The 56,367-nt window shown below is 71.3% G+C and carries 55 protein-coding genes (1 of these 55 only partly in view); 9 read left to right on the top strand and 46 right to left on the bottom strand.

The features are described 5' to 3' along the window. The 5 genes from VF092_21310 to sdaAB all read right to left on the bottom strand — a co-directional run. Positions 1 to 414 carry the start of an ion channel gene (locus tag VF092_21310; protein HEX6749845.1) on the bottom strand. Its footprint begins 576 nt before the window's first position, so the window shows 414 of its 990 coding nt (coding positions 1-414); it begins with the start codon at positions 412 to 414; the stop codon falls past the left edge of the window. A 26-nt stretch (positions 415 to 440) separates the two neighbouring features. Then, on the bottom strand, positions 441 to 1,568 hold the full coding sequence (locus tag VF092_21305; GenBank protein ID HEX6749844.1) for a metallophosphoesterase: 1,128 nt from the start codon (positions 1,566 to 1,568) through the stop codon (positions 441 to 443). A 433-nt stretch (positions 1,569 to 2,001) separates the two neighbouring features. Continuing rightward, complete coding sequence (locus tag VF092_21300) at positions 2,002 to 5,019, bottom strand: hypothetical protein (GenBank protein HEX6749843.1); 3,018 nt, start codon at positions 5,017 to 5,019, stop codon at positions 2,002 to 2,004. A 371-nt stretch (positions 5,020 to 5,390) separates the two neighbouring features. Next, entirely contained in the window at positions 5,391 to 6,275 is an 885-nt protein-coding gene (sdaAA, locus tag VF092_21295) for an L-serine ammonia-lyase, iron-sulfur-dependent, subunit alpha (GenBank protein ID HEX6749842.1), read from the bottom strand. A gap of 1 nt (position 6,276) precedes the next feature. After that, positions 6,277 to 6,942: an L-serine ammonia-lyase, iron-sulfur-dependent subunit beta gene (gene sdaAB / locus VF092_21290; protein ID HEX6749841.1), complete on the bottom strand. Its 666-nt coding sequence runs from the start codon at positions 6,940 to 6,942 to the stop codon at positions 6,277 to 6,279. A 216-nt stretch (positions 6,943 to 7,158) separates the two neighbouring features. Between sdaAB and VF092_21285 the strand changes: the two genes are divergently transcribed. Continuing rightward, a complete protein-coding gene (locus VF092_21285) occupies positions 7,159 to 8,001 on the top strand; it encodes a hypothetical protein (GenBank protein HEX6749840.1) in 843 nt (280 codons plus the stop codon). A 113-nt stretch (positions 8,002 to 8,114) separates the two neighbouring features. Here VF092_21285 and VF092_21280 read toward each other — a convergent pair whose 3' ends face one another. From VF092_21280 to VF092_21235, 10 genes are all read right to left on the bottom strand, one after another. Then, on the bottom strand, positions 8,115 to 9,158 hold the full coding sequence (locus tag VF092_21280) for a hypothetical protein (protein HEX6749839.1): 1,044 nt from the start codon (positions 9,156 to 9,158) through the stop codon (positions 8,115 to 8,117). Between the two features lie 462 nt (positions 9,159 to 9,620). Continuing rightward, entirely contained in the window at positions 9,621 to 9,935 is a 315-nt protein-coding gene (locus VF092_21275) for a CcmD family protein (protein ID HEX6749838.1), read from the bottom strand. A gap of 26 nt (positions 9,936 to 9,961) precedes the next feature. Continuing rightward, on the bottom strand, positions 9,962 to 10,723 hold the full coding sequence (locus tag VF092_21270; GenBank protein ID HEX6749837.1) for a cytochrome c biogenesis protein: 762 nt from the start codon (positions 10,721 to 10,723) through the stop codon (positions 9,962 to 9,964). Further along, a complete protein-coding gene (locus tag VF092_21265; protein HEX6749836.1) occupies positions 10,724 to 11,494 on the bottom strand; it encodes a heme exporter protein CcmB in 771 nt (256 codons plus the stop codon). Between the two features lie 4 nt (positions 11,495 to 11,498). After that, positions 11,499 to 12,212 carry a heme ABC exporter ATP-binding protein CcmA gene (gene ccmA, locus VF092_21260; GenBank protein HEX6749835.1) on the bottom strand — a complete coding sequence of 238 codons (714 nt, stop codon included), beginning with the start codon at positions 12,210 to 12,212 and terminating at the stop codon, positions 11,499 to 11,501. After that, positions 12,209 to 12,604 (bottom strand): zinc ribbon domain-containing protein, encoded by a 396-nt coding sequence (locus VF092_21255; GenBank protein HEX6749834.1) that lies wholly within the window; start codon positions 12,602 to 12,604, stop codon positions 12,209 to 12,211. The genes ccmA and VF092_21255 overlap by 4 nt, the downstream gene beginning before the upstream one ends. Next, on the bottom strand, positions 12,601 to 13,083 hold the full coding sequence (locus tag VF092_21250; GenBank protein HEX6749833.1) for a cytochrome c-type biogenesis protein CcmH: 483 nt from the start codon (positions 13,081 to 13,083) through the stop codon (positions 12,601 to 12,603). Before VF092_21250 ends, VF092_21255 begins: the two co-directional genes overlap by 4 nt. A gap of 2 nt (positions 13,084 to 13,085) precedes the next feature. Beyond that, positions 13,086 to 15,131, bottom strand: coding sequence for a heme lyase CcmF/NrfE family subunit (locus VF092_21245; protein ID HEX6749832.1), 2,046 nt, complete (start codon positions 15,129 to 15,131; stop codon positions 13,086 to 13,088). Further along, the gene (locus VF092_21240; protein ID HEX6749831.1) at positions 15,128 to 15,562 is read right to left on the bottom strand and encodes a cytochrome c maturation protein CcmE; all 435 of its coding nucleotides are present in this window, start codon (positions 15,560 to 15,562) and stop codon (positions 15,128 to 15,130) included. Before VF092_21240 ends, VF092_21245 begins: the two co-directional genes overlap by 4 nt. Before the next feature lie 632 nt (positions 15,563 to 16,194). After that, complete coding sequence (locus VF092_21235) at positions 16,195 to 17,412, bottom strand: hypothetical protein (GenBank protein ID HEX6749830.1); 1,218 nt, start codon at positions 17,410 to 17,412, stop codon at positions 16,195 to 16,197. A gap of 408 nt (positions 17,413 to 17,820) precedes the next feature. Between VF092_21235 and VF092_21230 the strand changes: the two genes are divergently transcribed. Then, positions 17,821 to 20,454 (top strand): IPT/TIG domain-containing protein, encoded by a 2,634-nt coding sequence (locus VF092_21230; protein HEX6749829.1) that lies wholly within the window; start codon positions 17,821 to 17,823, stop codon positions 20,452 to 20,454. Between the two features lie 287 nt (positions 20,455 to 20,741). After that, positions 20,742 to 22,688 (top strand): hypothetical protein, encoded by a 1,947-nt coding sequence (locus VF092_21225; GenBank protein ID HEX6749828.1) that lies wholly within the window; start codon positions 20,742 to 20,744, stop codon positions 22,686 to 22,688. Between the two features lie 147 nt (positions 22,689 to 22,835). On the opposite strand, the gene VF092_21220 is transcribed toward VF092_21225, so the two are convergent. The 27 genes from VF092_21220 to VF092_21090 form a co-directional block, all read right to left on the bottom strand. Further along, the gene (locus VF092_21220; GenBank protein ID HEX6749827.1) at positions 22,836 to 23,105 is read right to left on the bottom strand and encodes a hypothetical protein; all 270 of its coding nucleotides are present in this window, start codon (positions 23,103 to 23,105) and stop codon (positions 22,836 to 22,838) included. A 194-nt stretch (positions 23,106 to 23,299) separates the two neighbouring features. Then, positions 23,300 to 24,784: an ammonia-forming cytochrome c nitrite reductase subunit c552 gene (locus VF092_21215; protein ID HEX6749826.1), complete on the bottom strand. Its 1,485-nt coding sequence runs from the start codon at positions 24,782 to 24,784 to the stop codon at positions 23,300 to 23,302. 37 nt (positions 24,785 to 24,821) lie between these two features. Continuing rightward, complete coding sequence (gene nrfH / locus VF092_21210; protein ID HEX6749825.1) at positions 24,822 to 25,304, bottom strand: cytochrome c nitrite reductase small subunit; 483 nt, start codon at positions 25,302 to 25,304, stop codon at positions 24,822 to 24,824. 242 nt (positions 25,305 to 25,546) lie between these two features. Further along, positions 25,547 to 26,182: a GTP cyclohydrolase I FolE gene (gene folE, locus VF092_21205; GenBank protein HEX6749824.1), complete on the bottom strand. Its 636-nt coding sequence runs from the start codon at positions 26,180 to 26,182 to the stop codon at positions 25,547 to 25,549. A gap of 308 nt (positions 26,183 to 26,490) precedes the next feature. Further along, the gene (locus tag VF092_21200) at positions 26,491 to 28,062 is read right to left on the bottom strand and encodes an FAD-dependent oxidoreductase (GenBank protein ID HEX6749823.1); all 1,572 of its coding nucleotides are present in this window, start codon (positions 28,060 to 28,062) and stop codon (positions 26,491 to 26,493) included. Between the two features lie 258 nt (positions 28,063 to 28,320). Next, complete coding sequence (locus VF092_21195) at positions 28,321 to 28,608, bottom strand: hypothetical protein (GenBank protein ID HEX6749822.1); 288 nt, start codon at positions 28,606 to 28,608, stop codon at positions 28,321 to 28,323. Positions 28,609 to 28,894: 286 nt separating this feature from the next. After that, on the bottom strand, positions 28,895 to 29,299 hold the full coding sequence (locus VF092_21190) for a hypothetical protein (GenBank protein HEX6749821.1): 405 nt from the start codon (positions 29,297 to 29,299) through the stop codon (positions 28,895 to 28,897). Positions 29,300 to 29,428: 129 nt separating this feature from the next. Then, on the bottom strand, positions 29,429 to 29,761 hold the full coding sequence (locus VF092_21185; protein HEX6749820.1) for a hypothetical protein: 333 nt from the start codon (positions 29,759 to 29,761) through the stop codon (positions 29,429 to 29,431). 2 nt (positions 29,762 to 29,763) lie between these two features. Continuing rightward, complete coding sequence (gene glpK, locus VF092_21180; GenBank protein ID HEX6749819.1) at positions 29,764 to 31,254, bottom strand: glycerol kinase GlpK; 1,491 nt, start codon at positions 31,252 to 31,254, stop codon at positions 29,764 to 29,766. Between the two features lie 15 nt (positions 31,255 to 31,269). Next, a complete protein-coding gene (locus tag VF092_21175) occupies positions 31,270 to 31,662 on the bottom strand; it encodes a CPCC family cysteine-rich protein (protein HEX6749818.1) in 393 nt (130 codons plus the stop codon). A 175-nt stretch (positions 31,663 to 31,837) separates the two neighbouring features. Continuing rightward, positions 31,838 to 32,446: a Maf family protein gene (locus VF092_21170; protein HEX6749817.1), complete on the bottom strand. Its 609-nt coding sequence runs from the start codon at positions 32,444 to 32,446 to the stop codon at positions 31,838 to 31,840. After that, the gene (gene dtd / locus VF092_21165) at positions 32,447 to 32,884 is read right to left on the bottom strand and encodes a D-aminoacyl-tRNA deacylase (protein HEX6749816.1); all 438 of its coding nucleotides are present in this window, start codon (positions 32,882 to 32,884) and stop codon (positions 32,447 to 32,449) included. Between the two features lie 282 nt (positions 32,885 to 33,166). After that, the gene (locus VF092_21160; GenBank protein HEX6749815.1) at positions 33,167 to 33,991 is read right to left on the bottom strand and encodes a methyltransferase domain-containing protein; all 825 of its coding nucleotides are present in this window, start codon (positions 33,989 to 33,991) and stop codon (positions 33,167 to 33,169) included. A gap of 298 nt (positions 33,992 to 34,289) precedes the next feature. Beyond that, positions 34,290 to 36,044 carry a M28 family peptidase gene (locus VF092_21155; GenBank protein ID HEX6749814.1) on the bottom strand — a complete coding sequence of 585 codons (1,755 nt, stop codon included), beginning with the start codon at positions 36,042 to 36,044 and terminating at the stop codon, positions 34,290 to 34,292. A gap of 156 nt (positions 36,045 to 36,200) precedes the next feature. Beyond that, positions 36,201 to 37,844, bottom strand: a complete 1,644-nt coding sequence (locus VF092_21150; protein ID HEX6749813.1) for a S41 family peptidase — start codon at positions 37,842 to 37,844, stop codon at positions 36,201 to 36,203. Between the two features lie 305 nt (positions 37,845 to 38,149). Next, positions 38,150 to 38,521, bottom strand: a complete 372-nt coding sequence (locus VF092_21145; protein HEX6749812.1) for a type II toxin-antitoxin system PemK/MazF family toxin — start codon at positions 38,519 to 38,521, stop codon at positions 38,150 to 38,152. Beyond that, the gene (locus VF092_21140; protein ID HEX6749811.1) at positions 38,521 to 38,730 is read right to left on the bottom strand and encodes a hypothetical protein; all 210 of its coding nucleotides are present in this window, start codon (positions 38,728 to 38,730) and stop codon (positions 38,521 to 38,523) included. The genes VF092_21145 and VF092_21140 overlap by 1 nt, the downstream gene beginning before the upstream one ends. Before the next feature lie 100 nt (positions 38,731 to 38,830). Beyond that, positions 38,831 to 38,992 (bottom strand): hypothetical protein, encoded by a 162-nt coding sequence (locus VF092_21135; protein ID HEX6749810.1) that lies wholly within the window; start codon positions 38,990 to 38,992, stop codon positions 38,831 to 38,833. A gap of 212 nt (positions 38,993 to 39,204) precedes the next feature. Then, positions 39,205 to 39,750, bottom strand: a complete 546-nt coding sequence (locus VF092_21130; GenBank protein HEX6749809.1) for a YetF domain-containing protein — start codon at positions 39,748 to 39,750, stop codon at positions 39,205 to 39,207. Between the two features lie 153 nt (positions 39,751 to 39,903). Then, on the bottom strand, positions 39,904 to 40,296 hold the full coding sequence (locus VF092_21125; protein HEX6749808.1) for a c-type cytochrome: 393 nt from the start codon (positions 40,294 to 40,296) through the stop codon (positions 39,904 to 39,906). Continuing rightward, positions 40,293 to 40,673: a hypothetical protein gene (locus tag VF092_21120; protein ID HEX6749807.1), complete on the bottom strand. Its 381-nt coding sequence runs from the start codon at positions 40,671 to 40,673 to the stop codon at positions 40,293 to 40,295. The genes VF092_21125 and VF092_21120 overlap by 4 nt, the downstream gene beginning before the upstream one ends. Then, on the bottom strand, positions 40,673 to 41,284 hold the full coding sequence (locus VF092_21115; protein HEX6749806.1) for a hypothetical protein: 612 nt from the start codon (positions 41,282 to 41,284) through the stop codon (positions 40,673 to 40,675). Before VF092_21115 ends, VF092_21120 begins: the two co-directional genes overlap by 1 nt. Further along, the gene (gene ctaD, locus VF092_21110) at positions 41,281 to 43,209 is read right to left on the bottom strand and encodes a cytochrome c oxidase subunit I (protein ID HEX6749805.1); all 1,929 of its coding nucleotides are present in this window, start codon (positions 43,207 to 43,209) and stop codon (positions 41,281 to 41,283) included. Before ctaD ends, VF092_21115 begins: the two co-directional genes overlap by 4 nt. A 4-nt stretch (positions 43,210 to 43,213) precedes the next feature. Next, on the bottom strand, positions 43,214 to 44,149 hold the full coding sequence (coxB, locus tag VF092_21105; GenBank protein ID HEX6749804.1) for a cytochrome c oxidase subunit II: 936 nt from the start codon (positions 44,147 to 44,149) through the stop codon (positions 43,214 to 43,216). 167 nt (positions 44,150 to 44,316) lie between these two features. After that, positions 44,317 to 44,886 carry a cytochrome c gene (locus VF092_21100; GenBank protein HEX6749803.1) on the bottom strand — a complete coding sequence of 190 codons (570 nt, stop codon included), beginning with the start codon at positions 44,884 to 44,886 and terminating at the stop codon, positions 44,317 to 44,319. Beyond that, the gene (locus tag VF092_21095) at positions 44,883 to 45,749 is read right to left on the bottom strand and encodes a substrate-binding domain-containing protein (protein HEX6749802.1); all 867 of its coding nucleotides are present in this window, start codon (positions 45,747 to 45,749) and stop codon (positions 44,883 to 44,885) included. The genes VF092_21100 and VF092_21095 overlap by 4 nt, the downstream gene beginning before the upstream one ends. Positions 45,750 to 45,780: 31 nt before the next feature. Beyond that, on the bottom strand, positions 45,781 to 47,640 hold the full coding sequence (locus VF092_21090; GenBank protein ID HEX6749801.1) for a methanol/ethanol family PQQ-dependent dehydrogenase: 1,860 nt from the start codon (positions 47,638 to 47,640) through the stop codon (positions 45,781 to 45,783). A 447-nt stretch (positions 47,641 to 48,087) separates the two neighbouring features. Between VF092_21090 and VF092_21085 the strand changes: the two genes are divergently transcribed. The 6 genes from VF092_21085 (at position 48,088) to VF092_21060 (ending at position 52,673) form a co-directional block, all read left to right on the top strand. Then, positions 48,088 to 48,957: a formate/nitrite transporter family protein gene (locus VF092_21085; GenBank protein HEX6749800.1), complete on the top strand. Its 870-nt coding sequence runs from the start codon at positions 48,088 to 48,090 to the stop codon at positions 48,955 to 48,957. Positions 48,958 to 49,346: 389 nt separating this feature from the next. Further along, positions 49,347 to 50,198, top strand: coding sequence for an ABC transporter substrate-binding protein (locus VF092_21080; GenBank protein HEX6749799.1), 852 nt, complete (start codon positions 49,347 to 49,349; stop codon positions 50,196 to 50,198). 281 nt (positions 50,199 to 50,479) lie between these two features. Next, complete coding sequence (locus VF092_21075) at positions 50,480 to 51,460, top strand: PQQ-dependent catabolism-associated beta-propeller protein (GenBank protein HEX6749798.1); 981 nt, start codon at positions 50,480 to 50,482, stop codon at positions 51,458 to 51,460. 45 nt (positions 51,461 to 51,505) lie between these two features. Beyond that, the gene (locus VF092_21070) at positions 51,506 to 51,832 is read left to right on the top strand and encodes a hypothetical protein (GenBank protein ID HEX6749797.1); all 327 of its coding nucleotides are present in this window, start codon (positions 51,506 to 51,508) and stop codon (positions 51,830 to 51,832) included. Continuing rightward, the gene (locus VF092_21065; GenBank protein HEX6749796.1) at positions 51,820 to 52,179 is read left to right on the top strand and encodes a hypothetical protein; all 360 of its coding nucleotides are present in this window, start codon (positions 51,820 to 51,822) and stop codon (positions 52,177 to 52,179) included. Before VF092_21070 ends, VF092_21065 begins: the two co-directional genes overlap by 13 nt. 17 nt (positions 52,180 to 52,196) lie before the next feature. Beyond that, a complete protein-coding gene (locus tag VF092_21060; GenBank protein HEX6749795.1) occupies positions 52,197 to 52,673 on the top strand; it encodes a cupin domain-containing protein in 477 nt (158 codons plus the stop codon). A gap of 108 nt (positions 52,674 to 52,781) precedes the next feature. On the opposite strand, the gene VF092_21055 is transcribed toward VF092_21060, so the two are convergent. The 4 genes from VF092_21055 to VF092_21040 form a co-directional block, all read right to left on the bottom strand. Next, a complete protein-coding gene (locus VF092_21055) occupies positions 52,782 to 53,411 on the bottom strand; it encodes a hypothetical protein (GenBank protein ID HEX6749794.1) in 630 nt (209 codons plus the stop codon). Continuing rightward, complete coding sequence (locus tag VF092_21050; GenBank protein HEX6749793.1) at positions 53,396 to 54,028, bottom strand: hypothetical protein; 633 nt, start codon at positions 54,026 to 54,028, stop codon at positions 53,396 to 53,398. The genes VF092_21055 and VF092_21050 overlap by 16 nt, the downstream gene beginning before the upstream one ends. Positions 54,029 to 54,147: 119 nt before the next feature. Further along, positions 54,148 to 54,975, bottom strand: a complete 828-nt coding sequence (locus VF092_21045; GenBank protein ID HEX6749792.1) for a PHP domain-containing protein — start codon at positions 54,973 to 54,975, stop codon at positions 54,148 to 54,150. 73 nt (positions 54,976 to 55,048) lie between these two features. Then, complete coding sequence (locus VF092_21040) at positions 55,049 to 55,627, bottom strand: hypothetical protein (protein HEX6749791.1); 579 nt, start codon at positions 55,625 to 55,627, stop codon at positions 55,049 to 55,051. Between the last annotated feature and the right edge of the window lie 740 nt (positions 55,628 to 56,367).

Below are 56,367 nucleotides of genomic sequence, written 5' to 3'. Positions count from 1 at the left end.
GAACATCAGCAGCCCAGTGAGCGCCTCGGCGGTGACGACGACGTTCGCGGCCAGCCCGTTCGGCGCGATGTTGCCGTAGCCCACCGTGGCCAGCGTCTCGACGCTGAAGAAGAACGCGGTGAGGTAGCGCCCGCCCTCGCCGAGGCCGTCGGTGCCGCGAAGCGCGCCGGGCCCGCAGAGGAAGTAGAGGAGCGCGAACAGCGCGTTGGCGGCCAGGTACGCGCCGCACACCCCCAGCAGGAAGCGCGTCCAGGTGACGGTGAGCAGGAAGTGGTAGACGCTGAGGGACCGCAGCGGGTGCAGCCCGTGGCGCTCCACGTTGAAGCTGCCGTCGCGGTTCAGCAGGCGCCCGCTCTGCGCGGCCACCACGCTGCCGAAGCCCAGGTCCTTGTACTCCTCGCGGCTCAGCGCCATCGCTCGTCTCCCTGCTCGTCGTCGGCTCACGCGCCGAGGGCGGCGAACACCTCGCGCACCGGCGTGGCGGCTAGCGTCTCCGGTCCGGGCGAGCCGTCGTCCCGCGGCCAGCGCACCAGGCGGATCTCGCCGCCCGCGATCTCCAGCCCCGTCACGTCGCCGTCGGTGAAGCAGCAGCAGCCGGTGTTGAAGTAGCACGGCAGGTCCATGCCCACCGGCGGTGCGGCGCCCTTCTGCCCGCGGCCGCCGGCTCGCGCCCACTCCACCCACGCCTCCAGCGACGCCAGCTCCTCCTCCAGCGCCGCGCGCTGCACCGGGTCCTGCTCCAGCGACAGCTCGTCCTGCTTCGCCTGCGCCAGCTCGAGCTTCTGCTGCTCCAGCGACTTCGAGCGGAACACGGGCTGGTGCGTGTGGCCCGCGACCAGCACCAGCGGCGGGCGCTGCGCGGCGGCCCAGCGGTACATCGCCACGCTGTGCCGGTGGCGCAGCGCCCAGTCCTTCGCGGGGGTGTTGAACGACAGCTTGGTGATGCGCTGCACCGGGCGCCAGATCCACCGCACCACGAACTTGGCCCAGGGGCCGATGCGGTCGGGGTCGGCGTCGCTCGTGCCCTGGTGGCCATGGATGAGCAGGATGCGGCCGAGGGGATCGCCGCCCTCGCGCACCTCCAGGTACAGCCCCTCCAGCACGTTCAGCCCCTCGCCGAAGATGGGCTTCAGCCGGCGCTGCACGCTGCCGTCGTGCCGCCAGAGGTCGTCGTGGTTTCCCCAGATGCGGCAGTAGCGGCCGGCCTTGTGGAACTTCGCCTCCAGCTCCAGCGTGCGCTGGTAGCGCTCGATCACCGGCCCGGGGCGCTCCTTCCACAGCTCCTCCACGTCGCCCAGCACCACCAGCCGGTAGCCGAGGCGGTGGTAGTACGCCAGCGCCGCGTTGTACGCCCGCTCGTTGCGGCGGAAGTCGTCGACTGTGTCGCCGATCCCCTTGTGCAGGTCGGAGAAGATGATCCACCGGTCCGTGGCCACGTCCACCGCCACCGGTGGCTCCTTCCGCTCCGCGATGCGCTTGACGGTGCGGTCGATGGCCTCGGCAACCTGCTTCTGGTACTTCGGATCGCCCGCCGCGCGCGCGGCTTCCTCCTGCGTGCTCATCGCCATGGTGCCCCCTCATGGTCGGCGGGCCGCGCCACGACGGCGGACGGCACCGCGGTCATCAAATCCCCCAATGCCCCACGATTGGAATTTCGGGATGGACCGGCGGCGGCACAAAGGTTCTGTGCGCGGGGGGATGGGGAGATGGGGATGGAGATGGAGATGGAGATCAGATCGAAGGGACGATGCGGCTGAAGCCGCGGCTACAACCACACGCAGTCCGCCTTCGCGGACTTCACAACGGCGCGGGGGACGCCACGGTGTGATCATCCCACGTTCGGGGGGCGGGATGCGGGCCTCCGGCGCGCGTATATCGGCACGCGCGGAGTCCGCGCAGGCGGACTGTGTGTCGTTGTAGCCGCGAGTTCACTCGCATACTCCACATCCCCACCCCCCCACATCCCACATCCCCACACCCCACATCCCCCGCCCGCAACGCCTAGAACGCCTGCCCGAAGGTGAGGTAGAGCCGCGCCGATTGCCGCGTGCGCACCGAGTCGCCGGCGAACGCGCGGCTGACGGGGATGCCGACGCCGGCGCGCAGGCGGTAGCCGGTGTTGAAGCCGAAGAGGAAGTCGCCGCCCAGCTCGGCGCCCACGGACACCAGCGGGTCGGGCTTCGGGAAGAGGGCGGCGAGCGCGGGGTCGCACTCCTGCTCGCACCAGGCGGTGCCCGCGTCCACGAATGCCGTCCCCCACAGGCGGTTCAGGAAGAGGGGAACGAGCCCCAGCCCGCGCTCCACGCGCACCAGGGGGAAGCGCCACTCCGCCGTCCCCGCCAGGGCGCGGTCTCCGAACTGCGAGCCCGACGCCCAGCCGCGCACGAACAGGTCGCGCGTGTCGCTCAGCCCGAAGCCCGTCCCCAGCGGCGGCGCGATGGCGTCGCCGGTGACGCCGCCCGCGGAGAAGAACGGCGCCAGCGAGCCGAAGTCCGCCCCGCCCACCCCGCGCAGGGCGATCACGTGGCGCGCGTATCCCCATCCCGCGAAGCTGTGGTAGAGCTGCGTCCTCCCCGCGACCCGCACGTAGCCGGGGCGGTTCGTCTCCCCCTCCAGCGGCTTGAGGAGACGGCGTCCCTCCACCATGGCCGCGGCCAGGATGCCGTCCTGCGGGCTCACGGAGAAGTCGTACGCGCGCGCGGTCGACGTCCCCAGCGTGGCGATGCCGCCGAGCGAGAGCGGGATCTTCTCCGGCTCCGCGCCGAGGCTGCGGTCGGCCAGCTCCAGCCGCCGGTCCCGCAGGGTGGCGCCCAGGCTGAGCCACGAGTACGAACGGAAGCGCGGCCGGGTGAAGGTGGCCACGCCCGTGACGGTGCGGTCGCGCGACAGCAGGCGGGTGTCGACGGGAACGCCGCCGGGGCCGGTCACCGTCACCTGCTGGCGCACGGCCCAGTCCTGCGTCACGGAGACGCCGAGCTGCGGGTTGCCGAGGCCGCGGAACAGGTATCCGATCCCCCCCTCGAAGCGTCCGTCGTCCACGAACACCTGCCCGAACGCGCCCCACAGGTGGCGGTCGATCACGTCGCTGCCACCGGTGGCGACGCCCAGCGCGGTGCCGAACGAGGTGCCCGTGAGCACGGTCGGCTCCCAGTACGCCGGCGCCACCGAGCGTGCCGCCCAGTACCGGTGCGACGGCGCGTCCACCGCGCGGGCGGGATCGGGCTGCGTGTCCGCCGGCCGCGCCTCGGCCCTCACCGGCGGCGCGGGACGCCAGGTCGCCGGATCGAATGGGATGCGGGCCACGTGGTATCCGTCCGCGCGGTAGTACTGCAGCGCGATCCACCGCCCATCCGGCGACACGTCGGGCTGGAAAGCGCCGGTGAGCACGTTCGTCACCTGCATCAGCCGCCCACTCTGCGTGTCGTACGCGTACAGGTTGGCGATCCCCGTGCGGTCGGAGGAGAAGAGGACGTACCGCCCGTCCGGCGACCATGCGGCCGCCATGTCCACCGCGCGGTCGTCCGTCACCGTCGCCGTGACGCGGCCCGCATCGTCCAGGATCACCACATCGTAGAAGCCGCCCGTCCGCCAGCGCGAGATGGCGATGCGGCGCCCGTCCGGCGACCAGCGCGGGAACGCCCACTGCACGTCGAGCGACGGCGCGGCCAGCTCGCGCGGCGTGGCATCCGGGCGGTCGAGGACCACCGGCACCGTCGTCCCCGGCGCGCTGCGGATGGCCGCGATGCGCCCGTCGCGCGCGACATCGGGCGCGGAGATGCGCATCCCGTTCGTCAGCCGCTCGCGCCCGCCGTCGGCGCGGATGCGGAAGAGGTCGGCGTAGTAGCGGAAGGGGTCGCGCAGGTCGAGCATCGACGTCAGCAGCGACCGCCCGTCCGCCGCCCACGACGCCGGCGCCAGCGTGGTGCGCGAGGCCAGGACGCGCACGTTGCCGTCGGCATCGACCGACCGCTGCTCCGGCTGCTCGCGCCCGTCGGAGACGGCGTAGGCGATCCATCGCCCATCCGGCGACCAGCGCGGGAAGTACGTGTCGCGCCCGTCCTCCGTCAGCACCTCGGGCTCGGTCAATCCGCCGGCGCGCAGCGAGTCGGCCAGCGCGCGGTATCGCGTCTCCAACTCCGCGCGCCACTCGCCCCACGCGTGGGTGAAGGAGATGCCATAGGCCGCGTGCGCCGCGCGGTCGTTCAGGAAGGGGACGACCTGCCCGCCGTAGCGCCGCACGAACTCGCGCGCGCCGTCCTCGCCGTGGCGGCGCGAGAGCCAGTCCATGAACATCGAGCCGTAGAAGTACGGCGTGTTGCCGCCCGGCCACGACGCGGGGTTCCCCGACGCGCGGTCGATGGGGAAGAAGCGCCCCTCGAGGATGGCCGTGCGCATCGCCATCTCGTGCATCGTCCCGCGGATGCGCCCCGCGCGCGTGAGGCGCGATTCCAGGTAGACCGCGAGCCCCTCCTTGGTCCACGTGGGCGCGTTGGTCTCGGGGAAGGAGATCGGCGCGCGCCCCAGGACCAAGCGGGGGACGCGCGGGAGGCCGCGGGTGAAGTCCTGGTGGAAGATGTGGGTGAGCTCGTGGGTGATGACGAGCTGCATCCAGTCGTCGTAGTACGCGAGCGACGGGTCGTCCACGGGCGGGTGGGCGAAGATGACCACGCGGTTGCGCGGGAACGGCGTGGCGAAGCCGTTGGCGAAGTCGACGTTGTCGGTGACGACGAGATCGATGCGGCGGTGCGGCGGGCGCACGAACACGGACGCGATCTCCGTGAGCGCCTCCTCGGCGCGCTGCCCGGCGCGGCGGGCCAGCGGCTCCACCTCGGGCGTGTAGTGCACGCGGAAATGCGGCGTGGTGATCACCCGCCAGTGCGCGTCCGCCGGGATCTGCGCCCGCGCCGGGGAGGTCGCGACAAGCAGGGCGGTGGCGATCGCAACGCACCACGCCAACCTGCGCAACGTGCGGGAGATGGACCGCGCGAGCCCCTCCAGCGGGCGTGGATGCGTCGTCATGCGGGATGGTGGTCGGGAGATGAAGGGACGTGTGGGATCGTCGCCGCGGGATCGTGCAAGTCACGGGCTATCGAGTGGCCGCCGCCGCGGAGGCCCCCCTCCCCGCGCTTCGCGCTCCCTCCCCCCAAACCCGACTGGGGGGAGGGTGGCACTCAGCGCTCGGTTGGGCTCGTCGCTGATTGCAGGCTTTCACGCGGCCACGGGTGGCCCCCTCCCCCCGGCCCCCTCCCCCGCTTCGCAGGGGCGGGGGAGAACTAATCCCCGAACGAGTTTCTGCGCGTCGCGCGAATGCCGCGGCCGCAGTCCCGCAGGGACTTCGGGCCGTTGTTGCCGCGAATTCATTCGCCTGTCTGGCGACCGGACAAGCAGCTCTACCGGCTGATCCCGCTGGGCCGCGAGGTGGGGCGGATCTGCACCAGGCGGCGCGCGCTGGCGGTGGCGGCCAGGCCGCCCATCGCGGTCTCGCGGTAGGCGGACGGCATGCGGCGCCCCACCTCGCCCATCACGTCGATCACCTCGTCGGCGGTGACGGGGAAGTCGAGGCCGGCGAGCGCCATCTCCGCCCCCGCGATGGCCTGCATCGCCGCCGAGGCGTTGCGGTAGATGCAGGGAATCTCGACCAGGCCGCCGATGGGGTCGCAGATCAGCCCCAGCATCCCCTGCAGCGTAAGCGCGACCGCCGTGGCGATCTGCTCGTGCGTGCCGCCGCTGAGCCAGGCCACCGCCGCCGAACCCATCGCCGCCGCCGTTCCGGTCTCCGCCTGGCAGCCGCCCTCGGCGCCGGCCAGCGACGCGCGCTGGGCGATCACCCCGCCCACGCCCCCCGCCACCAGCATGGCGTCGACCAGCTTCTCCTCGCCCAGGTGCTGGAACTCGTCCATGCTGACGAGGACGGCGGGGAGGACGCCCGCCGCGCCCGCCGTCGGCGCGGCGACGATCAGCCCCATCGCCGCGTTCACCTCGAGCGTGGCGATGGCGCGCGCCAGCGTCTCCGTCACCCGCGCGCCCAGGAGCCGCGGGCCGTTCTCCCACAGCTTCTTCGCGCGGCCGCCGGTGAGGCCGCTGGCGGAGCGCGCCTCGCCCTTCAGCCCCTCGTCGATGGCGCCGCGCATCACCCCCAGCGTGCGGGCCACGCGCGCGCGGATGTCGGCCGCGGGCACGCCGCTCTCGGCCGACTCGGCCAGCAGCACCACCTCGGGCAACGGGCGCCCGCTCTCGTCGGCGTCGCGGATCAGCGACTCGATCGACCGGTGCATCTCAGGCGATCCTGGGGATCACGCGGGCCCAGCGCACCCACGGGAACGAGCGGATGGCGTCGAACGCGGCGTCGGCGATGGGCTCGTCGGCCTCGATGGTCATCAGCGCGTCCTGGTGGCGGCCGGTGCGGTCCACGCGCATGGTGGCCAGGTTCACGCGGTGGCCTGCAAGAACCGTCGCCACGGCGGCGATCGTGCCCGGCTCGTCGTGCGCCTGGATCACCAGCGTGTGATAGCCGCCGCCCAGCGCCACCGGGAAGCCGTCCAGCTCGGTGACCTCGATCCGCCCGCCGCCCAGCGACGCGCCGCGCATGTTCGTCTCCACCCCGTTCAGCCAGGTGGTGATGATGGCGGTGTTGGGGTGCGCGTCCTCGCCCAGCTCCACGTCCTCGAACTCCCACGTCAGCCCGGCGGCCGAGGCCTCGTCGTAGGCGTTGCGCAGGCGCAGGTCGTCGGGGGGAAGGCCGATCAGCCCGCCCACGATGGCGCGGTGCGTCCCGTGTCCCTCGCCGGTGGCGGCGAAGGAGCCGTGCAGGCGGATGTGCGCGCGCTCGGGCATGCCGCCGGCGACGGCACGCGCCATCTGCCCCAGCCGGCACGCGCCCGCGGTGTGCGAGGAGGAGGGACCCACCATCGTCGGCCCAAGGATGTCGAAGAGCGATACCATGTTGCGGAAAATACAGGGGATAGGGGACAGGGGACAGGGGATCGACCGCGGGGAGACGGGGTTCGGCCGAAGCGTCCGATTCCGTCGACGATCCAGCCGGCTGCCGCGGCGAGGGATCATCCCGCGCATCGCCACGGCCCCCTCGGCGGATTATACTGGAGTCGCTTCCCTCTCCCGCGGTTCATCCGACCCACCCCGCCCTTCCCCTCCCGACCCATGCTCTGGATCTACGATCTCCCGCTCTGGGCGCTCTGCGCGCTCATCCTGGCCCTCTGCATCGCGTACGCGGTGAGTGTGGTCCTGCTCGTGCGGCGGCGGACGTGGCAGGTGGGAGAGGAGGACAACGCCACCGCCGCGGCGCTGCACGCGTTTCTGGGCGTGCTCTACGCCGTGGCGCTCGGGCTCCTCGTCATTTCCGCGCAGGAGGACAGCGACGACGTGGAGCACGCGGTGGCCAGCGAGGCCAACGCCATCGGCGACCTGTACCGCGTGACGGAAGGGCTGGAGCCCGCCAGCCGCATGGCGCTGCAGCGCCAGGTCGCGCGCTACGTGCAGTCGGTGATCACCGTCGAGTGGCCCGCGACGCAGCGCGCGGAGAACAGCCCCGCGACGTGGGACGCGATGGACGACCTGTCGCACGGCATCTACACCTTCCGCCCGTCCACGCCGCAGGAGGAGCGCGTCTACCCGCAGCTGGTGAACGAGATCGAGGAGGTCCTGGACGCGCGGCGCGACCGGCTCTTCCTGGGCGAGCGCGGGGTGGGCGCGGTGACGTGGACCATCATCCTCCTGGGCGGAGTGATCACGATCGGGTTCGCGGCCTTCTTCAATATGCGCAACGGCCGCGCGCAGCTCATCCTCACCAGCCTGCTCGCGGTGATGTTCGGGCTGATGATCTTCCTGATGACCGCGATGGACCACCCGCTGTGGGGCCGCGTGAGCGTGGACCCCGGCCCCTTCCGCGAGCTCGTCGTCAACTTCAACCGCCAAGCCGCGGATCCGCACCTCACGCCTCCGCCGCCCGCCGTGCGCGATTCGCCCATCTCGTCGCGACCGTAGGTAAGAAAACAGAAAGTCTCACGCAGAGTCAGCAGGGTCAGCAGAGAGAACTCCAGCTGTTTTCTCTGCTGACCCTGCTAACTCTGCGTGAGACCCCAAGTCTTTATTTCGATCTACGCCAGCGGCAGCCCGGACGCGGCCTTCGTCTGCTCGTCGTGCAAGGCGCGGATCGGGGCGATGTCGGGGTGCTCGACGCCGCCGCCGATCTCCTCGACGAAGCGGCAGGTGGCGCGGCCGGCGGAGGCAGAGTCGTAGCGCGCCACCCACTCCCGCATCTCCTGCTCCTCCGCCGGGCCCTCATACGGGAAGCCGACGGGCGGGTTGCGCACGCCGATCCGCCACGGCTTGGGCGTGAGCCGCGCGCGGAAGCTCTTCTGCACCTGGCACAGCCGGATGTACTGCGGGTCGGCGCCCAGCGCGGCCAGCGTGGACCGCACCTCCGCGTCCGTCGGCGAGAACGTCGCGTGGGTGACGAGGTAGCGCAGCCCCGCGGCCGTCCGGTACACGCGCACCCGCCACTCCGGCTTCGTGGCCACGAAGCGCCGCAGCCGCTCGATGGACGCCGAGGCCGGGTCGGAGGAGGGCGGCGGAGGCGGAGGCTCCGCCGGCGCGGCGGGAGTGGGCGCCGGCGCGCTGCCGGACGGCGCCGATGGGCGGAAGGCGCCGAGGAACGACTTCAGCCCGCTGGGAAGGGGAAGCGAGTCCACCACGTTGAACACCTGCTGCGCGACGGCCTCCACCGCCTGCCCGGGCGTCTGCGGCTGGCCGCCCGGCTGCGATTCCGAGCTGGAGCGCGCGGCCCCGCCGGGCTCCGCTCCCTCGACGTCCACGTCGATGAAGAAGGCGCGCGCGGCGTTCAGCACCAGCGCGCCGTAGGTGTTGCGGGTGATGGCCGCGTCGGGGTCGTCGGGCGTGCCCGCGCCCACGATCTCGCGCACCACCTCCTCGCGCAGCGGGCGGTCGCCGTACGAGTACTTCTCGGGGAAGCCGGCGCCGCTGCGGATGCGCTCGGCCACGCGCGCCACCGCCTGCTCCGCCGCCGCCTGCGCCTCGGCGATGCTGCCGCGCGCGCCGCGCCAGAGCTGGAAGCGCACCGTCCGGCCGTCGGGCGTGACCGCCTCGGATTCCGCGCGGGACCAGTAGCGGGGGATCAGCATCGGAACGACTCCGCGTGGCAGGGAGATGGAAACAGGCGGCGGGCGAAGGATTCAGTATTCTTCGCGCGATGCGGGGACGCAAGCACACGAGGAGGCAGCGTAGCATTCTGACGATGAACTGTGCATTGAGGAACGACCGTCATTCCGAGCGGCGCCGCTGCTCCGAACCTTCCATCGCGCTGATGCCGGGCGGCGCCCGAGGAATCTGTGGCATGCGTCCGAGCGACAGGCGGCCTGTGGCTCGGGAGCCGGCCACAGATTCCTCAGGCGCCACGGCTTCGGCATGGAGGACAGGCCGGCACAGCGCCTTCGGAATGACATTCCTTCCTCCAATGCACAGTTGATCCTGAATTCGGTATGATATGACACCGGCGGATGTCGTTCCGGATCGGACCTCACGACAGCGGGGGCGCGCCGATTGATCGGCACGCCCCCGCGTTCGTCATCTCCACCCCGCGGTGGTCAGCTCGTACCATGCAGGGCGTCGACCTCGCGCTCGAGGTTGCGGAAGCGGCGGCCGAGCGAGATCGCGTAGCCGAAGATCGCCAGCCATGCGATGGCGAAGGCGGCGAACACGTGCCAGTACGCGCGCATCGTGGCCGGCGGCGTCGCGGGTCGCGCGTCGTCGGCCACGGTGCGCTGCAGCGTCTGCTCCGCCGGCGCCACGGTCGGCGGCTGGGCGGAAACCGTGGCGGTGGACGGTTCCTGCGCGACGAGGCGCGGCGCCGGCGCAAGGCCCAGCGCGAGAGCGGCGATGATGAGTCGGGTGGGGCGCATGGGTCGATGTCTCGTCGGGTCCGGGATCAGCGCGGCGCGGCGCGCAGGGCGTGCACCCGCTGCTGCAGGCGCTCCATCCCGTAGCGAAGCATCAGCAGCGAGAAGAACAGGAACGTGAACGCAAACAGCGACACGAACAGCGTCTGCAGGATGGCCGGGTCGGCCTGCGCGCCCTCGGGACGCATCACCACCGGCTTGGGGTGCTGCGAGCGCCACCACTGCACGCTCAGGTGGATCAGCGGGATGTCGATGGCGCCCACCACGCCCAGGATCGCGGCGAAGCGCTTCCCCCGCTCGGGGTTCTCGGCCGCGCCGCGGACCATGAAGTAGCCCACGTAGATGAACCACAGCAGCAGCGTCAGCGTCAGCCGCGGCTCCCACACCCACCACGCGCCCCACGCCAGCCGCGCCCACAGCGGCCCGGTGATCAGCACCAGCGTGGTGAACACCAGCCCCAGCTCCGCCGCGGAGACGGCGATGGCGTCGAGCTTGGGGTCGCGCAGCCAGAGGTAGCCGGCGCCGCAGAGGGCGACGATGCCGAAGGCCATGAACGCCGTCCACGCGCTGGGCACGTGCACGTAGAAGATGCGCTGCACGACCCCCATCTCGGCCTCGGTGGGGACGTAGAAGAACACCATCCACAGCGCCCACAGCAGCAGTCCCGCGGCGATCACGCCCAGGACGAGCGCGGCCCGGCGCGTGCCGGCCAGCGAGCCGAAGTCGATCGCGGGGCCGCCCGCGGCGCGGGTCTCCTGCGCCGGCGATCGGGGTGGGGTCGTCGTCTCCATTCACTCCTCCACCGCGGCGCCGAAGAGCGCCGCGCAGACGAACAGGAACACCAGGTCGAAGGCGCCCAGCATCTTCAGCTGGCTCACCACGTCGCTTACCGGCCGCCCGACGAGCAGGCGCTGCGTGGCCGCGCAGGCGAAGATCACCACCGGGCTCAGCAGCGGCAGCAGGAGGATGGGGAGGAGCGTCTCGCCCAGCCTTGTATTCGCCGCCACCGCGCCGAAGAGCGTGCCCAGCGCCATGAACCCCACCGTCGCCAGCACGATCACCGCCGCCAGCGCGGGGAGCGAGCCCTGGAAGCTCAGGGTGAAGAAGAGCGCGAACACGGGAAAGATCAGCGCCTCGACGGCGAGGACGATCACCATGTTCGCCAGCCACTTCCCCAGGAACAGCGCGCCGCGGTCCACGGGGGCCAGGAGGACGCCGGTGATGGCCTCCGCCTCGCGCTCGAGCGCGAACGACCGCCCCAGCCCCAGCGTTCCCGCGAACAGCACCGTCACCCAGATCATCGCCCCGGCGATGGAGCGGGCGCGGATCGACGGGTCCACCGCGAAGGCGAAGACGACCGCCACGAGCACGGCGAACGTCCCCATCGACAGCAGCCGCTCGCGCGAGCGCGCCTCCAGCAGCAGGTCCTTGCGCGCCACCGCCCAGATCTGCGCGAGGAACGGCGCGCCGACCTCCTCCTCGTCGTCCGCGACGGCGACGCCGGGGACGGGCTCCGCCGGTGCGGCCGCGACGCGCGGCTCGTCGGTCTCGACGGCGCTCATCGCATCACACCGCGGCGGCCACGCGGGCGGTGTAGAGGCGCTCGAACGCGGCGGCGTCCACCGCCGCGCGCGGCTCGTCGCTCACCCATCTCCCCCCCACCTGCACCACCACGCGGTCGGCCTGCTCCAGCCCCTGCGACAGGTTGTGCGTCACCAGCACCACCGTCCTGTGGCCGTCTTTCAGGCGATCGAGCACGTCGCGCAGCATCGCGGCCGCGTGGGGGTCGAGGCCGGTGTACGGCTCGTCGAGCAGCACCACCTCGGGCTCGTGCAGCAGCGTCCGCGCGAGGGCCAGCCGCTGCTGCATCCCGCGCGAGAAGGTGCGCACCCGGTCGTCGCGCCGCGCCCGCAGACCGACGGACTCGAGCGCGGCGTCCACCCCCTCGCGGCGCTGCTCCAGCCCGTACAGCCGGCCGTAGAAGTCCAGGTTCTCGGCCGCGGTCAGCCCGGGATAGAGGAAGGTCTGGTGCGACAGGAGCCCGATCCGCCGCCGCGCCGCGTCGCTCTTGGCCACGTCGCGCCCGGCGACGAGGACGGCGCCGCGGGTGGGCTTCACCGCGCCGCAGAGCATGCGCAGCAGCGTGGTCTTCCCCGCCCCGTTCGGCCCGAACACGGTCAGGAACTCGCCACGGGCCAGGGTGAAGTCCACGCCGCGCACCGCGGGGAGCGGCCCGAACCACTTCTCCACCCCCCGCGCCTCCAGGGCGGGCGCGCTCACAGGCGCTTCCCGCATCCCGCGCAGAAGCGGCTGGCGGGCGGGTTCACGAAGCCGCAGGCGTGGGTGATGCTCTCCCCCGCCTCGCCATCCCCCTCCCCCACCGCCACGCCGGCCTCGGCCTGCGCCGCCTCGGCCGCGCGGATGGCGGCCAGCGCCTCGTAGCCCAGCCGGTCGCGCTGCGCCAGGTAGTCGGCGGTGTCGAGCTTGCCACCCAGGTAGTCGTGTTCGAGATCCTGCAGCGCGGCCAGCGTCGAGCGCCGGCGCGCCTCGGCGTCGAGCAGCGAGCCGGGAGCGACGTCCGACAGGATCGCCGTGCGCCGCGCGACCACGGGGCGGACCACGAGAAGGGCGACGACGGTCGCCAGCAGGGCGGAAAGGAGGAGGAGCGTCATCCCGCCGCCTCGCCACGCTCGAACTGGCGGAGCGCCGCCTCGACCCGCGCGCGCTCGTCGTCGCTCATCGACGGCTGGGCGACGGGGACGATCTCCCTGCGTCCCCGCTTCAACTGCGCCAGGCGGAGCGCGACCACGCCCGCGCCGACCACGAGGATCGACGGCGGGAGGATCCATGCCCAGAGGCCGACGCCCTTCTCCTGCGGGACGATGCGCATCTGCTCGCCGCGGCGGGCGATCACCCCTTCCACGATCTGCTGCACCGACTGGCCGGAGAGCGCCGCCATCATCACGGTGTCGCGGAGCGCGGCGGCCTCGGGGCTGGGGCACATGTCCAGCGTGTGGCTGGGAGTCACCGGCGAGCGCAGCTGCTCCTCGGCCGCGCGCGCCACCTGCTCGGGGCGCGCCTGGGCGGAAACGGGCGCCGCCGCCCAGACCGCGGCGGCGGCTGCCAGAGCCGGAATCAGGAATCGACGCATCCTCACACCCCCACCAGCCCGGGCTCCGTCGCGGGCGCGCGCTTGCGCACGGGCACCGTCGCCCGCACCGGCTCCGCCGCGGGCCAGAGCGCCACCAGCGTGCCCAGCGCCATGATGAAGCCGCCGAGCCAGATCCACGGCACCAGCGGGTTCACCAGCACCTTGAAGGTGGCCACGGGGCGCGGGTTGCGGCCGGCCAGGAGGCCGTCGGCGTCGTCGATCCCCGCCAGGATCAGGTACAGGTCCTCGTTCCACGCGCGGCGGATCCCCACCTCGCTGGTGACCTCCTCGCGCTGCTTGTAGGCGCGCTTCTCGGGCACCATCAGCCCCGCCGCCCTGCCGTCCTTCCGCACGTCGACGCTGGCCACCAGCTTGGTCATGTTCGGCGCCGGGTACCAGCTCATGGCCTGGTAGGTCAGCCGGTACTCGTGCCCGAAGGGCGAGCGGATCGACACCGACTCGCCGGGGCGCAGCGCCACCTGCCTCTCGGCGTTGAAGGCCTTCCCCGCGAAGCCGCAGAAGCAGATCACGAACCCGGCGTGCACCACGTAGCCGCCGTAGCGCCGCCGGTTCCGCTCCACCAGGTGGACGAGCGCGGTGAACGGGTTCTCCCCCTCGATCTTCGCCCGCGCGCGCGTTCCCTTCCAGAACTCCACCACGATCGTCGTCATCGTGAACGACGCCAGGGCGAAGGTCAGCAGCGCGTAGGGATGCGTGACCCCCGTCGCCCACAGGGTCGCGGCGGCGGCGAGGCCGACGGCCAGCGGGAGGGTGAAGTTGCGCTTGAGGTTGCGCGGCGTGGCCTTGCGCCAGGCGATCACCGGGCCCACGCCCATCAGGAAGAGGAGGATCAGCCCCAGCGGGATGTTCACCCGGTTGTAGAAGGGCGGCCCCACGTTGATCTTCTGCCCGAAGATCCCCTCGGAGATGAGCGGGAAGGTGGTCCCCCACATCACCGCGAACATGGCCGAGACGAACACCAGGTTGTTCACCAGGAACGCCGCCTCGCGGCTGAGGAAGCTCTCCAGCCGGTTCTCGGGGGCGAAGGCGTGCCGCCGCCACCACACCAGCGCCGCACTGGCCACGATCAGCGAGCCCAGGAAGCCCAGGAAGATGTAGGCGATGGTGGTGTTCTCGGCGAACGAGTGCACGCTCTCGATCAGCCCGCTGCGGGTCAGGAAGGTGGCGAAGATGGAGAGGAGGAAGGTGCCCATCACCAGCAGCACGTTCCACATCTTCAGCATCCCCCGCTTCTCCTGGATCATCACCGAGTGCAGGAACGCCGTCCCGGTGAGCCAGGGCAGCAGCGACGCGTTCTCCACCGGGTCCCAGAACCAGTATCCCCCCCACCCCAGCTCCACGTACGCCCACATCATCCCGAAGATGATGCCGCAGGTCAGGAAGAACCACGCGAGCAGCGTCCACCGCCGCGTGGTGGTGATCCACCGCGTGTCCAGCCGCCCGGAGAGGAGGGCGGAGACGGCGAAGGCGAAGGGGATGGTGAAGCAGGTGAAGCCCAGGTACAGCGTGGGCGGGTGGATGGTCATCCAGTAGTTCTGCAGCTGCGGGTTGAGCCCGCGCCCGTCCGGCGGAACGAAGTCCATCACCTGGAACGGGTTGCTGGCGAACACCACCACCACCATGAAGAACGCGAGGACGGTGAGCACCGTTCCCGCCACGTACGGCATGAACTCGCGGTTGCGCCGGCGGTTCTGCAGGACGACCAGGGAGGAGAAGAAGGCCAGCAGGAGCGCCCAGAACACCAGCGAGCCGGTCTGCCCCGCCCACAGCCCGGTGATCTTGTAGAAGAGCCCGAGCTCGCGGTTGGAGTAGCCCGCCACGTACTTGTAGCGGAAGTCGCTCTGCAGGAACGCGGCGATGATGGCCACCGACGCCGTCACCAGCAGCCCGAACACCGCGAACACCGAGCGCTCGGCGCCGAGCACCAGGTGGCCGCGGCCGGTGCGGCCGCCGTAGAAGCCGAGGGCCGCGCCCCAGCCGGCCACCAGCAGCGCCAGCCAGAGCGCGACCTCTCCGATCTGCGTCACGACTGCTTGCCCTTGAAGTCGGATTCGGCGGCCTCGTAGCGCGAGCCGCACTTGGTCAGCACGCTGGCCGCCTCGAAGGTACCGCCGGGGCGGTATCTGCCTTCGACGACGACGTCGCGCCCCTCCTGGAAGGTGTCGGGGAGCGGGCCGTTGTAGTGCACCGGGAAGGTCTCGCGGCCGGTGGCGATGTCGACCAGGGTGAAGCGCAGGTCCAGCGTCTTCTGGTCGAAATGCACGGTGCCGGGCACCACCCGGCCGCCCACGCGCACGCCCGACTCCTCGGCGAACGCGGGGTTGGCGGACACGCGCTGCGCCAGCTCGGCGGGCGTCAGGTAGTAGGTCATCGAGTCCTTCATCCCGGTGACCATGAGGTACCCGACCACGCCGGCCAGCAGCACGCCGCCCGCGACGAACTTGCTCTGCTTCTTCACAGGGAGCGCTCCCGCGAGAGGTTGTTTCCGGAAGCGGAAATATACACCCGCAGCCCGTGAACGGAAAAGGATTTCACGTGGCTGGGCGGAAAAGGCGCTCGCGCCCGCCGTGCCGTCCCCGTCGGGCGCGAGCGGCGGCCCGGGTCGTGGCGCGGAGATTCGCGGGAAGGGGTTGGGATTCTGCAGATCATCCCCAGGTGCGCGCCGGTGCGAACCGCGGCTTGCTCAACTGCGTCATCGGGGGGATCGCGGTGCACGCGGATCAGGGTGCGTGGTGCACGGCCTGGCGTCGCGAGGTGATTCGCGCGGGAGATCGTGGCCGGGAAGTCTGGCGCCGCGCAGATGCGGAGGAGGACGGCGACGCTGACGAGTCGGCGGCGAGCCGGCGCTCGTGGGTGTGGGTGCGACGATGAGATCGCGATGTGTCGGAAATTTCCGACACATCAGAACGGACGAGATGGAGGGCTCATATCAGACCCCCGCCTCGTCCGGCACGAAGCAGCGGACACGAGCCTTCGCCCATCCCGCACCGTCCCCCCCGATGACGCGGTTGGCGATCTCGCGGCCGCGCTCCCGGCTTCTTCGCGCGACGACGATCGCGCGAGAGCGCCCGATCGATCCCCGGCTCGGCGTCACTCCGGACCGGCGGGCGCCTCGAACAGCGGGTTCCACACGCCGGGCTTCACCGGCCTGCCGCTGGACATCTCGAGCATCCGCAGCAGCAGCTCGTCGTCGCGCTCGCGGGGAATGCCCTGGAGCCGCATCCGCCCGCGCAGGATGCATCCCGTCCCCGCGAGCAGGGGCAGGAGGTCGACGCGCCACGTCCCCCGGTCGCGCACGAAGCCCATGCGCAGCGACGTGCGCCGGCCGCCCTGCTCCAGCGCCACCGTCGCGACGCCGTTCGAGACCGACGGGGCGCGCGGCTGCGTCGTGGTATCGGACGGCGTGTTCACCGCCTCGGCCGCGAACAGCTCGGCGGGCGTGGCGGCGCGCAGCCGCGCCGGTTCCCAGCGGTGGCGCAGGCTGAGCACCATCAGGCGTTGCATCAGCGGCAGGGCGCGCACCTCGGCGGCCGGCGCGTACAGCGCCAGCTGCTGCACGTCGCCGTAGAAGGCGAGCACGGCCGGCGTCACCAGCGCGGCGGCCGCGTTGCCGTCGTGCGACTGGATGGCGCGGAGGTAGGCGCGGTAGGCCTCCAGCACGCGCGCGGCCTCGGGGTCGGGCGGTGGGGCGGGGCGGCTGGGCTGTGACGCTCCACCCGCGCCGCTGAAGTCGCTGATGTCCACGGCCACCTGGTTGACGCGGGGGTCGGGCGCGGAGCGGCCCAGCAGCGACGCGACCAGCCACTCTTCCGCCTCCCAGGCGGCGCCGCTCCCCGTCGCGCCGCACATCACGTCCTGCGGGTCCGGCTCCATCACGAACGCGGAGCCGGCCAGCACGTCGCGCCCGTCCGCGCGGAACTGGCGGAAGGCCAGGTCCAGGCTGTGCGCGCCGCCCAGCGACACCGTCCGCTGGTGGAAGAGCTGGGCCGAATCGCCCGGGAAGTCCACCTCGAGCTGCCACTCCATCGCGTCGGGATCGCCGCCCAGCACCTGCTTTCCCAGGCGGCGGGAGACCGTGCGGATGATCGCGGGCCGCTGCTCGGGCGCGCGCAGCACGGCCACGAACACCCAGGTACGGGTAGAGGGGCGGCCGTAGATGGCGATGGCGCTGTCGCTCAGCGCCCGCTCGAGCGTGTAGCCCTCGGGCACGCCGAAGCGCACGCCCCCCAGCGCCGCGTTGCGCGCGGGCGTCGGCCTCTGCGCCACCAGCGGCGATGCGGCGAGGAGCACGATCGCGGCGAGGCGCATTGCAAGGGATGGATGCATCGGAAGGGGGATTGGAGGTGTGGGATGAGACAGGATGAGGATCGGTATCCGCCGGGAATCCCACTCCTGCACGCGCCGGACCGTGTCCGCAGATCCGGTGGCGGATGGTTCAATCCGTTGGGGATCATCGGTTTACGGCGATTCCATCGTCGCCGCGGACTTCCACCGGCTGGGACGCCGATGCAGCAGGCGGGGCGGCCGTTCCCCATCTCCCGTGACGATGTGACCCCATCTCACCCTCGCCGTCAGGAGAGGGTCCCGGCGCGCTGGACGGATCGAGACGCGCAAAACCGTTTACGCGCACCGTGGACGGCGCCAGATTGTGGCGCGCCATGTTTCCGGCCGCCCGCCCGGCTTCCCATCTCCGCAGCACCTCCACCGCAGGTCCCGATGGGCCGACTCCCCCCGCGCCGCGCCGCGGCCGTCCTGGCGATCTCCCTCGCCGCCGCGTGCGACCGGCAGCCCACGCAGTCGCGCGGCACGGGCGACGCGCCGCCTGCCGCCATGGCCGCCGTCACCTGCACGGGCGACGTGCGCGCGGGAAGCATCACCTGCCAGCCGCGGACGCCCTCCGCCGCGAACGGCGTGCGGCTGGACCAGGCCATTATCGGCGGGCAGGGGCGGCTGGTGCAGCTCCGCTCCGCGTCTCCCGCGTACGGCGGCGGGTTCTTCACCTTCTCCGTCACCGTCCAGAATCTCTCCACCCTCCCCTTCGGCACCGAGGACGGCGAGGTCCGCACCCCCGCGGGCGTGCAGGTGTTCTTCTCCGACGGCCCTGTGGCGACGAGCGGGACGGGGGGGATCGAGGTCTACAACGCCGACGGGCTGGGCACCTTCGTGCGCTCGGGGCAGCCCTACTTCCAGTACGGCGGCGAGATCGACGGGAATCTCCAGCCTGATCTGGGCGAGGACGGCATCCTCTCCCCCGGCGAGACCTCGGCGCCGAAGACGTGGATCCTGCAGATGCCGGCGACGGTGGAGACGTTCAGCTTCACCCTCTACGTCGCGACCGCGCACCCGGAGGGAACGCTGGACAGCGCGGTGCCCTCGATCGACGGCATCCTTCCCAGCACGCTGCAGCCCGGCTCCACGGCCACCATAGTCGGCGCCAACTTCGCGGCCGACCCCCAGCAGAACACGGTGACGATCGGCGGGGCGGCGGCGACGGTGACCGGCGGCGGCACCAGCGTGCTGCAGGTGACCGTCCCCTGCGCCCCGTCGGGCACGGCCGCGGTGGCGGTGACGGCACGGGGGATCGCCGGCGCACCGGCGAGCGCGACGATGCTGGCGCCGAAGCGCACGCTCGCCGCCGGGCAGAGCCTGGTGCTGACGGACGCCGCCGACGCGCGCTGCAACGAGCTGACCGCGACGGGCGCCGCCAGCCGCTACGTGGTGGCGGTGTACGACGTCGACCCGTCGCCCACCAGCGTCACCGCCTTCCAGGTGGCCGGGCTGCAGCCGGGCGGGGAGATCGCCAATCCCGCCGTCCCCGGGCGCGACCGGCTCGCCGCCGAGCGGCCGCGGCTGGGCGGTGGCGCGTCGCTCGACGGCGCCGCCGCGCGCGCGGCCCGGGCCCGCGCGGAGCTCGGGCACCTGGACGTGCTGGAGAAGAATCGGAGGGCGTACGAGGCGCTGATGCGGCGCTTTGGCCGGTCGGCGCGCCCGCGGGCCGCGCTGGCGTCGGTCTCCGACACGCCGCCGCTGCACCGGATGATCCGCGTCCCCGACCGCAACGCCACCAGCATCTGCACGCACTGGTATCCCGTCTCCGCCACGCGCGTCTACTACGCGGGGAAGCTGGCCATCTACGAGGATGACGCCACCCCCTCGTCGCTGAAGGCGGCGTCGAACCCCGCCATGGCCGCGTACTGGCAGCAGCTGGGCGACGTCTACAACGCGCAGCTGGAGCCCATCGTGCGCTCCAGCTTCGGCGACCCGCTGCGGCGCGACTCGAACACCGACCACGACGGCGTGCTGATCGCCGTCTCCACCCCGCTGTTCGGCTCGGTGTTCGGCGGGCTGGCGGGCTTCGTCACCTCCTGCGACCAGTTCCCCAACGACGGCGCCGCGGACAACCCGGTGAACGGCGCCAGCAACTTCGGCGAGTACGTCTACTTCAACCAGCCGGGCATCGCCTCGTCGGGATACTCCGCGTACACCCCCGAGCGCTGGTACCACGAGGTGCGCACGGTGCTGGTGCACGAGGCCAAGCACGTGGCGTCCATCGCCGCGCGGGTGGCCAACGGCGCGCCCACGCTGGAGGCGTCGTGGCTGGAGGAGGGCACCGCGCGCCACGCCGAGGAGCTGTGGTCGCGGATCTACGTCTACGGCGCGGAATGGAAGGCCGACACGGGGTATGGCGGGGGAGACTGGCCGAACGGGCTGTACTGCGACTGGCGCTTCACCGACGCGGCGTGCCTGTCCGCCACCCCCAACCGCCCCACGCGGACGATGGCGCCGCACTTCGCGAGCCTGAGCTCGTTCCTGACGGACCCGCGCGTCTACTCGCCGTTCGGCCGGACGGCGTGGGACAACGAGGCGGTGTTCTACGGCGCCTCGTGGTCGCTGGTGCGCTTCGCGTCCGACCGCTATGCCTCCTCCGACGCCAGCTTCCTGCGCGCGCTGAACGAGGCGACGACGTACGGCACCGAGAACCTGTCCGCGCGCGCCGGGGTGCCGATCGAGCGGCTGCTGGGCGGGTGGGCGCTGTCGCTCTTCGCCGACGACTACCCCGGGGTGCCGGGGAGCGACCCTGACCTGCGCTTCGCCACCTGGAACCTGGCCAGCATCTTCGCGGGGCTGCACGCCGACGACCCGGGCACCTACGTCCGCGCGTATCCCGCGCAGCCGTGGGCCACCGGGTTCGGCAACTTCACCGCCGCGTTTCCCGAGATCGTGGGCGGCGGCGTGATCTACGTGGAGCTGTCGGGGACGCAGGCGAAGGCGCAGGTGCTCAGCCTGCAGTCGCTCGACGGCGGCGCGCCGTCCTCGTCGCTCCGCATCGCCATCGCCCACCTCCAGTAGCCATCGCGACATCCAGAAAAGAAAGTCTCACGCAGAGGACGCAGAGGACGCAGAGTGAGTTCTCTGCGTCCTCTGCGCCCTCTGCGTGAGACTTTTCCGTTCTGCCGCCCCGGCGGGGCGCCTCAGGTTTTCCTTGCGTCTCCCGGCGCGACGCGGCAACGTACGGACCCCCCGCATCGCGGGTCGGCGGCGGTCCTTCCTCCAGCGCTTCCAGTGCACCCCGCGTTTTCCGTGCGCCACCCGGACGCACGGCTCCTCAGGCCAACCCCCGGCCAGGGCAGGGCTCCATGAACAACGTGTTCTTCGGCATCGCCAACGACCGCTACGACACCGGCGACGACCCCGCCGTGGCGATCAACCGCTCCAACCAGGTGGTGGAGGTGCACGAATCCGACGGATGGTTCACCACGCTGTGGTACAACTGCGGCCACGTGGTGGGCTCGGAGATCACGTGGACGGGACACGGCACCATCAACGACGACGACGGCCACCACCCCTCCGTGGCCGTGAACGACAGCGGCGTGGTGGTGGAGGCGCACGACTCGGGCGACGTCACGCTGTGGTACTGGGTGGGCCAGGTGAAGGACGGCGACGTGACGTGGAGCGGGCACGACAAGATCGGCTACAGCGGCGACAACGGCGGCATCACCCCGGGCATCGCCATCGACAACGCGGGGCACGTGGTGGAGGTGCACGACTCCGGCATCGGCGAGCTGTGGTACTGGGTGGGCCAGGTGAAGGACGACTCGATCAACTGGACCGGGCACGGGCCCGTGAACTTCAACCCGGACGACGGCCCCGACGACGGCTACAACCCGTCGGTCGCGATCAACGCCTCGGGACAGGTGCTGGAGGTGCACGAATCCGGCCTGGGGGACCTGTGGTACTGGGCCGGGCAGCTCAATGCCGACAACACCATCACGTGGACGGCGCACGGGCAGTACGACTCGGGCACGCGGCCGACCGTGGCGCTCGGCGACGACGGCTTCGTCGTCGAGACGCACACCGGGTCTGGCGGGAGCTCCGTGTACCAGCGGCTGGGGCAGCTCGTCGGCAGCACGCTCACGTGGACGGACTGGCTGCAGACGGGGAACCCGAGCCACTACTTCGACGACGGCGTGGCTCCGTCGGTGGCGTTCCGCGGTGGCGCGGCGGTGCAGGTCCACACCTCCGAGTGGTCCTCCGACCTGTTCGCCACGGCGTCGCTGTACTTCGACCGCGCGAGCTGGATGCAGCAGTACCTGGCCGTGCTGGGCGCAACGCCGCTGAACCGGCTGGTGCTCCCGGCGAGCCACGACGCGGCGATGTATCCCGAGTCCGCGCTGGCCGGGAAGACGCAGGACCTCGACGTCGGCTCGCAGCTTCGCGACGGCGTGCGCTGGTTCGACCTGCGTCCGGCGGACAAGGACGGGACCTTCTACCTCTACCACGGCAACGGCACCGTCACCATCTGGGGTCCGCCGCTGTCCGACGTCCTCGCGCAGATCGCCGGATTCATGCAGGGCCACGCCGAGCTGGTGCTGCTCAAGTTCTCGCACTTCCAGGACTTCACCAGCCAGAGCGTGTACGACGCGTTCTTCAAGCAGGTCTACGAGGCGCTCTCCACCTGGATCCGCCCCGGCATCCCCTCGGCGGGAACCCGCCTGGGCGCCGCCACCCTTTCCAAGCTGCTGGAGCCGGGTGGGAACTGCGTGGTGCTGCAGGATTCGACCTACTCGCCGCCGTCCACCATCCCGGCCGGCGCCATCCGCAGGTACCGCGACTGGTGCGACTCCGACGCCGACACGGGTGACCTGACCGTCTTCGACGTCTACTCCAACACCATCGACCTGGGCACGATGATCGCCGGGACGGACCTGGTCCCGGGGAACGGCAATCGCGCATGTCCGGTGGTGGTGCCGCAGGGGCAGCTTCTCCGGTTCGCGGAGTTCACCGGCATCTGCCGGGACGGTAAGACGCCGTGCGACCTCTTCCTCCTCTCGTGGACGCTCACTCCCGTCACGGCGGTGTGGCCGTTCTCGCGCGAGGCCAACGCGTCCCTGGGCCCGCAGCTCGCGAGCGAGGGCGCCAACGCGTACGGGAGCGTCGCCAACCTGCTCTACACGGACTACGTCGAGTACGCCCGCTCCGCGGACGTGGCGCTGGTGCGCAACGGCTGCGCGAGCGCCGCCGCCCCGCCCGTCGCGGTGCCGCTGCCGGCCGAGCTCCCGCAGCCGGCGCCGGTCGTGAGCTGAGGCGAGGTGCTCGTCCAACCTCCCGAAGCACCGCAATACCTTCAACAAAGCGGGAAGAACAGGTCTCACGCAGAGGGCGCAGAGGACGCAGAGAGAGTTCTCTGCGTCCTCTGCGCCCTCTGCGTGAGACCCTTTCTGTTTACAGACTCAGGCCGTCGCGGCGCCGTCGCAGACGAGGATGCAGCTGTGCCCGCAGTAGGTGTTCCAATCGCAGGTGTCGCAGGTGTCGTCGCCGCAGAAGGTGTAGCCGCAGCTGCCGGCGCCGGACGCGTCGCAGTCGGGCTTGGCCGTGTCGCCGCCGATCCAGGCCGCGTCCACGGCACCGGCGGCCGCGACGGTGCCGCGCCCGGCGGGGTGGTCGGCGGCGGCGAAGGATTCCACCCGCAGGTCGGCCGGGTCGAGCATCAGCTTCTTCATGGGCAACCGTCCTCGTCTCGTGGCTGGAGATGGCGAGCGCCGGCGAGAGCGCAATCCTCGGCGTGAACCGGGAAGCCGGACCGGCGCGGTGGGGGTGCCGAAGACGATGCCGAGACGGAGACCTGCATGCAAGAGCCTGCGCACGATCGATCGCGCGCAGGCTCGTTCGGAGCGGAGATGGGGATCGCGCCGCGTCAGCGCGAGCCGCCGTGCTGCGTCACCCCCGACGGCGTCACCAGCTGCGGCGGCGCGGGACGGCGGGTGACGGTGGCCGCCTCGCCGCGCAGCGCCGCCTGGCCCAGGCGCGACTCGTTGATCGAGAGCGCCAGGATGCGCGCGGCCTCCTGGTCGGCGTGGAAGCCCATCGAGTTCTCCGCCTCGATGAAGTCCACCAGGAATTGCGCGCGGCGCTGAAAGTGTCGCGCCGCGTCCAGCCGCGCGGCCGGCGCGCCCCCGCGCTGCGCCGCCGCGATCCCGCGCGTGAGGTCCAAGACCGCGTCCAGCGCGATGTTGCGCATCTGCCAGGTTCGGTCCTGGATCGTGTGCACCCGCTCGCGCAGCTCGTCCTCGCTGAAGTGGTGGCAGGTCTGGCAGGCGCGGTTGAGGTTCAGCAGCGGGCTGCGCACGTGGTGGTCGCTGATCTTCGTCGCCCCCACCCGCTGGTACGGCATGTGGCAGTCGGCGCACGCCACGCCCGAGCGCGCGTGGATCCCCTGGTTGTACAGCTCGAACTCGGGGTGCTGCGCCTTCAGCACCGGCGCGCCGCTCACCTGGTGCACCCAGTCCCTGTGCCCGTTGGCCTCGTAGTACGCCAGGATGCTGTCCGCCGTGATGCCGCGGTCCCACGGGTAGGTCAGCCGCTTCTCCGGGCCGCGGAAGTAGTACTCCACGTGGCACTGGCCGCAGACGAAGGTGCGCATCTCCTGCCGCGTGGCCATGGTGTTCACGTCGTAGTCCTGCACGCCCTGGCTGGCCCTGAGGGCGCGGATCCCCTCGATGAAGCCGGGGCGCGTCACGCGCAGCTGCATCGTCTCCGGGTCGTGGCAGTCGATGCAGGAGACGGGGTGGCGGACGTACCGCCGTGCCTCGGCGTACGGCATGGGGTTCATCCGCTCGAACCCGCGGATCAGGTCGCCGCCGCCCAGCCGCTTGTAGGGGACGTAGACGGAGGCGTGGCAGTGCAGGCAGGTCCCCGGCTGCTTCGCGGCCTGCTGGCGCTCGGTGAAGAGCTGGTCCTCGAGCATGTAGGCGTGGCCGCGCTCCTCGCGGAAGTCGCGGGCGAAGGCGTAGCCGGCCCACAGCTCGCGCAGCCGGGGGTCCTCCTCCAGCCGCGACTGCGCCGTCACCGCGCGCGGATCGGCCGCCGTGGGGTCGCGGGGCACGGCCTCGCTGCCGCCGTAGCGGGTGCGCACCTGGTCCACCGTGCGGCGGTAGCCGTCGTACTGCAGCGGGAAGTTCTTTCCCCACACCGCCGGGTCGGTGATGGTGTCGTTCAGCTCCACCACGCGGTAGAACGGGTTCCGCGCCTCCTGCTTGCGCTGGAAGATGTTGGTCAGGAGCGCGGCCAGGCCGACGGTCAGCAGGCCGGCGGCCACGGCGGCCAGCACGATCCAGCGGCCGGACGCGAAGCGCGAGCGGCGCGGCGCGGGACCGGGAGCGGGAGGCGGCGGATCGGTCATGGTCATGCCCCGGATCGGGTGGGAGATCGGCGGCCCGTCAGCGGACCCAGTGGCCCACGTCGCTATGGCAGCGCGTGCACGCCAGCCGCTCTTCGGTGCCGCCGACGCCGTCGGGCGCGCGGCCGCCCGCCCCGTGCTCGATGGCGTCGGTGATCTCCTCGTGGCAGTGGCGGCAGGCGCCCTCGGTCACCCGGCGGTTGCGCGCGGTCATCCGCAGGGGATACGGGTAGGTGCCCGAGGTGAAGTAGAACGAGTGCCAGAAGCCGTTCAGCCCCTTGGTGTAGTACTTCCCCGCGAGGTTGTGCGGCGCGTGGCAGTCGTTGCACACAGCGACGTTGTGATGGCTGGAGCGCTGCCACGCGGAGAAATGCTCGCGCATCACGTGGCAGTTGGCGCAGGCGCCGGGATCGTTGGTCAGGTACGACGCGCCCCGCGCGTAGACGAAGGTGAACGCGCCCAGGCCGGCCGCCGCGCCGATGATGCACCCCGCCGCCAACGCCGCCGCAACGCGCCGCCGCATCCGTCCAGTCCTGTCCCCGTGTCCGGCCTCGGCGCGGAAGGCGCCGCCCGGACTGTATCGCACGCAATCGCGGTGCCCTCCCCGGGGTCTCGCGGGTGACCCGCTTGGAGCTTCTTGGCCCGCGTGGTACGGCGCCGGACGTCCCGACGGCCCACACGCGCGCATATCGGGGATACGGCGAGGGCCGGCGCGCGCGCCGGCCCTCGATCTTCGACGAAGCGGAATCCCTCAGGGGGATGATGCTACCGGTGCGCCAGGCGCAGGAACTCCTCGCGGGTGCGGGCGTCGTCGCGGAACACGCCACGGAGCGCGCTGGTGATGGTGGACGAGTTCTGCTTCTCCACCCCGCGCATCATCATGCACAGGTGCGCGGCCTCGATCACCACGCCCACGCCGCGCGGCTGCAGCACGTCGCAGATGGCGTCGGCGATCTGCTGCGTCAGCCGCTCCTGCACCTGCAGCCGCCGCGCGAACACCTCCACGATGCGCGGCAGCTTGCTCAGCCCGATGATCTTGCCGTCGGGCACGTAGGCCACGTGCACCGTGCCGAAGAAGGGGAGGAGATGGTGCTCGCACAGCGAGTACATCTCGATGTCGCGCACCATCACCATCTGGTCAGAGTCTTCCTCGAACACGCCCTGGCCGACGACGTCGCGCACGTCGGTGGCGTAGCCGCTGGTGAGTGCCGCGAGCGACTTGGCGACGCGCTCGGGGGTTCGCAGCAGCCCCTCGCGGTCCGCGTCCTCGCCCAGGAGTCCGAGCTGCCGGCGAACGAGCGCCGCCAGTTCGTCCTGCGCCGCGTCCGCATGATGGATGCGCCGCACGCGCAGCTCATCGCCCTCGTCCAGCCGTTCCGCCGCGCCGGTGCCGATCGCCATCGTGCCTCTCTCTTTCTCGGTAAGTCGTTCAAACGAATACAGATCTGGACGCATCCCTCCACCATCGCCCGTCACCGCAAACCAGGGTGATCGACGAGCGGACAGGCAGGCATCCGCGCGGCCGCGGGCGGCCCCCTCCCCCCAGCCCCCTCCCCCGCTGCGCAGGGGCGGGGGAGAACTAAGCGCGTGAACTGAAGCCCGTCCCCGCGCTGAGGTCTCCCCTCCCCCATCCCTCCCCCCTCGTGGGGGAGGGGCCGGGGTGGGGAGAGCCGGCGGCCGTGCGAGCACCATCCTCCCGGCGCCGAATCCTACCCCACCCCCGCTCCCGCCCCGCCGCGAATCGCCGCCTCGACGGCGGCCAGGTCGCCCGCCTCGATCCCCGCCTCGGCGCGCAGGCTCTGGCGGTCGCGCGAGATGGTGGCGATGGCCAGCGGCTTTCCGCCCTTGCGATAGACCGCGGTGCAGTCGTGCTCGCGCGGCTCGCCGTCGAGCTCGATGGCGTCCCACTTCTCGGCGTGGCCCACATAGTTGATGGTCACGTCGTAGTGCGCGCTCCAGAAGAACGGCGCCGCGTTGAACCGCTCGCTGGCGCCCAGCATGTTGCGCGCGACGGTCTGCCCCTGGCGCTGGCCGACCACCCAGTGCTCGCTGCGGATGCGCTGCCCCGTCCACGGGTCCGGCCAGCGGCACACGTCGCCCGCCGCCCAGATCCCCGGCGCGCTGGTCTGCAGCTGCTCGTCGACCACGATCCCGCCCTCCACCTGCAGCCCCGCCCACTGCCCCAGTGCCACCCCCGGCCGCACCCCGATCCCCACCACCACGAGGTCCGCCTCCAGCGACGGCCCGCTCTTCAGCGCCACCGTGTGTCCGTCGATCCCCTGCACGCCGTCCTTCAGGTGGAACTTCACCCCGTGGTCCTCGTGCAGGCGCTGGATGGACCAGCCGAGCTCCGGCCCCAGGATGTTGCCCAGCGGCAGCCCCTCCTGGCTGACCACGGTGACGTCGAGCCCGCGCGTCCGCAGCGACGCCGCCACCTCCAGCCCGATGAAGCTGCTGCCGACCACGACGGCGCGCTTCTCCTTGCTTGCCGCGCCGATGATGGCGCGGCTGTCCGCCAGCGTGCGCAGATAGAACAGGTGCGGGATGTCGCGCTGCGAGAGCGGCAGGCGCACCGGCTCGGAGCCGGTGGCGATGAGGAGCGCGCCGTACGTGTACGCCTTGCCGTTCATCAGCCGCACGCGCCGCTTGGCCGGGTCGATCCCGATCACCCGCGAGCCGAGCGCGAGGTCGACGCGGTTCTCGGCATACCACTCGGGCGGGAAGAGGGGGATCCACTCCTCGGGCGCGTTCCCGGCCAGGTAGTCCTTCGACAGGTTCGGCCGGTCGACGGGTCCGTCGGTGGTGGCGTCGATCATCGTCACCGGACCGTCGTAGCCCTGCCGGCGCAGCATCTCCGCGCACGCGCTCCCCGCCGCGCCCGCGCCGACGATGACAACGGACTCCGGCGCCGCGGCGTGCTTCCTCGCCGCCGGCGCCGCTTCGCGCTTACCGGTGACGAAGACGCGGCCGTCGCGCGTCTCGACGTTCCAGCACCCCGTCGAGCGCAGCGCCGGCGCGGCGACCGCCTCGCCGGTGCGCAGGTCGAAGCGCGAGTGGTGCGCGGGGCAGCGGATGGTTCCGTCCACCACGATCCCGCCGCCCAGCGGCACGCCGTAGTGCGTGCAGTTGGCGTCCAGCGCGAACACCTCGCCGCCCGCGCGGACCACGACCACCGCCTCGCCGTTCGCGTGGCCGGTGAGGATCGCGCCCTCCCCCAGCTCGTCCAGCGGCACGCCCTCGGTGAGGTCGGGCCCCTCCAGCTCCTGCTTCTCGCCGCCCATCTCACTCCTCCGCTCGGTTGGTGGCTGGAGATAACGCTACGACATCTTCCCATAGTTTGTCAACAACTTCTTTGACATATTCGATCGGACGTGCTCGATCGCGACGAGGCGAAGTCGCCGCATCGCTCGTTCCGCATCTCCCAGGATCGATCCAAACCTGTCTGCAGAAACGACTTGTGGCCGGAGAGACGATCTCCGGCCACTGGCGAGCGCGGCTACGTCCGGGCGTCCGCCGTCTCGCCTGGACGGCTCCGGCGCCTACCGCGCCGGCGAGGAGAGGGCCGGCTCGCCCGCGGTGAGCAGCTTCTGCTGGAAGGCGACGGTCTCCTCCAGCTCGGCCACGCTGGCGCGGAGCTGCGAGACGTCGTCCTCCAGCTGCAGCATGCGGCGCTCGACGAGGCCGTCGTTCACCGCGGCCGAGCTCTCGCGCAGGCGGATGATGGAATCCACCATCGGCTTCATGATCAGCCGCGCGGTGATCGCCAGCGCGGGAACGCCGAAGACGATGAACATCATCACGAACATCACCGCGTCTTTCGGATCCATGAGCGACGATCCCGGGGAGGGTTGAAGAAGGACGATTGGGGCGAGGAGTCCTACGGCGCCGCCCGGCGGGGTGTTTCAGGGCAGCGTCGTGCATGGGAGGAAAAGCCTGAGCCTGTCATTCCGAAGGCGCTGCGCCGCCCTGTCCCTCCGTGCCAAAGACGTGGCGCCTGAGGAATCTGTGGCCGGCTCATAAGCCACGCTCCGCCTGTCGCTCGGACGCATGCGATGGATTCCCCGGGTGCCGCCCGGGCATCCGCGATTGCAGATTCGAAGCGGCGTCGTGCGGCTACGTGGCCTGGCTGGCGCGGGCGACCTCGACGTACGAGTCCCAGCGGCAGTTGGCGCAGGTGACCTTGTGCGGATTGTGCATCCGACCTACCTCGGTGAAGCTCTGCACCGTGCCGCACTTGGGGCACGCGCCGTGGAGCGACAGCAGCGTGCGGTGCTCGCGCAGGTGGTTGAAGGCGCGGAAGACCGCCACCAGCAGCACGATGATGGGCCACGGGAAGTGCGGCGGAATGAAGACCACCACCGGGATCAGAAGGAGCAGCGCCAGGTCTTTCAGCACCTGCGCGCGCCGCCAGCGGCCGCTCCGCTCCAGCACGCGCGCCCGCGCCTCGCTCGCCGCGCCGCCCATGAACACCAGCCGCGCCGGCACCTCCGGAATTCCCGGTAGCTCCGACTGATACATCTCCGTCACTCCCAGATGCGAGAAATCGCGCGCCGATCTCCGCATCGGCGCGCGCCTGGTGGGAAACGCAGACAAATATATGGGAAACCATGCAGTTGCGCATCTGCCGCACCTGCAGCCTTCCCTCCGCTACTTCGCCTGGGCGGCCACGGCGGTGGCGAACCCGACGCCGCCCAGGTCCCACGCCAGGTCCAGCACCGACGCCGTCTCGTCCGGGTTGCGCGCGTCCATCAGCTCCTTGGCCACGCCGATCGCCGCGCCCGTCCCCGCGCCGACGTAGAGGCTGGTGCGGTGGTCGGCGCCCGCCAGCCGCGCCCCGCCCGCCGCCAGGCTGGTGGCGATGAAGGAGACGAAGAAGTGCTGGAACTTGTCCTCGCCGAACAGGCGGTCGCGCGGCTGCTTCGGTGCGTCGCCGCCGGGGGCGTTGAGCGAGAAGCAGAGGCAGAGCAGCAGCTTGTCCATCGTCATCCCCCTCCCGTGGCCCACGCGGACGCGGCATCCACCGCGCGCCGCCATCCCGCGAGCGCCGCCGCCCGCTCCTCGTCGTCCATCGTCGGCGCGAACACCGCCTCGTCCGGCCGCGCCGCGGCGAACTCCTCCGGCGTCTGCCAGAATCTCACCGCGAGACCGGCGAGGCCCGCCGCGCCGCGCGCCGTCATCTCCACCAGCGACGGGCGGCGCACGGGGATGCCGAGCACGTCGGCCTGGAACTGCATCAGCCAGTCGTTGGCCGCCGCGCCGCCGTCCACGCGCAGCTCGGGCATGCGCACGCCCGCATCGCCCTCCATCGCCTCCACCACGTCGTGGGTGGAGAAGGCCATGGCCTCGAGCGCGGCGCGGGCCAGGTGCGCGCGCGTGGCGCCGCGGGTGAGCCCGAACAGCGTCCCCCGCGCGCGCGGCTCCCAGTGCGGCGCGCCCAGCCCGGTGAACGCGGGAACGAAGTAGACGCCGTCGTTCGAATCCAGCGACCGCGCCAGCGCCTCCGTCTCCGCCGCGTCGCGCAGGATGCCCAGCCCGTCACGCAGCCACTGTACCGCCGCGCCGGCGATGAAGATGGAGCCCTCCAGCGCGAACGCCCGCTCGCCGCGCGGCCCGCACGCCGAGGTGGTCAGCATCCCGTGCCGGCTGGGGACGCGCTGATCGCCGGTGTGGACGAGGAGGAAGGCGCCGGTACCGTACGTGTTCTTCCCCTCCCCCGCGGTCCAGCAGGCGTGGCCGTAGAGCGCCGCCTGCTGGTCGCCCGCGATCCCCGCCACCGGCGCCTCGCCCTCGAACGCCGCGCCGTCGGTGGCGCCGTAGACGTCGGACGACGCGCGGATCTCCGGCAGCACCGCGGCGGGGATGCCGAACAGGTTCAGCAGCGCGGGATCCCACGCGTCGCCGTCGAGCGAGTAGAGGAGGGTGCGGCTGGCGTTGGTGCGGTCGGTGAGGTGGAGGCGCCCGCCGGTCATCTTCCAGACCAGCCAGCTATCGATCGTCCCCGCCGCCAGCTCGCCCGCCTCGGCGCGGGCCCGCGCACCGGGGACGTTGTCCAGCAGCCACGCCAGCTTGGTGGCGGAGAAGTAGGGGTCGATGACCAGCCCGGTGCGCGCGCGGACGTCGTCCTCGCGACCGTCCTCCTTCATCCGCCGACAAAGATCGGCCGTCCGGCCGTCCTGCCAGACCAGCGCGTGATGCACCGGCTCGCCCGTCTCCCGGTCCCAAAGCACGATCGTCTCGCGCTGGTTGGTGATCCCGATTCCCGTCAGCCGGTCGATGCTCGTCCCTGCGTGCGCCGCGGCGACCTTGGCGACGCGGCGGGTGACGTCCCAGATCTCGGCCGCGTCGTGCTCCACCCAGCCGGGGCGGGGGAAGTGCTGGGTGAACTCGCTGTAGGCGCGGCCGCGCACCTGCCCATCGCGGTCGATCACCAGGCAGGTGGTGCCCGTCGTCCCCTGGTCGATGGCGAGGATCATCCGCGTGAGCCCGTTTCAGGTGGGTGATGGATCGCGCCGCAGCCGGAACGACGGACGCCAGTAGTAGAGCGCATCGAGATCGCGAGGCGCGCGGACGCCCTCCGGCGACTCGAAGTCCTCGAACCGGTCGCGCGCGGGATCGACCGGACGCCAGGCCGGGTCGCGTGGCGTGTCGCCGGGCGGGCGGCAGTGCGGCGCCAGGCGCTCCTCGCACGCGCCGAAGCGCTCGAAATTCGCCTGCGCCTCGCCGAGCGTCGTGTGGTTCGCGCCGCCGGCCAGCGTGGTGGCGAATTCCAGTTGCAGCGCGTCGTCCTCCCAGTAGCAGATCGGGCAGATGTCGTACGATCCCGGTGGCTCGGAGAAGACGAGATAGCCGCAGCAGGGGCAGGGATATGTGGCGTCAGCCATGATCTTCGACGGGCGCGTAAACGCGCGGCTGGAACATTGAGAAGCCTGCTACGCAGGCTGCGAGCCGGACATCGCGGTCGATGCCGAGGACCGCGCCGTCATGAAGCCTCGCGCAGTTTGCGAGGCTTTCCAATGTTCCAGCCGCGGGTTCACCCGCCTGTCCGGATGCCAGCCGCTACGCCCGCTCGAGCGTCCCGAAGCCGTACCGCCAGCCGAAGCGCTCGATCAGCGTGAGCATGCGGACGACGGGAAGGCCCATCACCGCGAAGTAGTCGCCCTCGATGCTCTCGACGATGGCGCTGCCGAAGCCCTGGATGCCGTACGCGCCGGCCTTGTCCATCGGCTCGCCCGTCGCGACGTACTCCTCGCACGCGCGGCGGTCGAGCGCGCGGAAGCGCACGCGCACGCGCTCCAGCCCGCTCTCCACGCGCCCGTCCATCGCCACGGCGATTCCGGTGCACACCTCGTGGTCGCGGCCGGAGAGCCGCATCAGCATCTCCACCGCCTTGTCGCGGTCGCGCGGCTTGCCCAGTACCGCGCCGTCGATCACCACGATGGTGTCGGAGCCGACGACGAGCGCGTGCGGGTGCGTCCGCGCGATCGTCTCCGCCTTCTCGCGCGAGAGGCGCTCGGCGTGCTCGGGCGGCATCTCGCCCTCGCGGTAGCTCTCGTCGATGTCGGCAGGCACGATGTCGAAGTCGAGCCCCAGCCGCGCGATCAGCTCCGCCCGCCGCGGAGACTGCGAGGCCAGCACGATGGGGGGCGGGGTGTTGGGATCCGTCATCTACCGTTCCAGGATCAGCGTCACGGGGCCGTCGTTCACCAGTTCCACGTCCATCATCGCGCCGAACGCGCCGGTGGCCACGGGGCGGCCGGTGGCGCGCAGCATCTCCACGAACCGCTCGTACAGGGGGATGGCGATCTCCGGCCGGGCCGCGTCGATGAAGCTCGGCCGGTTCCCCTTGCGCGCGTCGCCGTAGAGGGTGAACTGGCTGACGACCAGGATGCCGCCGCCGGCATCCTCCACCGAGCGGTTCATCTTTCCCTCGTCGTCGGGGAAGATGCGGAGCTGCACGAGCTTCTTCGCCATCCACGCGAGCGCTTCGTCCGTGTCGCCCTCGGTGAAGCCGGCGAGCAGGAGCAGCCCGCCCCCGATCTCGCCGGTCACGCGGCCGTCCACCGTCACCTTCGCGCGCGAGACGCGCTGCAGCACGATACGCATGGCGGGAGAAGAGAACCGGCGCCGGATGCGTACGCAATCCCGACGCCCGTGTATGCGTGCCGTTCAGTGGGAATTCATCGGCGCAGGCGGAAAGCGCTCGTGCCGCCGCAGTTGCCCCCTCCCCCCGACCCCCTCCCCCGCTGCGCGGGAGCGGGGGAGAACTCAGCGCGGCTGTCGAGTACCGCGCTGAGGTCTCCCCTCCCCCATCCCTCCCCCCTCGTGGGGGAGGGGCCGGGGGTGGGGGGAAGATCGGCGACGCCACGCCAATCTCCGTCGCCCGCGCTATCGCTTCACCCCGATGACTGTCGCCTGGATGGGGGTGGAGAAGAAGGCGGCGGGGTCGCGCTCGCGCTTGGCCCAGGCGGCGTCGAACGCGTCGGCGTCGGCCTGGGTGATGAAGCCGCCGCGGACCAGGATCGGCAGGAAGTTGCTGTAGAAGGTGCGCGGCCACTGCCAGAGCGGGTCGCCCGGCCGCGCGGGGCGCACGCAGGGCTCGATGTGCACCACGTCGAGCCCTGCGTCGATCATCATCCGGGGCACGCGCCGGCACACGTCGCCGTCGCCGCCGGTGGCGCGCCACGACGCCTCCATCGCCGCGAACACGCGGTCGAACGCGGGGTCGCCGGGGCTCATCGCCAGCCCGCCGTACTTCATGTAGTCCCACACCACGAACGCGGCGCCGGGCCTCAGCGCCGTGGCCACGCGCCGCACCACCGCCGCCGGGTCGCCCACGAAGCAAAGCACCCACCGCGCGTACGCGCCGTCGAACGACTCCGCGGGAAGATCGTCGGCGGTGAGGTCCAGCACCTCGGCGGTGACGTTGCGCGCGCCGAGTGCCGCGGCCCGCGCGCGGAGGTGCGCCACGAAGCGCGCGGACACGTCCACGCCGTGCACGCGCCCCGCGGGTCCGACGAGCCGCGCCAGGTCGAGCGTCGCATACCCCGGCCCGCATCCGACGTCCAGCAGCGTCTGCCCGGGCCCGAAGCCCGCGCGCGTCCACGCCGAAGCCGCCTCGCCCGCCCAGAGCTGGTGCTGGAACCCGAGCCGCGCCAGCTCGTCGTCGTCCGTCCCCAGCAGGTACTCGCGTTCCTCCGCCACGCCGGCCATCTCTCTCTTGAGTCGTGATCCGAAATCCCGCGCGCATTCCACGGGATTGGACGGGCGGGTAAACCCGCGGCTGGAACATTGGGAAGCCTGCTGCGCAGGCTGGCGATCGTGCGGTGCGAGCCTCGCGCGGTTTGCGAGGCTTCCCAATGTTCCAGCCGCGCCTTCAGGCGCCCGTGCGAAAATGTGAGGGGATGATACGAATCGCCCCGGCGGCCGGAAACTCCAGCCGCCGGGGCGAATCGAATCCCCGGGAATCAGTTCGTGCTGTCCTCTGTCCCCTATCCCCTAGCCCCTGCGGTTACTGCGAGCAGTCCCCGTGCGGATCGGGCTTCGGCTTGTCGACCACCAGCCGGTCGGGGCGGTTGGCGATGTGCTCCGCCACGTCGGCCACGAACCGCGACACCTGCACCAGCTTGTCGTAGTCTATGTACTCCGGCTCATCGGTGAGCATGTGGTAGTCCTGGTGCCCGCCGGTGGTGAAGAAGGTGATCGGGATCCCCCAGCGCGCGTAGTTGTAGTGGTCGCTCCGGCAGTAGATGTTGGCCGGGTGGCGGTTGGCGTCGAGCGCGTAGTCGAAGGCCAGCCCGTGGTTCCCCGTGCGGTTCACCTCCTCCACCAGGTCGCCCAGCTGCGTCGACAGCCGCCGCGAGCCCACCAGCTGCACGTAGCCGGGGCCGCCGTGCAGGGTCACGCTGTCCTTGCTGGCCCCCGTCTCGTCGGTGGCCGCGCCGCGCCCGATCATGTCCATGTTCAGCTGGGCCACGATCGAGTCGCGCACGATCCCGCCCGACGGGTGCTCGGTGAACCACTGCGAGCCCAGCAGCCCCTTCTCCTCGCCCGTGTGCCAGACGAAGAGCACCGAGCGCTTCGGCCGGTGCGCCGCCAGGTACTCGGCGATCTCCAGCACGCCCGTGGTCCCCGACGCGTCGTCGTCGGCGCCGTTGAAGATGGAGTCGCGGCGGACGCCGCCGTGCGCGCGGCGCAGCGAGTCGGTGCGCGCGCGGATCTGCGCCTCCTGCGCCGGCGTGGCGCGCGCCGCCTCGCCCTCGAGCCCGCCGCGGCGAAGGACGCCGTTGAACACGCGCAGCGAGTCGTGGTCCAGCGCCTCGGGCGCGGTGCCCACGTGGTCGTTGTGCGCGCCGATGGCCACGTACTGCCCGCGCAGCCGCGGGTCGGTCCCGCGCAGCACGGCCACCACGTTGCGCGCCGGGAAGGCCGACGGCGTGTCGGCGAACCAGACGGTGCCGCTCACCGTGCGCCCCGCGTCGCCCACCGCGGCGGCGGAGAGCGGCTTGCCCAGCAGCCGCTCGGCCGCGGCCACGGTCACCAGGAGGCCGGCGGGCGAGGCGGCGTGGCGCCGCGGCGCGGCCGGGTCCACCAGCGCCTCCTGCGGCTCGGCCAGGAAGCCGCGGATGTTCTCCGGCACCGCGTCGAGCGCGGCGATCACCACGCCGGCCGACGAGGCATAGCGGTCGAACGAGCCGCCGGTCCAGAACCGCCAGCTGCGCGCGCCGTTCACCTGCGCGGCGTCGAACACCACCAGCTTCCCCGCCGCCTGCGCGGGGTTGATCAGGTTCAGCGTCCCCAGCCGCCCGCCGTACACCACCTGCACGTTGCTCGCGCGCAGGCTGTCGCCGAACGAGAACACGCTCTCGATGGTGGGGATGGCGATGAAGTCCTCGCCCAGCCGCAGCGGCGAGCCGTTGATCGACAGCGCCGACGCGGGATCCACGCCCTTGCGGCGCAGGGGGATGGTCTGGAAGAAGGTGCCGTTCTCGCCCGCCGGTTCCAGCCCCATGCGGCGCGCCTCGCGGGCGATGTAGTCGGTGCCCTTCACGTTGCCGGCGGTGCCCGCCTCGCGCCCCATCATCGAGTCGTCGGCCAGCACGTACACCCGCGTCATGGCGTCGGCGGGGGTGATGGCGGAGGTGGTGGGCTGCGGCGCGCGCTTCAGCGGCAGCTCGCCGCGGGGCGCCTGGGCCAGCGCCGGCGCGGCGGCGGCCAGCGAGAGTGCCGCGGCCAGCGCGCCGGCGGAGCGTACGTGCGTTCTCACGGTCTGCGGACGTTTCACGGGGTTGAAAGGACGGGAACGGCGCGTACGGCCGTTCCCGGTGGAGAAACCGGTCGCGCGCCCGCCGGGCGGGAACGCGCACTCCGAATGCACGAGCACCCTCTCCCGCGGATCGGGGAGAGGGTGCTCGCCAGGCGATCAGGCGCCCGTGTGGCCGGCCTCGGGAGCCGGGGTGGCGCGGGCCGCGGCGGCGGCGTGCGCCAGCGCCTCGGCCTGCGTGCTGGCGCCGTGCAGCACGGTGATGGCGGTCTGCAGCTGCTTGTCGCGCCCGATGCCGCGGCGGAACGAGGCCGAGTCGCCGAACGCCAGCGAGGCCACGCGCCCCTCGAGCATCCGGTCGAGGACCGTGGCCCCCGCGTCCCACGTCCGGCGGTCCACGCGCAGCCCCTCGCGCTCCAGCCGGCGGTACAGCTCCTCGCGCCACGCGGCGGGCACGGTGAAGTCCGGCCGCACCGTGCCCTTCAGCTCCAGCGTGTACTGGCTCAGCACCTGGTTGGTCGCCGTCGCCCGGGTGGAGAGGGCGCGCAGCAGCGCCCGCTCGGGCCCGGAAAGCGTGTCCTCCTTCACCACCACGTCGGGGGTGATGCCGCCGCCGCCGTACACGGGCCGCCCCGCGTCGCTGTGGAACACCGGCCGCGCGCGCAGCGCCGAGTCGCTGGGCGGCAGCGTGTCCTCGGGCGCGAAGGTGCCGTCGGGGTTTACCTTGCGCGGGCGCTGGATGCTGCGGCCGCTGGGGGTGAACCACTTGCCGGTGGTCAGCTTCATCGCCCACCCGCCTTCCAGCGGGAAGAGGTCCTGCACCAGCCCCTTGCCGAAGGAGGTCGTCCCCACCACCACCGCGCGGTCGTGGTCCTGCAGCGAGCCCGCCACGATCTCCGACGCCGACGCGGTCCCCTCGTCGGTCATCACCACGATCGGCTCGCGGGTCAGCAGCGGCTGGTCCTCGGCGTGGTAGACCTCAGTGGGGACGTTGCGGTACACCACGCGCAGGATCTCGTCGCCCTTCTCCAGGAACAGGTTGGAGATGCGGATGGACTGCTCCAGGCTGCCGCCGCCGTTGCCGCGCAGGTCGATCACGAACGCGCGGGCGCCCTGCGCGCGCAGGCCCTCGATGGCCCGCGCCAGCTCCTCGCCCGAGCTCTCGCTGAAGCGGTCGAGGGGGACGTAGCCCACGTTGTCGGGCAGCATCAGCGCGTAGGGCACCACGGGAACGTGGACCACCGCCCGCCGCGCCTCGATGCGGATCGGCTGGTCGACGCCGTGGCGGACGAGGGTCGCGCGGACGGTGGTGCCCTGCGGCCCCAGCAGCCTGGACGTGACCTTGTCGAGCGCGATGCCGGTGACCTTCTGCCCGTCGACCTCCACGATGCGGTCGCCCACCTGCACGCCGGCGCCCTCGGCGGGGGTGCGCGGGTAGACGCGCATCACCGTGGCGGTGTCGCGCACCAGCTCCACCAGCATCCCCATCCCGCCGTAGCCGTTGCGCAGGTTCTCGCGCTGGAACTCGGCCAGCTCCTGCGGCGAGTACAGCTCGGCGTACGGGTCGCCGATGCGGCGCAGGAGGCCGCGGGCGGCCAGCGCGTACAGGCTGTCCTCGGGCACCGAGTCCACGCCGAAGGCGGCCACGCGGGTGAGCACCTGCTGGAAGAGCTGGCCGTTCTCGGAGATGGCGCTCTGCAGCATGAAGCCGCCCACCACCACCGGCAGCACCAGCGCCGCCAGCGCGGCGCGCTTCACCCGCCTGCGGGGTGCGGTTTTCGGAGCCGTGTTGCGATCGTGCATCGAGTCCTTCCGTGAGCGCGCCGCGGCGCGGCGGCGCAGGCTCGTCCCAGCGGACGAGCGTTCCATCGCCCGTCCGGCCGCGGGTCATCGGCCGGTGAAGGGGGTCCGCGGGCTTACCCCGAAGCGGCACGGGAAGATCCGCGCCGCCGGCCTGCACGGGAACGCGCAGCCCCCGCCGCCTCTGACAATCCGCGAGGAGCACGGACCGCGCCGCGGCCGGGAGATTGGACGTGCTGCGGGGTGATCTGGTTTCCGGGCGGGACGAACTTCGAGTGGAGATGTTCGAGCAGCGATGGCGAGGATCGTCAGCGGCGGCGCCTCCGCCGTCGGGGACGGATCACGAGCAGGAACGAGAGGATGGAGGAGATCGTCTCGAGCGTTTGCGCGGAAACGCTTCCTAGTCTGCGCTCCATTCGTGCGTGCGCGACGGTGCGAATCTGGTCACAAAGCGCAAAGCTCATAGATCGTAATCCACCTTCCGGTGGCACGACAGGGACGCGAAAGCTATGGGCGCGAATCTTCGTGGTCAGCGGAAGCACCACCGCCAGGTCGCTGGAGCCGTGGTTCATCGCGTCGTCGGAAACAACCAGCACCGGCCGCACTCCATCCTGCTCGTGGCCACGTACGGGCCGGAGATCGGCGAACCAGACTTCTCCGCGTGAGGGCCGCACGCGCATCAGTCGAGCTCGGCGAGATCGTCCGGCGACACCAGCATCGGGTCCCACGATGCTCGCTCGCGAAGCTCCTCCTTCCACGCGTCGGGATCGGCTCGCAACCCGTCGTACGCGGCGTTGTAATCCTCGAAAAACCGCCGACGCTCGAGCTCCCACTCCCGCAGCTGGTTGGGCGCACGGAGACGTGTGATCCCCCCCGTACGCGGATGCACGCGCTGCCTGCGAGATCGGCTCCTCATGAATTTCCACTGGTCGAGGGTGGCGGTGATGGATGCCCGACAACAAAAGACCCCAGGATGCGCGGTGACCGATTCAGGAGGAAGAACCTTGCGCCTCTCGGGCCCGAAGACGCCTGCGCTCCCGCTCTTCCCAGTATTCCTGCGAAACCAGGAGCAGATCGATCGAGGCGCACTCCTCCATCCAGTCGGCCCAGGCGACTGGATCGGCCCGCAGGCGCTCGTAGGCTTCGCGCATGCCTCGGGCGAACTCGGAGTTCCGCTCGGACGGATCGTACGGCCTGCGCACAGGAGAGCGCCGCACCGCGTCTCCCCGTCCCGTTGTCACGACCCGTTTGTTCATCTCTGCAGCACCCCGGTTCGAAAGGCGTGCAGGGAGCATAAAGCATCCGCCCTCAACCGTCAACTCCGTCCAATTCAGGCCAGCGGCGGATCAGGTTAGGCGAAAAATCAGTCGGTGGTCTCCAGGTCGCGGGGGTAGCCGGCGACGTCCACCATCACGTTGCGGCAGAGCGCGCCGCCCTCCTCGATCACGCTGAACACCCCGTCGGTCTCCAGCACCACGGCGTGCGCGTGGTCGAGCGACGACAGCCCCGCCATGCGCACGGCGGCGCGAACCTCCTGCTTCGTCACCCGGTGCGCCTTCATCACCGTCTCGATGCACTGGCCGCGGTAGAGGAGGAGCGTGGGCTCGCCGTTCACCCACTTCTCCACCCGGTGCGAGTGCGCCGTGGCCCACGAGATCAGGTGCTGCACCGCCACCAGGACGAAAAGCGCCGCCAGCCCGTCGGCCAGGTCCAGGTCCGGCGTGGTGATGACGTTGGCCAGCGTGGAGCCGATGGCCACCACGACGACGAAATCGAAGATGTTCATCTTCGAGATCGCGCGCTTGCCGCTGAGCCGCAGGAGGACGACGAGCGTGGCGTACGAGATCAGGCCCACCAGGAGCGTACGCCCCAGCGGGCCGAAGCCGTGGAAGAAGATCGATCCGTCCATGCCCGCCGAGGCGCGGCAAGCCACGGGCCGCATTGGTCGAGGGGGGCAGACCCGATGATCTCACGCGGAGACGCGGAGACGCGGAGGCGCGGAAGCGCGTCGCCGCCCCTCCGCGCCTCCGCGCGTACATGTCCGCCGAACGTGGCCGGCGCGTCAGTGCGCGAGCGTGTAGAGGTAGGCGGCGATATCGCGGGCCTGGCGCTCGGTGACGCCGGTCCTGGGCATCGCGGTGGACGAATCCACCCGCTGCGGGTCCTGGATCCAGGCGATCAGGTTGTCGGGCTTGTTCTCCGTCACCCCGCCGACGAAGAGGCGCGCGGCCACGTTGTCCAGCGGCGGCCCCACCCGCCCCCGCGCGCCGGGAACGCCGGGGACCACGTGGCATCCCCCGCAGCCGTAGAGCTCCATCCACCGCCGCCCCATCCCCGGCCGCCCGCCGTGGGTGAGCTGCATCGCCTGCGCGTCGTCCACGCGCGCGCGGGTCTCGCACGCGGCGGCCAGCGCGAGCGCGGCCAGGCAGGCCAGGCGGAGGCGGCGCGCGCTCATGCGGAGCAGGGGCTGAAGAGGACGGTGGCCAGCCACATCGCCAGCACGATCAGCGCGAAGAACGGGTTCGCGACCATCCCCGTGAACGCCATGAAGCGCGCGCGGTGCTCGGGCCCGGGGCGCTCGTCCGGCTCGCTCTTCCCCAGCCGTGCCCACTCTCGCCGGCAGAACACCCACATCCCCGCGATCAGCAGCAGCGCGGCGAGATGGACGACGTGCACGAAGACGCTGTTCTGCCGCGCGCAGGCGTCCGGCACCAGCGCGTAGGCGACCCACTGGTTCGCCAGGACGACGACCGGGCCGCCCACCAGCGACGTCCACAGCGCCACCGTCGCCGCCGAGGGCGGGGTCGAGTGCTCGGCGCGCTCCACCGGCATCACATCACCCGCGGGAGGAGGAACACGATGGCGTAGAGCGGAAACCACGACAGGCACATGAAATACCAGTACATGCACAGGTCCGCCGTGTCGGGGAAGTGCTTCTCTTCCCACCGCCCTGTCCACGCGATCAGGCCGAACACCGCCAGCTCGCCGATCTCCGCCGCCAGCAGGGTGCCGTCCACCAGCAGGATGAGCCACGCCGACGAGCCGTACGCGTTGGCGTCCCACCGCACGTGCAGCTGGTGCAGGGCGATCCAGCGCAGCACGGCGAAGGTGACGTTGAACGCGACGCCCACCAGCAGCCACAGGCGCACCGCGCGCAGGTCCTTCCGCTCCGCCGCCCGCGCCAGGATGGCGATGGGGACGAAGCTCACCAGCATCAGCACCACCTCCGCCGTCGCGGCCGTCAGCCCGGGGACGGCCACGCGGGGGGGCGGCAGCGCCTGCCAGTTGCGGCGGAGATAGAGGTACGTCCCCGCGCACATCGCCAGCGTCGTCGCCTCGATGAACATGAAGGCGACCGTGCCCCACCAGACCACGTTGCGGTAGCCGAAGGTCACGTCCGGCAGCCCGGACACGTCGATCGAGGCCTGGCGCCGCGTGCTCATCGCCCCGCCTCCGCGTCCAGCCGCCACGCCCTGTCCGGATGCCGCGGCCACGCCCAGGCGAACAGCGCCAGCCCCAGCGGGATGGCGCCGATCCACAGCGCCTGGAAGGTGAACACCAGCAGGATCAGCAGGAACCCCGTCGCCAGCGCGGCGAAGAAGGGCACCGGCGTGGGCCCGGGCGACTCCTGCCGGTTGTCCGGCTCCGCGTCCATCACGGTGGTCACCAGCACCTCGCGGCGCGTCTCGTTCAGCCCGACGACGACGGGGCGGTCGGGGGTCATCGACCAGAGCGCGGCGCGGCCCTGCACGATGGGGATGCGCGCGTGGTTGTACGGCGGCGGCGGACTGGGAATCGCCCACTCCAGCGTGTCGGCGCCCCAGGGGTCGTCCCCCGCCGGCGCGCCGAAGCGCCAGCTGGCGGCGAGGTTGTAGAGGAAGACGATCACCCCCGCGGCGATGACGAACGCGCCGATGGTCGAGAGGAGATTGAGGCCCCCCCACCCCTGGCCGGGGAGGTAGGTGTAGACCCGCCGCGTCATCCCCATCAGCCCCAGGAAGTGCATGGGGAAGAAGGTCACGTTCACGCCGGTGAAGACGAGCCAGAACCCGATCTTCCCCAGCCGCTCGCTCGTCAATCGCCCCGTGACCTTGGGGAACCAGTAGGTGATGGCGCCCAGCAGGGGGAAGACGGCCCCGCCGATCAGCACGTAGTGGAAGTGGGCGACGATGAAGAAGGTGTCGTGCACCTGCAGGTCGAAGGGCACCGAGGCGATCATCACCCCCGTGAGCCCGCCGATGACGAAGATGACGATGAAGCCGAGGGCGTACAGCAGCGGCGTCTGGAAGCGCGGCTTCCCCAGCCAGAGGGTGGCGATCCAGCAGAAGATCTGCACCCCGCTGGGGATGGCGATCATCATGCTGGCCGCGGTGAAGAAGCTCTGCCCCAGCTGCGGGATGGGGGTGGCGAACATGTGGTGCACCCACAGCCCGAACGCGATGAAACCGGTGGCGATGAGCGAGAGCACCATGGCCACGTAGCCGAACACCGGCCGCCGGGTGAAGGTGGTGACGATGGAGGAGACGAACCCCAGGCCGGGGATGAAGATGATGTAGACCTCGGGGTGCCCGAAGAACCAGAACATGTGCTGCCAGAGGAGCGGGTCGCCCCCCTCGGCGGGGTTGAAGAAGTGCGTCCCCACCAGCCGGTCCATCGCCAGCAGGAAGGTGCTGGCCACGGCCACGGCGGGCATGGCGAAGATCACCATGAAGGCGACCACCACCATCGACCAGACGTAGAGCGGGAGCCGGTTGAGGCTCATCCCCGGCGCGCGCTGCTTGAAGACGGTGACGACGATCTCGATGGCGGCGATCAGCGCGGCGATCTCGGTGAAGGTCACCATCTGCGCCCAGGTGTCCACGCGCTTCCCCGGCGAGAACTCGGGGCCGGCCAGGGGGACGTAGGCGAACCACCCCACGTCCGTCCCGGTGTTCAGGAGGAACTGGACGTAGATGAACGACGCGCCGATCAGGTAGACCCAGTAGCCGTACGCGTTCAGCCGGGGAAAGGCCACGTCGCGCGTCCCCACCATCTGCGGGACGAGGTAGATCCCCCAGGCCAGCATCACCGGCACCGCGAACAGGAACATCATCGTGGTGCCATGCATGGTGAAGAACTGGTCGTAGCGGTCGGGCCCCAGGAAGCCGTTCTCCGGCCGGGCGAGCTGGACGCGCATCGCCAGCGCCTCCAGGCCGGCCAGGAGGAAGAAGACCAGCGCGGTGGCGATGTAGCGCTTGCCGATGCGCTTGTGGTCGACGGTGATGAGCCATCCCCACAGGCCCGGCGGCTCGCGCCACGAGCGCTCCAGGGCGGCCAGGTCGGCGGAATCGTCGCGATCCGCGATCACGTCGGCTTCGACGGACGCCATCGGCCTAGCGGAGGCTCTGGAGGTACGCGAGCAGCGCCTGAAGCTCGTCGGGGCGCATGTCGTTGGGCGGCATCTTGGCCCCGGGCTTGATCCCCTGCGGGTCCATCACCCATCCCCCCAGCCACCCGCGGTTGTTGGGGATGGTTCCCGCGGCGAGGGTCCGCCGCGTGGCGAGGTGCGTCAGGTCCGGCCCCACCCGCCCGCCCGCGTCGGTGCCGCGGATGGTGTGGCAGAGCACGCAGCCGTGGCTCATGAACACGTTCTTTCCGGTGCTCTGCGTGGTGTCGGTGGGCGGCATGTTGTCGGCGAGCTGCGCGTCGTACCAGCGCGCGAACTCCGCGGGCGGCTCGGCGACCACGAGGAGCGCCATCTTCGCGTGCTGGTGGCCGCAGAACTCGGCGCACTGGCCGCGGAACACGCCGGGCCGGTCGGCGCGCAGCCACATCGTGCTGCTGTAGCCGGGGATCATGTCCTTCTTCCCCGCCAGGTTGGGCACCCAGAAGGAGTGGATCACGTCCGAGCTGGTCATCTTCACCACCACCGTGCGGCCCACGGGGATGTGGATCTCGTTGGCGGTGGAGAGGCTGCGGCTGCTCAGCGAGTCGTTGTACGTGACCTCCCACCACCACTGGTGCCCGATCAGGGTGATCTGCAGCGGCCGCCCGCTCTCCGGCGTCACCGCGTACGCGCGGCCGGTGAGATAGCTCGCCACCAGCGTCGCCAGGAGGATGGCGAGGGTGATCCCCGTGGCGACGACGATCGTGCGCCGCGCCCTTCCCTCCCCCGCCTCGCTCACGTCGGGTGCGTCGCGCCGCCGCCCGCGCACCAGCGCCATCGCCAGCGCGACCATCACCGCGGCGAAGACGGCGGTGGAGGCGATCCACATGTACGTCCACAGCCCGAAGATGCTGTCCGCCTGCGGCCCCGCCGGGTTCAGCATGGTCTGCCGTGGCGAGCCTGCGCAGGCGGCGAGGGAGAGGAGTGCGAGAGTGCGAAAGTGCGAAAGTGCGAGGGTGCGAGGGTGCGAGGGTGCGAAAGCACGGGCGCGCGCGAACGCACGCCCCGCACGAAAACGCATCGCACTTTCGCACTTTCGCACTTTCGCACTCATGGAAAGACCGTCGACGGGGGCTGGCCGCCGTAGGGCTTCGGCGGCATCACCTCGGTGCCCTGCTCCTGCTTCTTCCCCTGCATGTGGTCCTGCCGGCCGGGCGCCACGTCCTTCCTGATCTGGCCCGACATGGAGAGCACGTAGGCGGTGATCTTCCAGATCTGGTCGCTCGACAGCCGCGAGCCCCAGGCGGGCATCCCGTTGGGGCGGCCCTCCTCGATGGACTGGTAGATGTTCTCCGGCTGCGCGCCGTAGATCCACTTGTCGTCCATCAGCGGCGGCCCGATCCCCCCGCCGCCGTGGAAGTGGCATCCCACGCAGTTCATCTGGTTGTACAGGCTCTCGCCCTCGCTGACGGCGTAGGCGTTGGTCAGGTACGCGCTGCGCGCCTGCACCTCGGGCTGCGGCGGGCCGGGGACGAAGCCGCCCGACGTCTGCACCACCGATCCCGGCGTGGCCGAGGGCGGCACCTCGCGGAAGTGGCGGTCCTCGCGCTGGCACGCGGCCAGCGTGATCGCCATCGCCCCCACGGCGAGGCGTGCCCCGCGCGGACCCGGTCTCCTCACCTCCGCCTCCCTTCCACGCGGGGCACGCCGTACTCGCTGAGGATGCGGTCGATCTCCGCCCGCCGGCGGGTGATGACGTCATCCAGGCGCGTGCGCAGCGTGTCGCCGCGGCGCGTGCCCATGGAGATGTCCCACACGAACGGCAGGAACGGCGGATCGATCTGCGGCTCCACCGGCGCGATCTCCATCTCCACCCCCTCCCGCCCGGCGAAGTAGCCCGCCAGCGGCCCCCAGGCGATGGCCACGTCGACCTCCCCGCGCGCGACCGCGTCGATGATCCCGGCGGGGGGATTGGGGCGCGCGTAGTCGCCGTAGAGGGTGTAGCCGCGGAGGTTGCCGACCACGCCGCGGCGGGCGAGCGCGTGCACCGGCGGCGTGTTGAAGCCGTCGTCGCCCACGATCTGCACGCCGATCTTCAGGGTCTTGAGACGGGGATCGTCGAACGAGCGCAGGTGCAGCCCGCGGTCCTTGCGGGCGATGAAGACGTACGACGAGCGGTAATAGGGCCGGGTCGGCTCCACCAGCTCGAACGACGCGGGGACGCCGATCACCACGTCGCACTTTCCCGCGCGGATGGTCTCGCGGAAGAAGCCGCGGCGCTGCGGCCACCAGGTGTAGCTCACCCGCGCGCCCAGGTCGCGCGCCACCAGCTCGGCGATGCGGTTCTCGAACCCCTGTCCCGCGCGGTTGGAGAACGGGAGGTTGTTGGGATCGGCGCAGACGCGGAGCTCCCGCGCGGGGGTGGCGTCGGCGCGGGCGCAGGCGGCCAGCAGCAGAAGTGCGAAAGTGCGAGAGTGCGAGAGTGCGAAAGCGAATCGCGAGCGCGCACGCCGGCCGGCGGCGCGACGAGCCCACTTTCGCACCTTCGCACCCTCGCACTCTCGCACCATCCGTTCAAAGCGAGAACACATACAGCATCCCGCCCTTGGTCGAGTACTGCGGCAGGTCCTTCATCGCGTTGACGAAGCCCAGCGCGCCGGTGCTGTCGCGCGGGTCCAGCCCGCCGGCGACGATGGCGCCCGCCCACCCGCCGACGCCGGAGAGGATCGCGACGTACTGCTTGCCGTCGGGCCCGCGGTAGGTGATCGGCTGGCCGATGATCCCCGAGCCGCACTTGAACTGCCAGAGGAGCCGGCCGCTGCGCGCGTCCACCGCCTTGAACCACCCGTCCATCGTCCCGTAGAACACCACGTCGCCCGCGGTCGCCAGCGCGCCGCTCCAGACGGGAAGGTTCTCCTTATCCTGCCAGGCGATGCGGCCGCGGACGGGGTCCCACGCGGTCAGCGCGCCGCGATAGCCGCCGTGGCCCGCGTACATCTTCACGTTGGCGCCAACGAAGGGAGTTCCGGCGATGTAGCTGGCCTCGACCCCCTCGAAGTCCATGCACAGGTTCTGGTGCGGCAGGTACAGCAGCCCCGTGCGCGGCGAGAAGGCGCTCGGCTGCCAGTCCTTGGCGCCGGGCGCGGCGGGGCAGATGTCGCGCACCACCTTCCCCGTCTCGGGGTGCAGCGCCGTGTTCTCGATCGGCCGCCCCGTCTTCAGGTCCACCCCCAGCGTGCTGGTCACGTGCACGAACGGGTTGGCGGAGAGCACCTGCCCGGTCGTGCGGTCGAGCACGTAGACGTAGCCGTTGCGCTCGGGGCGGACGAGCGCGCGCACCGTGCGCCCGCCGATGGGAAGGTCGAGGAGGAGCTGCTCGTTGATCCCGTCGTAGTCCCACAGGTCGTGCGGGCTCCACTGGTAGAACCAGCGCGCGTGCCCGTTGTCGGGGTTCCGCGCGAAGATCCCCGCCGTCCACTTGTTGTCGCCCGGGCGCTGGTCGGCGTTCCAGGGGCCGGGGTTGGCCGTGCCGTGGTAGATCAGGTTCAGCGCGGGGTCGTAGCTGATCCATCCCCACATCGTCCCCCCGCCGATCTTCCACGCGTCGGGCGGCCAGGTGGTGACGCCCAGGTCCTTTCCCTGGTCGGACTGGTAGAACGGCTTGAACTCGGGGCCGATCAGCACCTCGGCGTCGGGCCCCGTGTTGTACGCGCGCCAGGCGAGGGTGCCGTCGGAGAGGTTGAGCGCCGTCACCCAGCCGCGCACGCCGAACTCGCCGCCGCTGTTGCCCACCAGCACCTTGTCCTTCACCACCAGCGGCGCCATGGTCAGCGACTCGCCCTTGTTGTAGTCGGCGACGCGCGCCTTCCACACCTCCTGCCCGGTGTTGGCGTCGACGGCCACCGTGTGCCCGTCGAGCACGTTGTAGACGATCTTCCCGTCCGCGTACATCGCCCCGCGGTTCACCAGGTCGCAGCAGGCCACCCCCTGCGCGGCGCTGGCGGGCTTGGGGTCGTAGCTCCACTTCACCGGCGCGCCGGGCTTCGTCAGGTCCAGCGCGTAGAGGAGGTTGGGGAAGGGCGTCACCACGTACAGGGTGTTGTTCACCACCAGCGGCGCGGCCTCGTGGCCGCGGACCACGCCGGTGCTGAAGGTCCACGCCAGCTTGAGGTTGGGAACGTTCTGCGCGTTGATCTGCGCCAGCCGGCTGTAGCGGGTGCTGGCGTAGTCGTGGGCGGGCATGGTCCACTGCCCGTCCTCGGTCGTGTCGGTGATGGCGCTGGCCAGCGGCTCGGAGCGCCCGCCGAACCGCGGCGCGGTGCCCGTGTTGCGGTTTTCCTTGCCGTCGCATGCCGCCGTCAGCAGCAGCGCCGCCGCGGCCAGCCGCAAGGGTGGATTGAGGATCGAGGGACGCACCAGTTCGCCCAGCCTCACGAGGGTTGAGACGCTGCCTTCGCGTTCGGCGCCCGCGGCGGGACGGGAGCTCGTCACGTGGCGATGGGTGGGCGCCATGCGTCCACCGCGCACACCACGCCTTCGCGCCGCGGCTTATGCATAAGGTGTTCCATCCGTCCATCACATCCGTTTCAGGAGATTGGACGAAGATTTAGCAAGGATTGTAGCGATGCGATCCAATCTCCGGCCTCCACAATGTCTTGCGATTGGAAGCGTCCCGCGGTGGCGGATCCGGGGCGCGTCGAAGATCCGAGGAGGTCTCACGCGGAGACGCGGAGGCGCGGAGAACTCAGCGCCGGGGTTGGTCCTCCGCGTCTCCGCGGCTCCGCGTGAGATCTTCATCGCCCGTGCGCCGCACCGGGTCTGCGAATTGCGACCCGTCGGCGCGAGTCGATTCGTGGACCCACCTCATCCGGGCGCCGCCGCGTGGCCGAATCTCCCGAACAGCGCGAAGACGAAGACCGCCCGGAACGCGCGCCCGAGCTGAAGCCGCGCGAGCGGGAGAAGGCCGACGAGGAAGAGTCGCTGAGCGCCGACATCACCCACGAGGTGATCCGCCGAGAGGGCCAGGAGGAGCTCAAGCGCTCGACCGCGGCGCTGGCGTGGAGCGGACTGGCGGCGGGGCTGGCGATGGGGTTCTCCTTCGTCGCTGAAGGGATCATCCGGAGCCACCTTCCCGCAGGCGTGGCGTGGACGCCGCTGGTGGCCAAGCTCGGATATCCGTTCGGGTTCCTGATCGTGATCCTCGGCAGCCAGCAGCTCTTCACCGAGAACACGCTCACGGTGATCGTACCGCTCCTCGCGGACCGCACGCGCGAGATGTTCGGCCACGTGGCGCGGCTGTGGAGCGTGGTGCTGGTGACGAACCTCGTCGGCGCGCTGCTTTTCGCGCTCGTCTTGGCGAAGACGGAGTTGTTCAGGCCGGAGATCCATCACGCTTTCCGCGAGATCGCGGCGAAGGCGGTGGAGAGCGGCTTCTGGCTGACGGTGCTGAAGGGCGTGTTCGCCGGGTGGCTGATCGCGCTGCTGGTGTGGATGCTCCCCGCCGCGGAGACGTCGCACGTGCTGGTGATCATCGCCATCACCTGGCTGGTGGGCGTGGGCGAGTTCTCGCACATCATCGCGGGCGCCGCCGAGGTGTTCTACCTGGGATGGACGGGCACGCTGGGATGGGGCGGCGTGCTGGGCCGCTTCATCGTCCCCACGCTGATCGGCAACGTGCTGGGCGGGGTAACGCTCGTCTCCGCGCTCAACCACGCGCAGGTCACCGCGGGCGGCGGCAAGCCGCATGGATGAGGGAGATCGCGATCACGCGGTCGATGTAATCCCGAGGGCGGCGGGAAGCCGCACGGGTGAAGAGTAGAAGGAGATCGCGACCCGTTCGATGTCATCCTGAGGGCGGCGCCGCGCCGAACCTGCGTTCGCGCAATCGGTTGGCGCCGCCCGAAGGATCTTGCCGCGTCCGCGGAGATGCTGGTGCGACGCACGGACATCGAGGCGGCGTCGAGTAGATCCTTCGGGCGCGCAGCCATCCTGCAGGACGAAACCGGCGTGCGTGCGCCCTCAGGATGACATCTCTGGCGACCGGCAGATAGCTCCAATCGACCATCTCCACCGAGCCAAGGATGAGGCGCCACCGGCGTTCTGCTACGCTCCTGATGTTTCTCGCGGCCCCGTTCCTGCGTATGCCGGCCGCGTCCGCGCAGCAGCCGAACGGCGACACGCTGCGGATCGGGCTCGTGCTTCCCGACTCCGCCGCGCGCACGCCGGCCATGGCGAGCGCCGCGCGCGGGGTGGTGATGGGGGCGGAGGAGGCCGCGCGCTCGGCGGCGCTCTTCGGCCGCACGGTGCGGCTGGTGGAGGGCGCGGACGCGGCGCGGCTGGTCGGCGAGGGCCGCGTGCTGGCGCTGCTGGGCGGCTTCGGCGACGCGGAGTGCCGCGCGCTGGGCGGGCTGGCGCAGGCGCGCGGGGTGGTCTTCGTCGACTTGGGGTGCGCTGGGGATGCGCTGCGCGGCCGCGAGTGCCGCCGCGCGAGCTTCCACGTCGCCCCCAGCGCGGCGATGCGCGCGGTCGCTTCGGCACTGGCGGGGGTGGCGGGCGGTGGGGTGGAGATGTGGGACACGCGGCTGGAGCGGTTCGGCGCGGACCAGCTCAACCAGCGGTTCCGCGCGCGGTTCGGCGAGGGTATGGACTCCCAGGGGTGGGCGGGGTGGTTCGCGGTGAAGATGCTCTGGGAGTCCGCCCTCCGCGCGCGTTCGGCCGAGCCGGCGGCGCTGCTGCGGTATCTTGAATCCGACGCGGCGCAGTTCGACGGGCACAAGGGGCGCCCGCTCTCCTTCCGCCCCTGGGACCACCAGCTTCGCCAGCCGCTCTACGTCGCCGCGCCGTCCGCGGACGCGCCCGTCGAGGTGCCGCGCGCGCAGCCCGGCGCCGACGAGTCGTCGCGCGAGGTGCTGGACCGCCTCGGCACGCCGCGGGAGAAGTCGGAGTGCCGGATGGGTGAGGCTCGTCCCGGCGATCGGTTGAGGGGCGAATAAATTCGCGGCAACAACCACACGAAGTCCGCCTTCGCGGACTACACGCGTCGGTGCAGACGCGGCATCGGCGCTCGCAACAGGTATCCGCGAGACGCGCTCGAAGTAGCCGCGAGCGCAGCGAGCCCCCGTCCCTCCCCCAGTCGGTTTTGGGGGAGGGACAGCCGCGAAGCGGCAGGGAGAGGGCCTCCGCGCCGGCGCCACTCCTGGATGTGACTCGTCGAGCCTCGTCGGGACCATTCATCCACCCGCCGCCCCACCGCAGCGCCGACCTCATCGCCCGCATGCGATCCACCGCTCTCGCGCTCCTCATCTCCCTCGTCTCGTCCCCCGCGCTCGCGCAGCAGCGGGCGGCGCTGGCGTTCGTGAGCAACGAGGGGTCGCGCGACATCAGCGTGATCGATACGCGCACCAACCGCGTCGTGGCCACCATCCCCGTGGGCGTGCGGCCGCGCGGCATCCAGGCGAGCCCCGACGGGCGGCGCGTGTACGTGGCGCTCAGCGACGAGCATCCCAACGCCACCAGCCGCGGCGACGCCATCGCCGTGATTGACGTGGCCACGCGGCGGGTGGTCGCGCGCTACGCCGCGGGCAGCGACCCGGAGCAGTTCGCCGTCACCCCCGACGGCGCGCGGCTCTATGCCTCCAACGAGGACGCGGGGACGGCGTCGGCGACCGACCTGCGCACCGGGCGCGTGCTGGCGACGCTCGTGGTCGGCATCGAGCCCGAGGGCGTGGCGGCGAGCCCCGACGGGCGCTGGATCTACGTCACCGCGGAGACGAGCAACACCGTCTCGGTGATCGACGCGCGCGCCAACCGCGTGGTGACCAACATCCTGGCCGACCTGCGCCCGCGCGCCGCCGCCTTCTCGCCCGACGGAGCGCGCGCGTACGTGACCAACGAGGTCAGCGGCACGCTGATGGTGGTGGACACGCGCACGCACCAGGTGCTCCGCAGCGTCGAGCTCGAGCGCGGCGAGGGGAAGCCGGTGGGCGTCGTGGTGTCGCCCGACGGGGCGCGCGTGTACGTTGCCAACGGGGCCGCGTCGGCGGTCACCGTGCTGGACGCGCGCACGCTGCGCCAGGTCGCGCGCATCCCCGTGGGCCGGCGGCCGTGGGGGATCGCGCTCACCCGCGACGGGCGGCGCCTCTACGCCGCCTGCGGCCTGGCCAACGAGGTGCACGTGATCGACACCGCCACGAACCGCGTCGTCGCGCGCGTCCCCGTCGGCAACCGGCCATGGGGCGTGGCCATCGCGCGGTAGACGTGATCTCCAGGTGATCGCAATCCCCATCCTGTTTGCCGGATCATGGAGACCAGCGCGGAGAGTCCCAGCGCGCGCTTCCGCGTGAACGGCGTCTTCTCCCTCCGCAGCCGCTCGATCTTCGTCGTCCACGGCGAGATCACCGAAGGCACGGTGCGCATCGGGCAGCGCGTCCTCTCCCCCGAAGCGCTCGACGCGCCGGTGCACGCGCTCGAGTTCGTGCTGGTGAGCGCCACGACGGGCCAGGACGACCTCGCGCTCGTCTTCCGCTTTCCCGACGAGGAGACGCTCGCGCGCTGGACGGCGGCGGTGGAGGTGGGGATGGAGATCGTGCTGGAGGACCGAGACGGGGCCCACGAATGCCGAAGCTGACGTGCATCTGCGGATATGAGATCGTCCTGCACGGGATCCCGTGCCCGGCGGAGTTCGCGCTCGTGCCGGACGTGCTGAAAGAGCCGATCGTCGACAAGCTCGTGGCCGCGCACGCGACGCGCGGTGACTTCGAGACGCGCGCCTACCTGGCGCTGTCGCACACCGAGACGCCCGGCATCCTGCAGGCGATCGAATGCCGCAACTGCTTCTGCCTGGCCATCTTCGCGCGCGCGTCGGACCGCACGGTGGCCTATTGGTACGCGCGCGAAAGCGGCGGCGAGGGCGGCGGCGATCCGACCGAGGCGCTGGCCTCGCTCACCGAGCGGCTGCGCGACGGGAAGCGCTGAAGATTCGTGGAGATACGATGACGACGAGCAACGCGGGCACCGTCTCCATCCGCAACTTCCGCGGCGAGATCCGCGTGCGGGCGGAGGACACCGGTGGCGGCGCGACGATCGTGGAGCACACGCTGCCGCCGGGCTACATCGCCATGCCGCTGCACACGCACCAGCGCGAGACGGAGACGACGTACGTGCTGGAGGGGACGCTCTGGGTGCAGGTCGGCAAGCGCGTGACGAAGCTCGGCGCCGGCCAGACAATCGTGAAGCCCGCCGGCGTGCCGCACACGTATTGGAACGAGGGTCGGCATGACGCGCGCTTCCTCGACCTCGTCACCCCCGGCGGGCTGGAGCCGTGGTACGAGGAGGTCGCCGCGATCATCCCCGTCCGCGGCGAGGTGCAGATCGAGCGCGTGCTGGAGGTGTCACGGCGCTACGGTCTGGAGTTCGACATGGACAGCCTGATGGACATCATGTCGCGCCACGAGGTCGTCCTCGCCTGAGCCCGAAAGACTTGGCTCACGCAGAGGAGCAGAGGCAGCGGAGGAAAACCCTCTGCTGCCTCTGTTTCTCTGCGTGAGCCAGGTCTTTTCAGGGATGGGAGATGACGATCAGGTACCCGCCCGATCTCCATCGTCGGCCAACGCACGTGGCGACCAGACGAGCCGAGTCGCCAGCGCCCAGCAGCAGACGGCGAGGAAGCCCAGCAGCTCGCCTGCGGGCTTGACGGGCCGCCAGTCGGCGAAGATGCGGCGCGCGCCCTCGGCCAGGTCGCCCAGCCCGAACGCCGTCCCCTGCGCCGGCCCGATGCGCGTCCACAGCACGGGGATGACAGAGTAGCGCACCAGCGCCAGGATCACCGCCAGGCTGGCCAGGCTCGCCACCAGCCGCCGCGGCGATCCGGCGGAGAACACGCTCCACGCCGTGATCGCGATCCCCGTCACCACCACCCACTGCACCAGCCCCGGTGGCGGAAAGAGGAACCCCAGCACCTGCGCGGTCGCCACCGTCCCGTAGACCACCGCCGCCCAGCCGGGGACGCCCACCGGCGCCGCCCACGCGCCGCGCAGCACCAGCAGGTACGCCATCAGCAGCGCGAACAGCCCCTCGACGATGCCGAACACGCGGTACTCCACGCCGTTCTCCACCGGCGCCACGCCGGCCAGCACGGCGGCGGCCAGGAAGAGCAGCGCCGCGGCCACGGCGCGCTGCGCGGGCGTGCGGATCACGGCGCGAGCCATTCCAGCGGCCCGGTGCGCAGCTGCCGGCGGATGCGCGCGTCGATGTCCGCCGCGCGCCGCTGCGTGGCCGGCGCGAGCCGCACCTGCCGGAGCGGCTGCAGCGTGGCCAGCGACTCGTTCAACACCTGCGTGTCGTCGGCGCGGTACCAGGGGCGCGCGCCGGAGGCCAGCATCAGCTCCGCGCGGTCGAGGATCACGTTCGCCCAAAGCTCCGTCGCGGTGCGTACCTGCGTGGTGTCTCCCGCGCGCTCGCGCGCGGCCAGCGCCTCCTCGGCGGCTTCCGCGTACCGCGCCAGCGCGCCCGACGTGTCGCCCGCGGCCCGCGCGCGCTGAGCCGCATCCACCCGTTCGCGGGCGCGGGACACGCGCGGCGTGAACGCATCCGGCCGCACCGCCACCACCGCCGCGCTCCCCACCTCCGCGGCGCTCTGCGGGCTCGCGCGGTAGAGCAGGATCGCCAGCACCGTCAGAATCCCCAGCAGCACCAGCCCCGGGATCACGTACGGATCCCGCACCCCGCCCGCATCTCCCGCTACCAATGAAGATGGCGGTGGAGATGGAGACGGCGGCGCGGGCGCCGGGATCGTAGGATCGGGAGATGCGGATGCGTCGGCCACGCAAATCTCGCCGGGTGAACGGATGCCTGGGTTGGAGTCCGCGAAGGCGGACTTTCCAATGTTCCAGCGGTGGGTTTCAACCCACCGACAAGATGGGCGACGAAGAAAAGGCCCGGCGTTCAGCCGAGCCCTCGCGAATCCAGCAACTCCCGGACCTCTTCCGAGCGCACCGCCCAGTCCCCCAGGCGCCCGCGGTGCGGCCCGTGCCAGTCGGACCCGCCGGTGCGGAAGAGGCCCATCTCCCGCGCCACCTTGTCGAAAAGCATCGACTCCACCGGCGGCGTGTTGGGGCGGAAGCACTCGATCCCGTTCAATCCCCACGACGCGAAGTTGCGCACCTCGCGGTCGAACACCTCGAGCTCGGGGTGCGCCCACACCGCGATCCCCCCGGCCGCGTGGATGATGTCGATGGCGTCGCGCACGCCCGGGAAGGGCGTCTCCACGAACGCGCTGCCGCCGTCCTTGAGGTACAGGTCGAAGGCCTCGCCCACGCTGCGGGTGTGCCCGGCCTGCTGCAGCGCGCGCGCCAGGTGCGGCCGCCCCAGCGTGCTGGCCTCGGGGCCCGCGACGCGCAGGACGTCCTCGTAGCGCACGCCCACACCCAGGTCCTGCAGCCGTCTCACCATCTCCTGCATGCGGTCGGCGCGGCGCCCCGAAGCCGACGCCTGGTGGTCGCGCAGCGACTCCGCGCCGGGGTCCACGAAGTAGCCGAGGACGTGGATCTCGTGGTCGCCGTGCTTGCTGCTCAGCTCCACGCCGGAAATCACGGAAATCGGCTGCCCGCGCGCCGCGGCCAGCGCCTCGCTCACCCCCGCCACCGTGTCGTGGTCGGTGATGGCGATCACGTCCAGACGCCCCTTCACCGCGGCGTTCACCACCGCCGCCGGCGCCAGCTGCCCGTCGGAGGCGTGCGTGTGGATGTGCAGGTCGACTCGCTTCAAATTCATCAGTTTACATTGCAATGGAACGCGGCCCGCCGCCATGGGCGGCGGACCCGGATCAGTCGGAAATGTGCGTGGTTCAGCGGCGCCAGGCCAGCCCGATCCCCCAGTCGGCGCCGTCGCCCAGGTTCACGCCCACGCGCAGGCTGAGGCTGGGCGAGAAATCGAAGTCGGCGCCGATGTCGGCCAGCACGTCGAGCTCGGCGTCGCCGTCGTCGGACAGCGCCGAGACCACCGCCACGCGCGGGTGGATGTAGGGGGTGATGGCCAGCCCCGGCTCGGCGAAGGTGTGGCCGAAGGCGACGCCCACCTGCCCGCCGATGCCGCTGACGTCGCCGAACGCGCCCTGCGCGCCGAAGGTGAGCGCCAGGTCGATGGGTGCCGTCTGCAGGTTCAGCGGCTGCCTCCAGTCAGCACCCACCAGAACGTCGCCGTCGCCCACGTCGGCGAAGCCCAGCCGCAGCCCCAGGTCGCCCGTGCCGAAGCCGCGGCGCCAGATCCCCTCCACCGCCAGGTCGCCCGGGCCGTCGCTCAGGTAGATGCCGATGTCGCTCCCCCGGCGCGTGGACTGGAACGTGGGCGTGAACACCTGCGCGGCGGCAGGCACGGCCGACAGGAGCGCCGCCGCGGCGGCGCATGCGTACGCGAGCTTCTTCATCCCCTCATCCCTGGATTGCGGTCCGCAACGAAAGCCCCGCCCGGCCAGCACGGCCCGGCGAGGCACCGCGTTCCACCCGGTTACAAGTTTCAGACCAGCATTTCCCTTGCGCCGGCTGCCACCAAAGCGCGCAGCAGACGCCGGAACGCCGCCCCCCGGCCGGATCTCGCCCGGCTGCTGTACCTCGTTGCAACGCCCATGGTTCCGTCGGATTGTAGCAGAGACGTGCGATGGAGATCTTCTGACCCGCACGCAGCTCCCCCCGCCCCACCGCGTCCACCCGCCAGGACGGCAGCGTGCCATCGTGGCGGGACGGCGCTGGATCTATCTGGGGACGGGCGGCTGAAGCCGCGGCTGGAACATTGGAAAGCCTCGCAAAGTGCGCGAGGCTTCACTCAACTGCAGGCGGATGGTATGTCGGCGCTGAAGGTTTGATCACGCGCGGCAGCCGCGGCCGCAGCCTGCGCAGCAGGCTTCCCAATGTTCCAGCCGTGGGTTTACCCGCCCGTCCGGATCTCACCTCGCGCACCGTCGACGCGATGGGACTCGGAGCTTCGTGCCGCAAAGGTGAGGCGGCCGTCCCCGCGGATCTCCACAAGTAATACTAAATCCTGGTGAAGTGTTGCCGTAGGATGTATCATACGTATCCGAGTTCACGTCGTTTATTTCCTCGAAAAACGGAGGACGCGATGGGAGCCCGGCTGAAGGTCCAACCGCACCTGACGCAGGACGAGATCCGG

Source organism: Longimicrobium sp., assembly GCA_036377595.1.
In the GTDB taxonomy this organism is placed as follows: Bacteria; Gemmatimonadota; Gemmatimonadetes; order Longimicrobiales; family Longimicrobiaceae; genus Longimicrobium.
Note: the sequence above shows the minus strand (reverse complement) of the source record. Positions and strands in the feature narration are given on the sequence as shown.

Bases quoted from the DNA above. Each gene is read 5' to 3' on its own strand.
- VF092_21305 (HEX6749844.1), bottom strand. From the start codon at position 1,568: ATGGCGATGAGCACGCAGGAGGAAGCCGCGCGCGCGGCGGGCGATCCG.
- VF092_21300 (HEX6749843.1), bottom strand. From the start codon at position 5,019: ATGACGACGCATCCACGCCCGCTGGAGGGGCTCGCGCGGTCCATCTCC.
- sdaAA (HEX6749842.1), bottom strand. From the start codon at position 6,275: ATGCACCGGTCGATCGAGTCGCTGATCCGCGACGCCGACGAGAGCGGG.
- sdaAB (HEX6749841.1), bottom strand. From the start codon at position 6,942: ATGGTATCGCTCTTCGACATCCTTGGGCCGACGATGGTGGGTCCCTCC.
- VF092_21285 (HEX6749840.1), top strand. From the start codon at position 7,159: ATGCTCTGGATCTACGATCTCCCGCTCTGGGCGCTCTGCGCGCTCATC.
- VF092_21280 (HEX6749839.1), bottom strand. From the start codon at position 9,158: ATGCTGATCCCCCGCTACTGGTCCCGCGCGGAATCCGAGGCGGTCACG.
- VF092_21275 (HEX6749838.1), bottom strand. From the start codon at position 9,935: ATGCGCCCCACCCGACTCATCATCGCCGCTCTCGCGCTGGGCCTTGCG.
- VF092_21270 (HEX6749837.1), bottom strand. From the start codon at position 10,723: ATGGAGACGACGACCCCACCCCGATCGCCGGCGCAGGAGACCCGCGCC.
- VF092_21265 (HEX6749836.1), bottom strand. From the start codon at position 11,494: ATGAGCGCCGTCGAGACCGACGAGCCGCGCGTCGCGGCCGCACCGGCG.
- VF092_21255 (HEX6749834.1), bottom strand. From the start codon at position 12,604: ATGACGCTCCTCCTCCTTTCCGCCCTGCTGGCGACCGTCGTCGCCCTT.
- VF092_21250 (HEX6749833.1), bottom strand. From the start codon at position 13,083: ATGCGTCGATTCCTGATTCCGGCTCTGGCAGCCGCCGCCGCGGTCTGG.
- VF092_21235 (HEX6749830.1), bottom strand. From the start codon at position 17,412: ATGCGCCTCGCCGCGATCGTGCTCCTCGCCGCATCGCCGCTGGTGGCG.
- VF092_21230 (HEX6749829.1), top strand. From the start codon at position 17,821: ATGGGCCGACTCCCCCCGCGCCGCGCCGCGGCCGTCCTGGCGATCTCC.
- VF092_21225 (HEX6749828.1), top strand. From the start codon at position 20,742: ATGAACAACGTGTTCTTCGGCATCGCCAACGACCGCTACGACACCGGC.
- VF092_21220 (HEX6749827.1), bottom strand. From the start codon at position 23,105: ATGAAGAAGCTGATGCTCGACCCGGCCGACCTGCGGGTGGAATCCTTC.
- VF092_21215 (HEX6749826.1), bottom strand. From the start codon at position 24,784: ATGACCGATCCGCCGCCTCCCGCTCCCGGTCCCGCGCCGCGCCGCTCG.
- nrfH (HEX6749825.1), bottom strand. From the start codon at position 25,304: ATGCGGCGGCGCGTTGCGGCGGCGTTGGCGGCGGGGTGCATCATCGGC.
- folE (HEX6749824.1), bottom strand. From the start codon at position 26,182: ATGGCGATCGGCACCGGCGCGGCGGAACGGCTGGACGAGGGCGATGAG.
- VF092_21200 (HEX6749823.1), bottom strand. From the start codon at position 28,062: ATGGGCGGCGAGAAGCAGGAGCTGGAGGGGCCCGACCTCACCGAGGGC.
- VF092_21195 (HEX6749822.1), bottom strand. From the start codon at position 28,608: ATGGATCCGAAAGACGCGGTGATGTTCGTGATGATGTTCATCGTCTTC.
- VF092_21190 (HEX6749821.1), bottom strand. From the start codon at position 29,299: ATGTATCAGTCGGAGCTACCGGGAATTCCGGAGGTGCCGGCGCGGCTG.
- VF092_21185 (HEX6749820.1), bottom strand. From the start codon at position 29,761: ATGGACAAGCTGCTGCTCTGCCTCTGCTTCTCGCTCAACGCCCCCGGC.
- glpK (HEX6749819.1), bottom strand. From the start codon at position 31,254: ATGATCCTCGCCATCGACCAGGGGACGACGGGCACCACCTGCCTGGTG.
- VF092_21175 (HEX6749818.1), bottom strand. From the start codon at position 31,662: ATGGCTGACGCCACATATCCCTGCCCCTGCTGCGGCTATCTCGTCTTC.
- VF092_21170 (HEX6749817.1), bottom strand. From the start codon at position 32,446: ATGACGGATCCCAACACCCCGCCCCCCATCGTGCTGGCCTCGCAGTCT.
- dtd (HEX6749816.1), bottom strand. From the start codon at position 32,884: ATGCGTATCGTGCTGCAGCGCGTCTCGCGCGCGAAGGTGACGGTGGAC.
- VF092_21160 (HEX6749815.1), bottom strand. From the start codon at position 33,991: ATGGCCGGCGTGGCGGAGGAACGCGAGTACCTGCTGGGGACGGACGAC.
- VF092_21150 (HEX6749813.1), bottom strand. From the start codon at position 37,844: ATGCACGATCGCAACACGGCTCCGAAAACCGCACCCCGCAGGCGGGTG.
- VF092_21145 (HEX6749812.1), bottom strand. From the start codon at position 38,521: ATGCGCGTGCGGCCCTCACGCGGAGAAGTCTGGTTCGCCGATCTCCGG.
- VF092_21135 (HEX6749810.1), bottom strand. From the start codon at position 38,992: ATGCGCGAAGCCTACGAGCGCCTGCGGGCCGATCCAGTCGCCTGGGCC.
- VF092_21130 (HEX6749809.1), bottom strand. From the start codon at position 39,750: ATGGACGGATCGATCTTCTTCCACGGCTTCGGCCCGCTGGGGCGTACG.
- VF092_21125 (HEX6749808.1), bottom strand. From the start codon at position 40,296: ATGAGCGCGCGCCGCCTCCGCCTGGCCTGCCTGGCCGCGCTCGCGCTG.
- VF092_21120 (HEX6749807.1), bottom strand. From the start codon at position 40,673: ATGCCGGTGGAGCGCGCCGAGCACTCGACCCCGCCCTCGGCGGCGACG.
- VF092_21115 (HEX6749806.1), bottom strand. From the start codon at position 41,284: ATGAGCACGCGGCGCCAGGCCTCGATCGACGTGTCCGGGCTGCCGGAC.
- ctaD (HEX6749805.1), bottom strand. From the start codon at position 43,209: ATGGCGTCCGTCGAAGCCGACGTGATCGCGGATCGCGACGATTCCGCC.
- coxB (HEX6749804.1), bottom strand. From the start codon at position 44,149: ATGCTGAACCCGGCGGGGCCGCAGGCGGACAGCATCTTCGGGCTGTGG.
- VF092_21080 (HEX6749799.1), top strand. From the start codon at position 49,347: ATGCCGGCCGCGTCCGCGCAGCAGCCGAACGGCGACACGCTGCGGATC.
- VF092_21075 (HEX6749798.1), top strand. From the start codon at position 50,480: ATGCGATCCACCGCTCTCGCGCTCCTCATCTCCCTCGTCTCGTCCCCC.
- VF092_21070 (HEX6749797.1), top strand. From the start codon at position 51,506: ATGGAGACCAGCGCGGAGAGTCCCAGCGCGCGCTTCCGCGTGAACGGC.
- VF092_21065 (HEX6749796.1), top strand. From the start codon at position 51,820: ATGCCGAAGCTGACGTGCATCTGCGGATATGAGATCGTCCTGCACGGG.
- VF092_21060 (HEX6749795.1), top strand. From the start codon at position 52,197: ATGACGACGAGCAACGCGGGCACCGTCTCCATCCGCAACTTCCGCGGC.
- VF092_21055 (HEX6749794.1), bottom strand. From the start codon at position 53,411: ATGGCTCGCGCCGTGATCCGCACGCCCGCGCAGCGCGCCGTGGCCGCG.
- VF092_21045 (HEX6749792.1), bottom strand. From the start codon at position 54,975: ATGAATTTGAAGCGAGTCGACCTGCACATCCACACGCACGCCTCCGAC.
- VF092_21040 (HEX6749791.1), bottom strand. From the start codon at position 55,627: ATGAAGAAGCTCGCGTACGCATGCGCCGCCGCGGCGGCGCTCCTGTCG.